The sequence below is a fragment of the Coleofasciculus sp. FACHB-1120 genome (assembly GCF_014698845.1).
Taxonomy (GTDB): domain Bacteria; phylum Cyanobacteriota; class Cyanobacteriia; order Cyanobacteriales; family FACHB-T130; genus FACHB-T130.
The window spans coordinates 1-57671 of record NZ_JACJTV010000017.1 but is presented as its reverse complement, the minus strand read 5'-3'; the positions used below and the strand labels follow the sequence as shown (position 1 = coordinate 57671).

The window sequence follows — 57671 nt, the reverse complement described above, 5'->3', positions numbered from 1 at the left end:
GTTATACTTGGATTCGTGTAACTTACGGATTCAATTCTACCAATGCTTGTGAAACCAATCGCTCTCAAGGATGGATGATAATTAATCCTCTCGCCCCTGGAAAGGTTCGCGTTAGAAAAGGCCCGTTAAACGTTCGGTCATCGCCATGTTCGGGTCGGATTATTAAAACTTTACCAACTGGCACAACTCTAGACTTCCATCCAGACCAAAACCAATGGAGCAACAAGTGGTATAAAGTTGTTGTTCCTGGGGCGACGCCAGGACCTTTAGGCTATGTTGATGGTTGGGACTTTGCGGATGTCTACTAATTTTGTTTCCGAATAATCATCGATATCTAACCTAAAAGAGATAGGGTAAGCAATTGCTTACCCTGTCTCTTTTAAATAGCAATGCCAATCGCTAATCGTTTATTCCCAAACATCTAAATCAAGTGCGCGGGAGCCACCACGTTCTAGTTGACCTAAAAGGCTTTTGAGTTGCGACCAAACTAACAAGCCAATAAATAGGGTGAGCGGCATCGAAGTTCCAAAAGACAGCCATCCGGGAAAGCCAAAAACCTCTAATCCAGCTACTAGAAATAGACAGATTCCGCCACAAATTCCCAGGAATGGCAACTGTAATTGTATCCCTTGCATCTGAGCCAAAGTTCGGGTGGAGCGGTTCTTTGACCATTCTCGTACTTGCTGTTTGAGGGTGGCTTCAAAAGCCAGCCCACAGGTTATTCCAGCAAACAAACCGAAAACCAGTAAAAAATACGGCGGATCTGGAAAATAATACACTAAACACTCCTAATGAGTAACGGGTAAAAGGGTAACAGGGAATCGGTAATGGAATTACCAATTACCGATTACCGATTCCCTAAAACCCAACAATCTATTCTCTCTCCTGAAAGGCAGCAAGTGTGGCAAAAGAAGGTAATAGGGCTGCGACTCCATCCGTGGAGAGTTCCGTCAAGGCTCCAAGGGCTACATTAAACAACCGTGACGGTTTCAGGTCATCTTTGACTAGATTCCAGAGGCGTCGCACTTCTTCGGTATGAAGTCGGTCATCTTCTGTCAAGGCAATTAGGACTTGGCGTCGCAGAAATTGTCCTTCTTCAGAGAGGAGAAACTGTAAACCCAGTTGAGCTGTGGGCAACAGATCGAAGTTATCATCTGAGCGAGCGATCGCTATCATGTTCTCTAAGCGCTGCCATTGGAATTTGCCGTCTTTGAACAAGACTTCAATCAAACGTCGCCGCATTTCTGGGGATTCGCCAGTCAGCAGACGCCGCGCTATGTAGGGATAGGCAACTTCGACAATTTTGAAATTGGGATTCAAGCTGAGAGCTAATCCCTCCTGTGTCACCAGAGAACGAATAATTAAGGCAAACTTAGCCGGAATTCGGAACGGATAGTCATACATCAGTTCCGAGAACTTGTCTGTAATTGTCTTAAAGTTAAAGTCCTGTACGCTTTCGCCGATGACATCCCCTAACACGCTTTCTAGCGCTGGAATGATCGGAACAATATCCGTTTCTGGCGTCAAAAACCCCAGCTTAACAAAGTCTTTGGCTAACTCAATATAGTCTTTGTTAATTAGGTGAACAACGGCACTGACGAGGGTTTCTTTCGTATTCTCCTCCATCTGATCCATCATGCCGAAGTCTATATAAGCCATGCGACCATCTGGCATGGCAAACAAGTTACCCGGATGGGGGTCAGCATGGAAAAAGCCGTATTCCAATAGCTGCCGCAGACCAGCAGTGACGCCAATCTCGATCAAGGTATCGGTTTCCAATCCGGCTGCTTTAATCCGTTCGGTATCGTTCAGCTTGAAGCCGTTAATCCACTCTAAAGTCAGAACGCGCATGTTGGTGTAGCGCCAGTAGATGGCTGGGACTTTAACGCTGGGGTCGTCGCGAAAATTAGTGGCAAACTTTTCGGCGTTCCGTCCTTCGTTGAGGTAGTCAATTTCTTCAAATAACTTGTAACCGAATTCATCGACGATCAGAGTCAGGTTATGCCCTAAATTTAGGGGAAGCCAAGGACTCAGCCAAGCTGCCATCCACCGCATTAAGTAAAGGTCGAGGGTAATGGTGGGTAGCAAGTTGGGGCGTTGCACCTTGACGGCGACTTCTTCGCCGGTGTGGAGACGCGCTCGATAAACTTGACCCAGACTGGCGGCGGCAAGTGGCTCTGGGGATATTTCGCTATAGATTTCTTCTATTGAGCGTTCTAGCTCGGTTTCAATGATATTGAATGCGATCGCATTATCAAATGGCGGCAGTTGGTCTTGTAATTTGATGAGTTCTTCTAAAAAGTCTTTTCGCACTAAGTCGGGTCGTGTAGAAAGAGCTTGACCGACTTTAATAAAGGTTGGACCCAGGCGAGTGAGGATTTCCCGCAGCTGCGTGGCGCGTTTCTCCCGATTCTTCCATTCCTGGTTCAGCCAATCGTCCCACTTTAAGCCAAGAACAAACCCTGCAAATAACCAGATAATTTTGATGGCTCGCCAGAGAACCCGCCAGGGACGATAACGGAAGTACTGGGCGATCGCTTCGGGATTGTAGCGCCGAGACTGGAAAGTGAGGGAGTACCGATTCACGCTTGTGCTTGCCTCTTTAACCTAACTGATTCACAATTAGCGGCTTCTTGTAGTATTCGAGCCACTATTTAACTTAATCAATCGAATAACACTAATTTCGAGGGATTTCGACCGCATTTTTTCGTAACTTTACTAATTGATTTTTACCAAATTTTTAACGTTTTATTAACTATAGTATACAAAACTACAGACACTTGCGGGGATCGCCTGTCTGTTCTAAGAACTCAAGCAGCTCCCCTCACCCGCTATTTTTTCTGTGTCAAGGTTCCATGACAAAATCGCTAAAATCCTTAGCCAGCCAAAAAAGCAGCTATTAATTCTTCTTAAGGGAGAAATTAAAATAATCTTAAGTATATTTTAAATTACGAATAAATAGTGTATTAGAGCCGTGAATCTCCCTCTGAGGAGGTAAGCACAGTCGGGGAGAGACATCGAAAATCTTTAGTGTCTGCCTAGCAGCTCGAAAATGCTGTTTCGAGTCTAGACATTTGGCAAGGTAGTCAAAGCGTAGCGCCAGTCCGATAGCGAGTTTTATTAATAGCAATTTGGTTTAGGTCAGCATGACGAGTGCTATGGCTTTGCTTTGCCATGAGCATTTACTCCGTCCTTAGCTGTGATTGAGAACTTATCTAACCGTTGTTTTGAGGGGTCATTCATGTTGTTTTCAAAAAATTCAAAGAAAAAAATACTCAAGTTATTGAGTTTGAGCCTTGTCGTTACAGCTTTGATTGTTAGTCCTTCCCTATCAGGAAACAATTTCCACTTCTTTAACGCACCCGCGTTAGAAGTCAGTGTCAACGCTCAGCCTCCGGCTGGAACTGATGCGCCACAGCAGAATCCTGCTTCCGCAGAAGGTGCAGAAAAGGGAAAAAGTGACAAGGCTGAGAATGCCTCGTCTGAAGGAGAAACCAAAGGAAAGATTGATATTTTCAAAATTGTCATGGGTGTGCTGGCGGGTCTGGTGCTGTTCTTGTATGGTGTGACCCGTCTAGCTGAGGGACTCGAAGCGATCGCAGGCGATCGCGCAAAGACTCTCATCAACAAGTTCACCAGCAATCGCTTCGCCGCAGTGGCAACTGGCACGGTGGCGACAACCATATTAGATTCATCGTCGGTCACGATCATCATGACAATCGCGATGGTGAGTGCTGGGTTGCTGACGTTTGTGCAGTCTCTCGGCATTGTTCTGGGTTCCAACATCGGGACGACCATCGGCGCTGAACTGATCGCTTTTAAGATTAACGAATATGCACCTATCGCCCTGTTCCTTGGCTTCTTGTTGCATTTTTTGGGCAAGACAGACCGCTGGAAGAACATCGGTTTAATTTTGTTGGGGGTAGGCTTGCTCTTCTTCGGTCTAGACACGATTGACGGGGCGATGAAACCGTTCCGGGACTACCAACCCTTTATTGATTGGATGAGAACCTTAGGGGAAAACCCGCTGCTGGGCGCTTTAGTTGGGGCGCTGTTTACCATCTTGATTCAATCCTCTTCCGCCACAGTAGCCATTATCATTACGCTGGCAGCTTCTGGCTTGATCTCATTGCCCGCAGGCGTTGCCTTGATGCTGGGGGCGGAAGTTGGCACCTGCGCTGACACGCTGGTAGCGACGATTGGGCGATCGCGCGAAGCTTTGCGGACGGGTATCTTTCATTTGATTTTCAATGTGATCACCGCCGCCACGGGAATCTTATTTGCAGCTCAATTAGCAAGCCTCGCCCAGTGGATTTCTGGGGGGGCTGATGTTGCCCGCCAAATTGCCAATGCTCAGGTGATATTCAACGTGTTAGGCGTGGTGTTGGTTATCGGGTTTCTACCGTTAATCGCCCGTGGATTGGAAATCCTAATTCCCGGCGGTAAATCGAATCGGCAACTCGCAGGGGAGCCTCAAAGGGAACAAACGAAAGTGTAGAGAGGCAATACTTATCGGTTCTCTCCCCCAACTCTTCTCCGACAAGGAAAGGAGATCCTAGTTTTCCGGTTAGGGTCGGTTGAGGGAGAGATCGGGTTGATGCGATCGCTAGGAGTTAGCTAGCTGAGGTGCTGGACTTCGCTTCTAGGTTTTCCAAGCGGCTTTTGAGTTCCTGGTTTTGCTTCTTGATTTGGTCGAGTTCGTCTCGCAATTGCTTGAGCGCTTGATCCGAACCCACATTTTTTTGCACTCGCCCAACCGCTTCCTCCGCGATACGACGGACTCGCCCATCGGGGGTTTGGTCGGCAAGACTTCGCAAAATCCCAATCGCTTTGGCTGTCTCCATTTGCCCTAGCGCGATCGCGACTGATACTTGGGTTAAGAAAAAGGTCTCTTTGGAGAGTTCTGCAAGTTGTTCGAGAATTCGTTCCAAGTTGACATTATTCTGACCCGTTGAAATGCTTCCTAAGGCGCGAATCGCTGCTAGACGCAACGCTTGCGGGATGCGTTGGGCGGTATACTCAAGAATCAGATCCAGCGCTTGGGGTGAAGTTTTGAGTTGAGACAAACCAGCGATCGCGCCAGTTCTGACAACTTCGTTCCAACCCGCCTTTTCTTTAAGTACCGTTTGCAGCAGCTTCAGCACTTTCTCTTCTTTGGGCTTTTCGTCTAGATTTGCTGCCCCAATTCCGCCAATCGCATTCACGGCTGCTGACTCCACATAGTAGCTGGCGTCGCCGTCTTCTACCAATGGTTTCAGTGCTTTGTAGCTGTCGTGGGTTTTAATCGTTCCCAGTGCTTGCACCACTGCACGACGCACTAAGGCTTCTTTATCTTTTAGACCCGCAACTAGACCATCAAACGCTTGATCGAGTTTAACTTCTGCCAACTGTTTAGCAACTTCCGCCCGGACACCCCAGAAAGAATCGTTCTTAAGGGCAAAAGAAAGCGCTTTGACGACCTCCAATCCGCCTTTTTTCGCCAACGCCTCAGCCGCGTAGATGCGGGAAACGGGATCGGGATCGGATTGCAGTTGGGCTTTGAGTTCTTGAACTGGGTACTCTAAGGACACCGTTTTTAGGCAATTATTCCCGATGTCAAAGCTAATAAAATGGGGTTTTTCTTCGAGGGGGAAGTAAAAGCTTTGTTCCCGTTCGTGAACTCTCACCGCGAAAGTTTTGAAATTGACGGTGGAGGATTGTTCAGGCGAGGAATCTCGCGTCTCTAGATGATTCTCGTTAGAGGAACTTCCTGAGACATAGCCAAAGGCGATGGGAATTTTTAGGTCAAATAAATCACTACGGCTGCCGTTGGTGTCGCTGGTGGCTTGAGTTTGAGTAACGGTAACTTTAGCCAACTTGCTATCCGTATCCCAGGAATAAGCAACTTTGAAATCTGGATGACCGCCGCGATAAACGTACTGGTCAAATAAAAATAGTAGGTTGCGACCCGTCGCTTTTTCAATGGATCGTAGCAGGTCAACAGTTTCGACTGTTTTATGGGCGTTGTCCTGAACAAAGGTGTGGATTGCTTTAAAAAATAGCTCGTCTCCCAACTCCGCCCGCATCATGTGATAGACACAAGCACCTTTTTCATAGAGGTGGCGGTCGTACAGTTCAATCGCCTCGCGATAGACGTGAGTGACAATCGGGCGACGGTAACGGCTGCTATCTTCTACAAGGTAGCTACGAGCTTCATTGAGCAGGTAATAGGCTGCGTCTTGCGAACCGTACTCTTGTTGCGTCCATAGCACTTCTGAGTAAGAAGCCATCCCTTCTTTAATCCAAGCATGAGACCAGTGCTTGATGACGACTAGATCTCCAAACCACTGGTGGGCGAGTTCGTGAGCGACTAAGCTTTCTGTGGTGCGATTATCTAAAGATGCCCGTTTATCCAGCAAGCAGCGATCGGTTAGCAGCGTGGTGGAGGTGTTCTCCATCCCACCGAAGATGAAGTCATCGACGCACACTTGGGCGTATTTGGGATAAGGGTAGGGATAACCAAATTTTTCGCTGAAAAATTCAATCATTTCCGGCGTTTTGCCCATACTACGGCGGGCATCTTCTTCTCTGCCTTTCTCCACATAGTAGGTGACAGGTTTGCCGTTCCACTCATCTTGAATTTCGGCAAAGTCACCCACCGCGAGAGTCATCAAGTAGGTGGGATGAACTTGCTCTTGCAACCAGTGATAAGTTTTGTAGTGGTTATCTTCCTCAGTTTTAATTAGCAATCCGTTGGAGATGGCGACTAGGAGTTTGGGAACTTTGACCCGAATTTCTGAAGTGGCTAACTGTCCGGGATAGTCAAAGCAGGGGAACCAGAAGCGGGAATCCTCATCTTCTCCCTGTGTCCAAACTTGAACGGGTTTGTCGGGATAGTGTTTGTTGGGGGAAATAAAGTAGATACCGCGCTGGGGTTTTTCCACCGAGTAGGCGATCGCTATCTCGATCGATTTCCCCATCTGAGTAGGTGTCTGCATCTGGATGTGCAGTTGTTCGCCATCATAGTCAAAGCTCTGCGGCATCTCGTCAACCTGCACTGACTGAATATTTAGGTTGACGGCATCTAAAGTTAAACGGTCAATCCCACTCCGCACCGGCAATAAAGTAATGGCACAAGTACCGCCAACGGTTTGGTTGGGAATATCCAGGGCTAAATCCAGGAAAATATGCTCGACTTGTCCGGGTCGATCTGGGTTGTAGTGGGGACGGGCACCGGGCAGTTCAAAGGATTTGTGACCGTTATTTTCTGAATCGAAATAAGTCTGCAACTTCATGGTGAGATTGACCTGTAAGACTCCGAAGTATAGCCGAGAATCAGGGCTAAGGAGGTTATCTCTTTAGGTTAACGCCTTCAGACTGCGTGGACTTCTCTTCTAAGCACGGCGACGCACGGGGTATCCAATTTGTAGCGGACACCCAGATGTGTCACTTCAGGCGCGATGATTTTCAAGCTTAACTTCGCGTTGTGTCTACTTGCGCTCTCAAAAAAGTGCTGACTTGTAAGGGCATGACACAAACACGCCCCTTCTAAGTGAAAGAGGAGAAAATATCGATTTTCCTGGGCAATTTATGGCTGAAAGGATTTTAAAGCGCGATTCGCTTAGCCTTATCCCTTATCTGACGCGAAACCTGTCACACCGTACCACAAGCAATTTTTGTATTTAAACTTCATATTTCCGGTTTGCGGAGTTTACCCAAATCAAGTTGAAGTATTCCAATAACAATCCTTTTAGTAGAAATCTTAACTAAGCAAAATCACTAATTTTTCTTACAGAGATTTCTACTAAATCCGCAAAATCCACAATGCCCTTTGTGGATCTATCGATAACAATCACAAGCAGTAATAATCAAAGGAAAAATTTAAATGTCTGAAAGAAAACCAAATCGTATAGTTCCTATTATTGTTGGCACCGCCGTTGTGGTAGCGGGAGGCATTGGTACTTATCTTTACTTGAAGGGGGCTTTTAGCGATGCAACCAGCCCTCTCGCGAGTGCCAAAGTGGTGCCAGATGAAGCATTAATGGCGGGTTTTGTCTCCACCGATCCGAAAAACTGGGCGCAATTGCAACAGTTTGGGACTCCGGAAGCCCAAAAATTGGTTGATAAAGGGCTGAAGGATTTCAACAAAGAGATGTTGACTGAATCCAACATCAATTATGAAAAAGATGTTAAGCCTTGGCTGGGTAGCGTGATGTTTGCCGTTCTGCCATCACCGACTGTAAAACCGGCACAAGCGACACCCCCCAAATCGTCACCGGAAGTCCGGATGTTGATGGTGGTTGGCGTCAAAGACAAAGTAAGCGCTTTAAGTTTTGCAAATAAGCTGAAAGCCAAGAAAGCTGGAACCAAACAAATAGATTACAAAGGCATCAAGATAGAGGAAACCACAGATAAAAGTGGCAAAACCTACACGGCTTTGTTAGATAGTCATTTAGTGATGTCTGATGAAAAAGAAGCGGTGCAACTCGCCATTGATACCTTTAAAGGACAACCTTCATTTGCTAGCAAAGCAGGTGCAGCCAGCCTTCTGACTAAGGGTGTAGACGTACAAAACTCCATCGCTCAATTCTATATCCCCGATTATGCGGGGACGGTGCAGCAAGCACTGGCAAACAATCCGAATACGCCCGCGCTTCCTCCAGAAACCTTGAAGCAGCTAAAGGCTGTGAAGTCGGTGGTGATGGGTGTTGGGATTGATAATGCCGGTGTGAGAATGAAGGCGATCGCGAAGGTAGATCCCTCGGTAATGAAAGTTCAGTACAAGGCTTCTCCCGGCAAAGTTGCGTCTCAACTTCCGGCTGAGACAATTGCCCTCATCGCTGGAAATGGGATTAGCCAAACTTGGGCAACGGTTGTCGAACAATCCAAAGCCGATCCCCAAGCCCAGCAGGGGTTTGACATGGCAAGACAGCAACTCAAACTCGTCAATCTTGACCTAGATAAAGATATCTTCGGATGGATGGATGGGGAATTTGCTCTCGCGGCAATTCCATCGACCAAGGGAATCTTAGCACCCGTTGGATTTGGTGGAGCTTTGGTATTTCAAACCAGCGATCGCAAAACGGCTGAAGCCACCTTCAACAAACTGGATGCGATCGCTAAAGGAAACTCAATCACCGTAGCGCCTAGAAAAATTCAGGGTAAAACCGTCACCGAATGGCAAATCCCGCAACAAGGCGCTTTCTTAGGGCATGGTTGGATCGATCAAAACACGATGTATGTGGCGATTGGTGGCCCCATCGCCGATATCATGGCAAACAAGCCCAGCCAGCCTTTGGACAATAGCACATCCTTTAAAACGGTCACAGGGTCTTTGCAGAAGCCAAACGCAGGCTATTTTTACCTCGACATGGACAAAACCATGTCTTTGGTGAATCGCCAGCTACCTCCAGCACAAAAGAGTTCCATCACGCCTGAAACCACTGCAATTCTGAATTCCATGCATGGTATTGGTTTGACCGTTACTCAACCAGACGCATCGACGGGTCAAGTTGAGGTATTACTTTCACTCAAGCCTAAAACGGGCAAATAGGAAGTCGTTGGGAATGGGTAATTGGTAATATTCTTGAAGGGTGGGCATTGCCCACCCTTCAAGCTTTGGTGGGATGAAAGCTCATCCTACTGAGATATCTTTATTCAGAATTGGGAATGGGTCACAAGGTCATTTGTTACTTACTATTACCCATTACCCATTACTCATTACCTATTACCTGATGACTACCCCAGTAAATACTGAACTTGGATTATCTTCACGCTTGGTCAACGGATTGCTAGCGATTAAACCATTAGCCAATCTAGCCAAATACCAAGCGCGTTCAATGATGATTAAACGCGCCGAGAAGATTGGAGTGCCTTGGAGAAAGCAAGTACAGACGCTTTCGCAATACGATTGGGAAAGCTATCTGACTCAGGTACAAAATCCCCAGCTAGCTTACCCGGATTATTACCTGCGCTCGTTCCATGCTTACGAAAGTGGTAACTTAAGCTGGGAAGCAGCTTGGGAAGTAGAAGTTGCTGCTCATGCCGTTCACGCAGGAATTTGGCCTGATGCGGGGGCGCAAGGAGATGCCCGACTGCGCCAGAGTTATTTCGATATTCTCAAAAGCCAAATTTCTACTCAACCACAAGATATTTTAGATTTGGGGTGCAGTGTAGGGATGAGTACATTTGCCCTCCAAGATGTTTATCCCCAAGCAAAGTTGACGGGTTTGGATCTGTCACCCTATTTTCTAGCAGTTGCCCAGTACCAATCCCAACAGCACCAAAAATCGATTTCCTGGGTTCATGCTGCTGCTGAATCTACAGGTTTGCCAGATGCCTCGTTTGATTTGGTTTCTATCTTTTTGATGTGCCACGAGTTGCCCCAGTCAGCAACTATGCAGATTTTCCGCGAAGCGCGGCGCGTACTGCGTCCCGGTGGCTGTTTGGCAATTATGGATATGAATCCCAAATCTGAGATTTATACCAAAATGCCGCCCTACATTTTGACGTTGCTCAAGAGTACCGAGCCTTATTTAGATGAGTATTTTGCGTTAGATATTGAACAAGCGCTAGTAGATTCCGGTTTCACTATGCCGACAATCAGCTGCAATACTCATCGTCACCGCACGGTAATTGCCAAGGTGAAGCAGAATTGAAAATTAAGCATGGGAATTGGAGTTGCACAATCGGGCGATGATTCTTTTTAGTTTCGCTCAAAGAAGAGGAAAACTTAGCCTCTTGGTGCGACGTTATCGCGGTTCTCGGTTGGATGCGGCACAGTTTTGACCTCTCTCCAAACCTCTCTCCTACAAGGAGAGAGGCTTTGAATTATTCCTCCTTCCCTTCCCACGTCGGGAAGCAGGGTTAGGGGTTAGGTTTCATCTGCGTACCTTACCCAATTGAAAATGGCACTATCATCGATCCGATGTGCAACGCCGGGAAATTCTTCAATTTTAATTATTCGGCTTCTCCAATTAAAGTGAATGCCCCCCAGTCTTTAGGATCTGGATGTTGCTTCATGGTGCTTAGCATGGCACTCCGCAGGGCGGCGGCTTTATCGGGTGTTTTTTGAAGATTTTGATAAAATTCTGTCATCAATGAGGCTGTAGGAGCGTCTGGCACTTGCCAGAGAGACACAATTACACTGGGTACACCCGCGCTCATTAAGCTGCGAGATAAGCCGATCACGCCATCGCCAGTGATTCTGCCTCTACCTGTGTCGCAAGCACTCAGGACTACTAATTCGGCATTGAATCTCAAGTCTAGAATTTCTTCAGCGGTGAGTAAGCCGTTATCGTTGCCAGATGGAGCCAATGCGATCGCACTTCCCAATCCTCGAATATCATCTAGTAAGCCATGAGTCGCGAGATGAATGATTCGTGCTGTGGGTATTTGTTGCAGAATCGCTGCTTTCGTTGCCTGAGAGCCGGTGAAAGCTTTAGTCTTAAACAGAGGCGCGATCGCTAAAGCTTCTCGTTCCGCACCCGGTAAGCTAGATAACTGAGTCGGCGGATCGCCAATTTTGGCAGGAACACTCGGCATTGTAGGATTTCCAACTATCAGCACATCTTGATTTTGTACAGAAGTAGAACTTCGCGTTCCTACAAGCTGTTGTTGCTGACTTGTTAAATCCAGTACCTGAATTGAAGGTGCCGTGAGGATAGTATGTTGTTCGATTAAGTATTTGCCAGAAGCATCTTGCAATGCTGGGAAAGGAACTAGAAACAGTTCGCTTTGTGGAATAAAGATAATCCGAGCATTTAGGTCTTTTGGGAGGAGGTCAGAAATTGGTTTAATGAGTAGTTCGTGAAGTTCCTTAAAACCTTGTTTTTCTTGACTTCCACTAACTTTAGCCTCTACAGCTAAACCACGACCTCTAACACCAATCGATTCGCGGCTGCTGACAACAAGCTCTTCTAGAGAACTCTTTTTTTGCTGCCGCAAAGCTTTAAGATTGACTTTACGAAAGGCAATTTCGCCTGTTGGTTTCACTACCCAAATATAGATTTCAGATGTTTGGGATTGTGTTTTTTTCCCTTCAGCATTTTGGTCTTCGTAGACAATAGAATATTCAACCAGGGTGGAGTTCTGAAGTTTGGCGATTTCTTTAATTTTGTTGATATTCGGTGAGGTAAGTGTAGGTTGAACGGATGATTCAGATAACCGTGAAGCTAATAACTCAACGAAGGCTCTTGCTCTCCCTCGTTCAGAGATTTCCAAAGCGGCTTCTATTTTATTTTGGGCAATTAAAACTTGTTGTAAATTGCGATAAGTGTTTGCTTGATCTTCAAAAAGTGATACTTTACTAGCATCATTTCTACCTAATCCAGCTCGGACAGATTCTAATACCTCAATTCCATTTTTTAAATATGTTTCGGCTTCTGTTAGCTTACCAGAATGCATAAAAGTTAGCCCTAAATTGTTTAAGGCGATGGCTTCCCCGCGTTTATTTTTAAGTTCGCGAGAAAGTGCGAGATCCTGCTGGAAGTAATTAATCGCTTTATTGTAGTCACCCATAGAATCATAAACGAGTCCCAAATTGCCTATCGCTTTTGCTTCCCCGCGTTTATTATTATTTTGTTTGGCTAAGGCTAAGCTTTGTTGATAGTATTCACTGGCTTGTCGGTAGTCTCCCAGATTTTGATAGGAGAGAATTCCCCAAAAGTTTAATATATCTGCTTGCAAATCTCGGTCGTTGATTTCTTGGGCAATTTTCAAGCTTTCTTGGTAAAATTCTTTTGCTTTCTCGGTTGTGCCCATTTCTTGATAAATGTTTCCTAAGTTTAGGATTGTTTGGGCATATAACTTCCGTTTTTCTCGAACTTCCAAGGCACTTTGTTGATTATTGGGTTCATCGGTAATTGCCAAGCTCTGTTGATAATAGCGAATGGCTTGGGGAGAATCATTCAAATTTTTATATACAGTGCCTAAATTAGACAGAATACCCGCTTCTGATTGGCGAGCGTTAATTTTCTTGGCAATGGTTAAGCTTTGCTGGTAATATTCAATTGCCTCCTGATATCTTGATAGATTGGCATAAATCCCAGCCAAATTATTCAAAATTTCTACTTCAATAGCGGATTCCCCCATTTCCCGCGCCATAACTAAACTTTGTTGATATTTATCAATAGATTGGGAGTATTCAGCGAGGGATTCATGAACATGACCCAGAAGTGCAAGAATTATCTGTTGGCTAGAGCGATCTTTCAGTTCTTGGGCAACGACTAAACCTTGTTGGAAGAACTTTCGAGCTTCAGGGTAATTTTCCAGCAACTGATAGTAACTTCCAATAGATGTGAGAGCAGCTCCTTCAGCCCTACGTTCTTTGAGTTGCTGAAAAATAGGGAGTGCTTGCTGCCAAGAATCAATCGCTTTCTGATAGTCTCCTACTCGTTGGTGAGCAAGAGCCAACATACCAAGAGCAGCAGCTTCACTTTTAGTATTTTTAATTTCCCGTGCAACAGCTAAACTTTGTTGCAGATACTCAATTGCTTGAGGATGTTGTCCCAGCGCCGAGTACGCACTTCCCAAGTGTCTGAGATTCTTCGCTTCTAAGGTACGATCGGCAATCTCCCGCGCGATCGCTAAACTTTGTTGGTGCAACTCAATCGATTTCGCGTAGGCTTGCAGCGAATAGTAAACGTTTGCCAGGTTTGCTAAAGCGGTTCCCTCTCCCTGACGGTCTTTGAGTTCTCGATAACTCGTCAATGCCTGTTGCAACGACTGAAAGGCTTTGTCAAATTGACGGTTATCAATCTGCTGAATGCCTTGCTCTAAAAGGCGTTCAGCTTCTCGCAAAGCAGAAGCTGAAGTTTGCGCCAACACCTGGGTTGTGGAAAATGACGAACTAAAGTTCAAAGGCGCTGAAATGGTAGCTAGGAAGGCGATAAGCGCGAAGATTCCGAGTTGAGGGCGCATAGCTGAGGGAAGATATTGATTGAGTGCAGTTTACTGTCTTAGCCCGGACTGATAGGGAGTGTCCAGTGGTGCTGTGGAAAGAAAGCGCGATCGCTCTCGGTACACGCTCCCGTTAAGATTATCCAGTAACTTGTCCGATAATGGCTTGCGTCTTGAGTAACTGCGCGATCGCTATATGCTACTGGTGAAACTCAAAGATATGTAGTGATACTTGTAACTAGGGCGTGCCGTTTAATTACTGAATAGCCATAAAAAAAGCCCGCTGAAGCGGACTTTATCGGTGCGTTCGGATAGATGCGTTCGGCGATGTTTAGCCCAACATCTACAGAGGAAAGCTAATAGGTGAAAGTTATCTGAGTAGCGCCAGTGTAGGACGGCTACTTAATCAAGCCTTTTTGAATTTATTTTGGCGACGGCGCAATACCTCTGCGATTGGGAGAATACCAAATGCCAGTAACGAAGTGGGTTCGGGAACATCTTTGCTGGGATCGCCAGCGATACGGTTGCGAACCGCAACGGCGGTATCTGGAAAGTCGCTAAAGACGCCATCAATCCCTAATTTAAAGAATTGTTCGTACTCCAGCTCTGGGTTGCCGTTGTAGTCTGGAGCGAGGAAAAAGTCTTCACTGCGGAAAGTGTAAGCATGAACCAGTAAACCCGCCGCATGGGCGTCGTTAATTAGGGATGTGGGTTCTAACAATGGCTTGTCAGCATCGCTAATTACCCCATCTCCATTCAGATCGTCAGGCTGACCATCGCCATTGTTGTCAACAGTGTCAGCCGGAATAATCAGGCGTTTCCAGGGGCCAATTCCGCTGGCATATTGCGCGATCGCATTCAATCCTGAAGAAGTGATTAGATCGCCATAGGTGCGAGAATCACCACTGACAACAAAATCATAGGGTTTGGCAGTACTTGCATCAAACAACTGAACCAACGGTACATTCGTTAGTGTTTTCAGAAATTGCAAGTTTGCAACTTCAAAGGATTGAATGAAAACTGCATCATCCGCATCGGTGTAACCGTTCTCGCTGAGGATTTTTACCAAAGGTTCCTCTAACGATAATCCGATGGAATCAAAGTAAGTGGGATGCTTCGTTTCTGGATAAATGCCAATCGTGCGACCTTTTTCGGCACTTTTTTTCTTTGCTAGGTCGATAACTTCTTGTAAAGTCGGAACTTCATACAAGCCATCATACTGAGTAGATCCGGGGCGCAATTCAGGGATACGCTCTTTCGCCCGGAGAGTCTTGATTTCGGCTAAGGTAAAATCTTCGGTAAACCAGCCGGTGACTGGTTTTCCATCAATTGTTTTGGTTGTCTTCCTGTTAGCAAATTCTGGGCGATTTGCAACGTCCGTTGTTCCAGAAATTTCATTTTCATGGCGAGCAATTAGAACGCCGTCTTTTGTCGAAACCAAGTCGGGTTCAATATAATCAGCGCCCATCTCAATCGCCAGCTCATAGGCTGCTAACGTATGTTCGGGACGATAACCACTAGCACCCCGGTGTCCAATCACAATTGGAGGGGCACCCGTCAAAGTTGCCGCGGTTGCTTCACCCACTGGAAAAACTGCCAAAGCTGCTGTTGTTAATAAAGCTAGCTTAAAAACGCGCCACATATTGCTTTCCTCACCAATCGGCTCAAGCTGGGGTTGATATGAAATTCATCGGTAAATGTACTTAGTAAAGTACGGTGCCGAGATTAAGCTTGAGCATTAGGCTGGGTAAAGCCAAGTATAAATACCCTTTAAAGCTTGATTAAAAGACCAGAGATATCGCAATTTGCGCTTGAATGCAATCCGAATCTCACCCCACCCCCAACCCCTCCCCGCAAGCAGGGAGGGGAGGAAATAGCCGCACAAGTGAAGGTTTTTAACAAGTAGCTTTTTGAAGGACAAAGGGACAAGGGAATTAATCATCAACGGAAAAATCAGCTTTCTCCCACTCCTATACCCAAATCTAAAAAATCTACACTTGTGAGGAGAAAATCGCCCCTCTCCGCTTGCGGAGAGGGGTTGGGGGTGAGGTTCCAGTTGTATTTAACCCCATCGAGAACGGTTCTATATCCGGTGATGGCAGTTAGACTAAAAGCGGAAACGATAGAGTTTTGAGTAGGGATGGATGCCGTGGAAGTGACACAGGCAGTCAAGCAGCGGATACAGGAACTGCGACAGTTGTTGCACAAAGCCAGTTATGCCTACTATGTCCTTGATGATCCCATCATGGAGGATGCCATCTATGACCGGCTGTATCGGGAACTGCAAGACTTAGAAACTCAGTATCCCGAACTGGTGACACCGGACAGCATCACTCAGCGCGTGGGTGAGAAACCGGCAACTCAGTTTTCCTCGGTGCGGCATAATATCCCTCTCTACAGTTTGGAAAATGCCTTTAATATTCAGGAATTTAGCAAATGGCAGGAACGCTGGCGGCGACAAGTCCCCGAACTCGATTCGTTTGAATACGTTTGCGAGTTAAAAATCGATGGTTCTGCGATCGCTCTCACCTATGAAAATGGCATCTTGGTGAGAGGGACGACGCGGGGGGATGGCATCGCGGGGGAAGATATTACTCAGAATGTGCGGACAATTCGCGCTATCCCCTTGCGGTTGAATTTAGAAAACCCTCCCACTCACGTAGAAGTTCGCGGCGAGGCGTTTTTAGGCTTAGATGTGTTTAAGCAAATTAATCAGGAACGGCAGCAAGCTGGCGATCAGTTATTTGCCAATCCTCGCAATGCAGCGGCGGGAACTTTGCGGCAATTAGATTCTCGGATTGTGGCAAAGCGGCGGCTGGATTTCTTTGCCTATACGTTGCAAATTCCTGGTAAAGATGATGCTGAGGTTGCCCGAACTCAGTGGGAATCGCTGGAATTGCTGCAAGAAATGGGATTTAAGGTAAATCCCAATCGCAAGCGTTGTCAGTCTTTAGAAGAGGTTGGGGATTATTATGACGAATGGAATACGGGGCGGTTGAATTTACCCTATATGACCGATGGGGTCGTCGTGAAGCTGAATTCGATTCCACTTCAGGAAAAGTTGGGATTTACGCAAAAGTTTCCTCGCTGGGCAGTGGCGCTGAAATACGCGGCGGAAGAGGCACCCACCCGTGTTGAAAATATTTCTATCAATGTCGGGCGAACGGGGGCGCTGACACCGTTAGCAGAGTTGCAGCCAGTCCAATTAGCTGGCACAACCGTACAAAGAGCCACATTGCACAATATTGATTATGTGCGATCGCTTGATATTCGCATTGGCGATACGGTGATTATCCACAAAGCTGGGGAAATCATTCCTGAAGTGGTGCGCGTACTGCCAGAACTCCGCCCAGAGGGAACTCAAGCCTTCCAAATGCCCACCTGTTGCCCGGTGTGCAATCAGCCAGTGGTAAAGCCCGTTGATGAGGCGGTGACGCGCTGCGTGAATGCTTCTTGCCCCGCTATCCTCAAAGGGGCGCTGGTTCACTGGGCAAGCCGTAATGCACTGGATATCAACGGCATGGGCGAAAAATTGATGCACCAGTTGGTGGATAAAGGCGTAGTGAATTCGGTTGCAGATTTATACGATTTAACCGCTGATAGGTTGGGAACTTTGGAACGGATGGGCAAGAAATTAGCCCAAAAGTTGGTGGATGCGATCGCCCAGTCGAAAACTCAGCCTTGGTCGCGGGTATTATACGGTTTAGGGATTCGTCACGTCGGCAGTGTCAATGCCCAAACTTTAACTCAAAAATTCATCACCGTTGAGCAACTAGCTGGGGCATCCGCAGCGAATATTGAAGCAGTGTATGGCATTGGTCCAGAAATTGCCCACGCTGTTTACGACTGGTTTCAAGTCCCGGCGAATCAGGCGTTAATTGACAGACTGAAAGCATCGGGTTTGCAACTCGCCGGTAACATAGAAACCCCATCCGCAGAAAGTAGAAGCGTTCCCTCGCCCCTACAAGGCAAAACCTTTGTGATTACGGGCACATTGCCGACTCTCAAGCGCGACGAGGCGAAAGCGTTGATTGAAAAAGCCGGTGGTAAAGTCACGGGTTCCGTTAGCGCCAAAACCGACTACTTACTGGTGGGGGAAGATGCCGGTTCCAAGTTAGAAAAGGCTGAAGCGTTGGGAATCACCCAACTGAGTGAAGCTGAACTGCTGGAAATCGTCGAAGATTAGATGTCAACAGCAAACACACCAAGGAAAAATTGTAGGAGCGTGCGCCACAAAACGTATCGCTCCTTTTCCCTTTTTATCAGAATATACCAATGCCACTTCACGCTAGTTCCGGTAGATGGCGATTAGGGCTAGCCTTATCGCTTGTGACTGTATTTTTGTGGGGAATTCTGCCCATTGCCCTGACGGTAACGCTACAGGCACTCGATGTTTACACCGTCACTTGGTTTCGCTTTTTAGTATCGTTTGGGCTGCTAGCCATTTATTTATCCGCACGAAAGCAACTACCACCTGTCGAAAAATTGCGCTCAATGCCGCTGGGGTTGTTAGCGATCGCAATTATATTCTTGGCAATTAACTATATCCTTTTCCTGCAAGGTTTACACCAAACTTCACCTGCTAACGCCCAAGTTCTCATTCAACTCGCCCCAGTTTTAATGGGTTTAGGAGGATTGGTTGTTTTCAAAGAACGTTATACCCTACGTCAATGGGCGGGTTTAAGCGTACTCACCCTAGGATTTGCGCTGTTCTTTCACGAACAATTAGCCAACTTACTGACAGCACAAGGCAAATATTTAATCGGCTGCGGATTTATCTTTTTTGCAGCAGTAACCTGGGCGATTTATGCTTTAGCGCAAAAGCAGCTTTTGCAAAAATTACCGTCTTCAAATATTATGCTGCTAATTTATGGCGGCTGTACGATTTTATTTAGCCCTTTTGCCGCACCTCAACCTATTCTCACGCTGAAGCCTTTACATTTAGGAATGCTGCTTTTCTGTGCTTTGAATACCATCATCGCTTACGGTGCTTTTGCCGAATCTTTGGAACATTGGGAAGCATCGCGAGTGAGTGCAGTATTAGCGACAACTCCCATTGTCACTTTAATCTCTGTGTCAGCAGTGTCAATGTTTCTACCCACCCTCATTGCACCGGAACGCCTGACTGTTTTAGGAGTGGTAGGGGCGATTTTTGTAATATCTGGTTCGATAGCGATCGCCTTAGGAAAAGCTCGTTAAATGCATAATGAAGCGAATTTAAAAGAGCGTCCTTTTACAATTCGCTTTTTACTTGCATTGGCTATGGCTTAATCAGACGCCTAGTTCGTGTCGCATGGCGATAGTTAGCCATCAATTTTTCTCGCTGTTGATATGGATAATACATGATAGCAGCTAAGGATAAACTGGTTCCTACTAGGGATGAAAACAGAAAGAAATTGAAGAATCCGACATTAAATCCAGTGCCTAAGCTTATGCCTAAACTTGTAATCAGAAGTGCGCTGCCAACGGCAATTTTTTCAGGAAATCCTCTTTCCTTATAATTCTTAATGACCGCCCCATTTAGAAACCCGATTACTAGACCGGCTAAGGTTCCTAAGGCAGTAATCGCTGCCGGTAAGAACCCTGATGACAACAAAACAACCAACATCGTCACAGTTGTCAACCAAGCTGAAATTTTGATGCCTAGTACAGTTCTGATGCCAACTGCTGCCAGTAGAGTTCCAGCGAGGAACCAAGCCGCAAACACTGCGATTACTGCAACTTCAAAAATCGCTACAGATGTCCAAGAGGCAAACTTGAATAGAATTGCCACCATCCAAGCGATCGCACCTGTCCAAAACCCAGTCATTGCCACAGCAATTGCTAACAGCAAAACCATTGAAATATAAGGCGGTTTTGGGGTTTCAAGCAGAGTTGTGCGAACTGTAATCGTGATCGGGTAAGTTTCTGGTGAAGAATTGGTGTGTAATAAAATCTGACGGCTGTAGGTTTTTTCTGCCATCAACTTATTCGTATTCACGGTGATTTTGCAATCAGAATGATTACTCTTAAATGTGGCTGGTTCAAAGGAAATCCAAGCATGAGAATTGGAATAGCGCGGATCGCTGTCGTGGGGGGCTACTTCCCAAGACCCTTCTAGCAAGGTGTCTGGCACGGAGTTATTAACACTAACGGTTTGGGTTAATTTTTCGCCTAGTTGTGTTGTTTTAAATTCCAAAGCAAGTTGGCTAAATTTAACTTCCGGTAAGCGATTAACATAAATCGGCTTGAGAGCTTCCAAAGCAGCCATAGCATTGGGGAAACGGTCTTTTGCTTTGGGTTCCACCATTTTTGAGAGCCAATCTACAAAACGCAGGCTCAGCTTGGGAAGCAGCGGTTTGAAATTAAGCCGCCCATCCTCATCAAACAAGGTGTCAATTGCCGTTGATTTTGTCCCTGTTAACAAGCAAATGAGTGTTGCACCTAAACCATATAAATCGGTTGCTTCGTTTAGCTGGCGATTGTATATCTGTTCGGGTGCCATGAACCCAAATGTCCCGGCGGCGACGCTGCTCATTGCCATTTCCCCACTGCCAATTCGAGCTAAGCCAAAATCCACCAGATAAACATTCATTTGCTCGTCCACGAGGATATTTTCAGGTTTAATATCCCGGTGAATTACAGAGGGAATGCGGTTTTGTAAATAAACAAGAATTTCTAGGACAGAAGCAGCAATTTTCTGGATATCATCCGGGTCAAAACTGCGCGGAGAGGATAAAGGCAGGGCATCTTTATGCTCTTGCACCATGCAGAAACCAGCTTGGGTTTCAAAGGAATCGATCATCCGGGGAATTCCCGGATGATCGAGTCCTCGTAGCACTTGAATCTCGCGCTCATAAGCTTTAAAACCCGACCATTCAGACCCAACTTGGGCAAAGAGAAATCGCTTTAGGATAACTGACTGCTCTGTGACGTTATCCCTTGCCAGATAAGTGATGCGACCCCCGGCGCGATTGCGCCCAAGTTCTCGAATGGTTTGATAGCGGGCACGGGGAGTGGAAGTGTGTGAGGAGTTGCTCATGACAGCAAACAATGCAGGTAGATGGCGTCTATTCTAGGCGATCGCTTCCCTTCCCTTCTTCTCCTTCGCGCCCTCTACGTCTAGAGTGGTTCAAACTTCCACCAATGCTAACTCCTCTTCTTCAACCTCCTGCCCAGTAGAATTAGCCAGTCGTTCAATCGCCCGATCGATGGTCTCCAACCCCTGCTCAAGGTTTTCGATCACCGCTAAATGTCCCCGCAACTCCGCAGCACCGGCAAAACTCTTGGCATACCAAGTCATGTGTTTCCGCGCCTGCCGAATGCCGCGATCGCCTTTATATTCCCACAATGCTTGCAAATGCTCTTTGGCACATTCCAGTCGTTGTATCGGCGTTGGTGGCGTCTTTTCCTGCCCAGTTTTCAAGAAATAATCAATTTCTCCCACCAAAAAGGGATAACCCAGAGTTCCTCTCGAACACATTACGCCATCCGCGCCGGTTTGTTCCAAACACTTCACCGCCGCTTCCACAGAAAACATATCGCCATTGGCAATCACTGGAATCGACAGAATTTCCTTCACTTTCCCAATCCACTCCCACTTGGCAGGGCCGGTGTAACCTTGGGAACGGGTGCGACCGTGGACTGTAATCATTTGCGCCCCCGCATCTTCCATGCGCTTGGCAAAGTCCAGAATATTAATTTCCTTATCTGTCCAACCGATGCGCGTTTTTACCGTCACCGGCACATTCACCGCCTTCACGACCGCCCGGACAATTGCCTCAGCGACCTCTGGTTGCCGCAACAACGAAGAACCACCGCCGTTTTTGGTAATTTTGTTGACCGGGCAACCCATGTTGATATCAACCGTATCAGCGCCTTCTTTGACAGCCATTACAGCCGCTTCTGCCAAGAAATCGGGGCGACAGTCAAACAACTGAATGCTAATCGGTCTTTCGTTCGGATCTACCTCCATAATTTTGGGGAGTTCCTTCACGTAATGGAGTCCCGTCGCGTTCACCATCTCGGTGTACATCATCGAGTCGGGCGCATGGCGACGCACCAGACGACGAAACACCATATCAGTAACGCCAGAAAGGGGCGATTGTAAAACCCGGCTTTTCACTTCAAAAGAGCCAATTTTTAGTGGTGTCGAGAGTCGGGATTGCAGGGTAGGAGAAAGAGTAACCATAGGTTCTATCGCGGTCAACCGGGCTTTTCCATTTTACGAGCGATCGCTGTTGAACTATTCGGTTGAACGATTGGGAGCGGAAGTAGCGCCGGATCTCGTCAACCTGGCGAAACTCAGTTACAGCACCAAGCCCATCACCCAAAGCTCAATCAAACAGCATCATTCCGAACGATGCATCTGAAAACACATCCTTTGTAATACACATAATACAAATCAGAACGAACCAACCGGACGATCGATGATTCAGGTGGTGTTGCGAGAGAATCCAACAGGCTAATCGCGATCCGAAGGCTGCGCGGTAGCGCAATCGCGTTGAACTCTTCTAGACGGCAAATACACCTATTTAATTACGGCTTGCCCCCATACCTAAAGCCTGGGATTTCCTTACAGTAGACACAGTGAAAGCAATCAGCAGATTGTTAAGTGATTGAGCCAAAGGGGATGCCTCTTGAAGGTTAACCGACCTTCCCCAGGTTCGGAAAACCCCACAATACGAGAGTGGCTAATCCCGCACACTATATAGATCGATAGATCGGTACGCACGCACCAATGGTTATTGAATCTGGAAAGAGCTGCTGATTTAACCCGATTGGTTCAATCTGTAGTTCCGTATCCGCCCTCAAAAGTTTTTGTAGTTACTAGGAAGCCGAAATACCCCTATGGCAAAAGTAGTTGGAATTGACTTAGGTACGACAAACTCCTGCGTAGCAGTGATGGAAGGTGGTAAACCCACTGTCATCGCCAACGCAGAAGGTTTTCGGACAACCCCATCTGTCGTGGCATTTGCCAAAAATGGCGATCGCTTAGTGGGTCAAATTGCTAAGCGTCAGTCGGTGATGAACCCCGAAAACACCTTCTATTCGGTCAAGCGTTTTATCGGACGCAAATTTGAAGAAATCACCCACGAAGCCACCGAAGTTTCCTACAAAGTGCTGCGCGACAGCAACGGCAACGTTAAGCTAGACTGCCCCGCCCAGAGCAAGCAGTTTGCACCCGAAGAAATTTCTGCCCAAGTGCTTCGCAAGCTGGTGGATGATGCCAGCAAGTACCTTGGAGAAACCGTTACCCAGGCTGTAATCACCGTTCCCGCCTACTTCAACGACTCCCAGCGCCAAGCCACCAAAGATGCTGGTAAGATTGCCGGGATTGAAGTAATGCGGATTATCAACGAGCCAACCGCCGCTTCTTTGGCTTACGGTTTTGATAGTAAGAAGAGCAACGAAACCATTCTGGTATTTGACCTCGGTGGCGGTACCTTCGACGTGTCCATCCTAGAAGTAGGCGAAGGCGTGTTTGAAGTATTAGCAACCTCTGGTGACACTCACCTGGGTGGTGACGACTTCGACAAGAAAATCGTTGACTACTTAGCCGAAGAATTCAGAAAAGCTGAAGGCATTGACCTCCGCAAAGACCGTCAAGCCCTCCAGCGCCTCACTGAAGCCGCTGAAAAAGCCAAAATTGAACTTTCAAGCGTCACCCAAGCCGAAATCAACCTGCCCTTCATCACGGCAACCCAGGATGGTCCTAAGCACCTGGATATGACGTTGACTCGCGCTCAGTTTGAAGGACTCTGCTCCGACTTGATCGATCGCTGCGGCATTCCCGTACAGAATGCTCTGCGGGATGCCAAGTTAGATAAAGCTGCCATCAATGAAGTTGTGCTAGTGGGTGGTTCCACCCGGATTCCCGCAGTACAAGAATTGGTGAAGCGGATTCTGGGCAAAGATCCTAACCAAAGCGTAAACCCAGATGAAGTGGTAGCCGTAGGTGCTGCCATTCAAGCGGGTGTGCTGTCGGGTGAAGTAACCAACATCTTGCTGCTTGACGTTACCCCCCTATCTTTGGGTGTGGAAACCCTCGGCGGCGTGATGACCAAGATTATCCCCCGCAACACCACGATTCCCACCAAGAAGTCTGAGGTATTCTCTACAGCTGTAGATAATCAGACCAACGTGGAAATCAAGATTCTGCAAGGCGAGCGGGAGATGGCAGCCAACAACAAAGAGTTGGGAATCTTCCGTCTAGATGGGATTCCTCTAGCTCCTCGTGGAATGCCACAAGTTGAAGTTACCTTCGATATCGATGCCAACGGTATCCTGAACGTTACTGCTAAGGATCGCGGTACTGGCAAAGAGCAATCGATCAGCATCACGGGTGCTTCCACCCTGCCACAAAACGAAGTGGAGCGGATGGTTAAGGAAGCCGAACAAAATGCCTCCACTGACCGGGAGCGTCGTGAGAAGATTGACCGCAAGAACCAAGCTGACTCCCTCGTTTACCAAGCTGAGAAGCAAATGGCTGACTTGGGCGACAAGGTTCCCGCTGCTGACAAGACTAAGGTAGATGGATTGGTCAAAGACCTGCGGGATGCGATCGCGAAAGAAGACGATGACCGCATCAAGACGCTCACCACAGAGCTACAGCAGGCTCTCTACACCATCGGCACTAACATCTATCAACAAGCAGGCGCAGGTGCAGCTCCTGGCGATGGCACCGGCACCCCAGGTGGCGGTTCCGGTCAGGCTCCTGGTACTGGGGATGATGTGATTGACGCTGATTTTACCGAAACGGAAAACAAGTAATTAGCTAAGTGCTAATCGCTAATTGCAAATAAGGGTTGATGAAGGGCTTTTGGGCGCTCATCAGCCCTTTTTTGAAAGCAGAGGAAAGCACAAAGGTACGCCGAGGTTGACTCGGCGTACCTTTGCTTTTAAAAGAAAAATCTGGCTGCTACTCTACTGGGAAAGCACCAGGTTGCACTTGAACCGTTTCAGTCTGACCGCTACGGTTGACTTCCACTTCTAATCTGGAGCCGACCGTACTCGCTTCTACCCGCTCTTGCACTTGATCGGCACTCGCGACAGCTTGACCGCCAACTTTCTGGATAACATCTCCTGCACGCAAGCCAGCGCGTTCTGCGGGTGAGTTTTTGACCACTCGGACGATAACAACGCCTTTGTCCTGCGTGACTTTGAAGCCTGCGTCATTGTCTTTGTTAATCTCGTCTTTTAGCTCCGACGTCAGCGTTACCATTTGAATTCCCATGTAGGGATGCTCGACGCGACCTTTGCTAAATAGCTGATTGGCGACTCGTTCGGCGGTTTCAATCGGGATGGCAAAACCGAGTCCCTGAGCATTGGCTCGAATGGCTGTATTAATCCCAATCACTTCACCCCTGGCATTTAACAAGGGACCCCCAGAGTTACCGGGGTTGATGGCGGCATCGGTTTGGATAAATCTGACTCGCTTATCCGGGACACCCACCTGGGAACTGGAGCGACCCGTTGCGCTGACGATACCCACCGTCACCGTGTTATCTAGACCGAGGGGATTGCCAATTGCGATCGCCCACTGTCCCGGTATTAAGTTATTGGAGTCTCCCAAGCGTACCGTCGGCAACTTTGTCGCATCAATTTTGACAACTGCCACATCCGTAACCGGATCGCTTCCCACGACTCGACCTTCCATCGTCCGCCCATCTTTGAGCGTCACCTTGACCTTATCTGACCCCGCGACAACGTGGGCATTTGTCATCAGGCGACCATCAGCACTGAGAATGAAGCCCGATCCAGTACCTCGTTCCACCCGTTCTTCCGGAACCGGCATTTCATTCCCAAAAAATCGTCGGAAAAATGGGCTTCTGAAAGTATCTGGAATGTCCTGCGATACGGTACGAGCCGCATCAATTCGCACGACAGCAGGGCCAACTTTTTCAGCTGCTTCGGCAATGAAATTCAGGTTTTCTTGGGGAGCGCGATTCTGATTCTGGGGTGGGGAGATTTGCTGTAGCGCTGCTGGAATCGCTGATGGTCTTCTGCCATCGATACTGGGGTTGTCTGCTGCAAAATAGCGACTGGCATATATTCCTGCACCACCGCCGATAGCCAGCAAAGCTAGATAAGTGGTCAGCTGTTTGACAAGTAAACTCATGGTCTTTGGGCTAAAGGACAGCAAGCAATACAGGTAATAATTCCACTCTAATCAAAAAATGCTGTGGATGAGCAGCATTTGGATAGAGTTTTAACTGGGTTTCAAGATATTGGGGTGCCCAAGAGGAAGCACAAACAGCGCATCAGAGTGCCTCTGCCCTGAGCGCCTAGTCTGTGGGTTTGGTAGCCACTACCCCAGGATAGATCCAACACTGGACACACCTGATTCCCTGGGCTAAGACAGTGTAAACACTGCCGCATATCTACCTACCCTTGTTACCTTGTCAGCAATGCAACTCCGGAAAATCAGCCTTGTCAGGGCGCAAAGCCTTACACCTTTACTTGTTACCTTTGCTGCGACTGTCTTAACCGCTTTTCCTGGGAAGATTTCAGCCGTTTTCTCTGGGTCTCCTATGTTGGCAAAAACTCCAGAGGCTCCAGCGACCGTCAATCCACTCAATATTGAACAAATTAGACAAGTTGCTAAAGAACACAATGCCACACTCGTTGAATACTCAATTAATTACGAGACGTTCCCCGTTCAAGGAAAAGAACAAACCCAGGAATCAGAACTGCTGATTTGGGTGGTTCAACCCACAGGTGAAGTCAGCTTACGACAGGTTAACCTGAGACCGTTGTGGCAGAAGCAAAATACCTCCCTCTCAGATTTGGTGAGTAGTAGCCGTGCGGCGATGGGGTTCGGGAGTGCTGCAAATAAGAGTGGCATCTTCGTGACGACAAAACAGGACAATCGCCCAAGTAAACAGTTACAACAACTTCATCAGCTGCTCATTGAGCCGATTGCGGAATTGTTGCCAAAAGCTGCGAACGCTCGTGTCGCCTTTATCCCGCAAAAATCCCTGTTTCTGCTTCCCTTCGCAGCGCTGCAAGATAAACAAGGCAAATACCTAATCGAGCGACACGCAATTTTCACCGCTCCCTCGATTCAAGCACTGGATTTACTTGCCAAGCAACGGCAGCGAATCCAAGGAACCGCCAAGAATGTGCTGGTTGTGGGGAATCCGACGATGCCCAGCGTTCCTCCCAAGATAGGACAAAAGCCGGTGTTGTTACAGCAACTGCCCGGAGCGGAACAGGAAGCAAACGCGATCGCTAATCTCTTCAATACTCAAGCACTTATCGGCGACGCAGCAACTGAGACCGCGATTGTGCAGCAAATGCCCCAAGCGCGAATTATTCATCTCGCAACCACTGGGTTAATCGATGAGGAGGAGGCATTGAGAAATGCGATCGCTCTCGCTCCCTCTAATACCGATGATGGGTTGCTGACAGCAGAAGAAATCTTGAATCTGAAGCTAAACGCCGAGCTAGTTGTCCTGAGCGCCTGTGATGCAGGTTTGGGTCGAATTACCGAGGATGGCGTGATTGGGCTAACGCGCTCTTTTATGGCAGCGGGAGTTCCTAGCGTCATTGCCCCCCTAGGGTCTATGCCGGATGAGCAGACTGCCTTCCTGATGACCGAGTTTTATAAAAATCTTCAATCGAATCCCGATAAAGCTGCTGCACTGCGAAGCGCCATGCTAGCGACGATGAAACAACACCCCAACCCAATAAACTGGGCGGCTTTCATTCTCATCGGCGAACCGTAGAGACAGCGCCTCTGTGCCTATCTTCATCCCAGCTATTTGACAACGCAATTCATCTACCTAGCCAGCTATGCATTCTCGTAGAATCAGCCTAATCGCCTTCATCACTCTTGTTGCCACTGTCTCGACGCCTTTGGCTACCAATTTTCCAGCACTAAGAACGCCACGGGTATTAGCTCAAACCCAAGCTGACCGGAAAGCGGAAGCCGACCGACTGCTAGACCAAGGGATTCAGCAGCATCAAACCAGTCAATTTGAGGCGGCATTACAGTCTTGGCAACAGGCACTGATTATCTATCGAGAGATTAAAGACCGCCAAAATGAGGGGAAGGCTCTGGGAAATCTGGGCGTTGCTTACTATTCCCTAGGCGACTATGCCAAGGCGATTGAGTACTCCCAGCAGTGGTTGGCGATCGCGCGGGAGATTAAAGACCGTCAAAGTGAGGGGAAGGCTTTGGGAAATCTGGGGCTTGCTTACCGTTCCCTGGGAGACTATGCCAAGGCGATTGAGTACACACAGCAGTCGTTGGCGATCGAGCGGGAGATTAAAGACCGTAAAGGCGAGGGAGCAGCTCTGGGAAATCTGGGAGGAGCTTACTTTGCTCTGGGGGACTTTCCACGGGCAATTGAGTACACACAGCAGTTGTTGGCGATCGCGCGGGAGATTAAAGACCGTAAAGGCGAGGGAGCAGCTCTGGGAATTCTGGGACTTGCTTATCGTTCCCTGGGGGACTATGCCAAGGCGATTGAGTACCAACAGCAGTGGTTGACGATTGCACGGGAGATTAAAGACCGCCAAAGCGAAGGAGCAGCTCTGGGAAATCTGGGACTTGCTTACGATTCCCTAAGGGACTATGCCAAGGCGATTGAGTACCAACAGCAGTGGTTGAGGATCGCACGGGAGATTAAAGACCGCCAAAGTGAGGGGAAAGCTCTGGGAAATCTGGGAGGAGCTTACTTTGCTCTGGGGGACTTTCCACGGGCAATTGAGTACACACAGCAGTTGTTGGCGATCGCGCGGGAGATTAAAGACCGCCAAGGTGAGGGGCTGGCTCTGAACAATCTAGGAGTTACTCTCTACAAATCTGGCAATCTCGCGGTAGCAGAGAAAACTCTAATTGATGGAATTGAAGTTTTGGAATCTCTCCGAGAAAGATTAAGCAGCGATGATGCCAATAAAGTTTCAATTTTCGAGGAACAAGCTCGCACCTACCGTACTTTACAACAAGTCCTCATTGCTCAGAATAAAACTGATGCAGCGCTGGAAATTGCCGAGCGAGGTCGGGCACGGGCGTTTGTGGAGTTGCTATCGAGGCGATTATCCCCGAATGTAGAGACGTTACCGGCAAAGTATCTACAACCGACGATTTCACAGATTCAACAAATTGCCAAAACTCAAAATTCCACCCTCGTTCAATATTCGATTATTTACGATTACTTCAAAGTTCAAGGTAAACAACAAACCAAGGAATCAGAACTTTATATTTGGATTATCAAACCCACAGGTGAAGTGGCATTTCGTCGCAGCGACCTCAAACCCTTGTGGCAAAAAGAGAATTTTTCTCTAAAAAACCTTGTTGTCAACACCCGCCAATCTATGGGCGTAAGGGGACGGGGTGGCATTCAAGTAGCGCTAATAGAGGAAGCAAACCCGACTAAACGGCTACAGCAGCTGCATCAACTGCTAATTGAACCCATCGCCAAAGAGCTGCCAGATGATCCAGATGCTCGTGTAATTTTTATCCCTCAAACAGAACTATTCCTAGTTCCCTTCCCAGCTCTCCAAGATGCCAATGGCAAATACCTGATTGAAAAACATACTATTCTCACGGCTCCTTCAATTCAAGTGCTGGATTTAACCCATCAGCAAAGGCAACGTGTAGAGAAGCAATCAATCGCATCTCTACAAGGGGCATTGGTAGTGGGCAATCCGACAATGCCCAAAGTGGTGCTGAACCCTGGAGAATCAGCGCAACCGTTATCTAATTTGCCGTGGGCGGAACAGGAAGCAAAAGATATTGCTAAACTACTCAAAACTCAAGCGATTACTGGTAGCAAAGCGACTAAAGTAGCGATCGCGCAAGCATTGCCTAAAGCGAGAATCATTCATCTAGCCACTCATGGTTTATTAGATGATTACCGAGGATTGGGAAGCGCGATCGCTCTCGCTCCATCTAACAACGACGACGGGTTGCTCACGGCTGAAGAAATCCTTAATCTAAAATTGAATGCTGAATTAGTGGTTCTGAGTGCTTGCGACACCGGGCGAGGACGTATCACTGGGGATGGTGTCATCGGTTTATCTCGTTCTTTAATTTCCGCTGGGGTGCCTAGCGTAGTTGTCTCCCTGTGGCAAGTCCCGGATAACTCCACTGCTTTTCTGATGACGGAATTTTATAAAAATCTTCAGCAAAACGCTGATAAAGCTACAGCATTGCGAAATGCGATGCTGACGACAATGAAACAGCAACAATATTCAGATCCCGTGCAGTGGGCGGCATTTACTTTGATTGGCGAAGCTGAATAAGGCAATATTCAACTGAGTGTTTGAAAAGTATTTGTTCGGAAATTTATTTTTAGTTAATTACAAAGATTTCCCACAAAAACTAGGATAAATAAGTGAAATCGAATCTAGCTAGTTACTTCTTTGATGATTTGTCGGTAATGGATAATTGGTTGTTTTCATCCTTCTACCCATTCTTTATTAGCCATTACCAACCTGACAAATAAAATAAGGATTCACCAAAAGTTGACGCTAGAACTTAGGCATAGCGGTCAGTGCGAGATCGCTGACTCCCCAAGCTTCAAAAAACTGGCGATAGAGAACTTTACTGGCTGAGGTCAAGTCGCCATCCGGCTCGATGATTCCTCCTTGGAGGATTTTGCCGCCATCTGTGCGGAAATCTAACCTTAGTTCACCATTTTCATCTTTTTGAATGATAAAATTTCCGTTTGCCAAAACTTGACCAGCACGACTCGAAATAGCGCAGCGCATCGTTAACGACTTCCTATATAAATAGAACACAGTTAACCATGTCACTAATCTGTGCCGTCGTCAACATAGCTCGTTAAACACAAGATTTCCCTAATCTCCACCTTTCATCCTGCACCACTTGAGGAAACATTGATGATGTCTCACATCAAGCGCCGTCAGTTTTTGCAATTTGCCGGATCGACGCTGGCAACTTTGGGTTTAAGCCATCTGGATGTGATGCGAAAGGGCGATCGCTATGGCAAAGTCCTCGCGCAAAGCACACCCCGCAAACTGGCGCTGCTGGTGGGAATTAACGCTTATCAAAATAGTAGCGATCGCTTAGCGGGTTGCATTACCGACGTGGAAATGCAGCAACATCTGCTGATTCACCGCTTTGGCTTCAACAAGAACGATGTCCATATCCTGACAGATGCCCAAGCCACTCGTGAAGGTATCTTGGGTGCATTTGACGAATATCTGATTGGGCAAGCGAAGCCGGGAGATGTTGTGGTGTTTCACTTCTCCGGGCACGGTTCGCGGGTAGATGACAGCCCAGAATGCGATGAAGTGGTCTTAAAACTGAGCGAAAGTTGTTTAAACAGTACCATTGTCCCTGCCGATAACTCTCTACCTTTGGTTGCCCGTCGCCGTGGGGGTATTGCATCCGATATCACAGGACACACGCTGTTTTTGCTGGCGTCAGCGGTAAAAACAGAAAACCTGACAATGGTTCTAGATAGTTGTCATGCTGGGGGCGGAAAACGGGGGAATTTGAACGTCAGGGCGCTGGATGGTGGCGTGCAAGTTAAAGTCAGCCCAGTGGAGAAAGAATATCAACGTCAATTGCTATCGCGGTTGAATCTATCACCGGATGAGTATATTCAGGCACGCAGGGCAGGAGTTGCCAAAGGGATCGTCATTGCTGCCGCCGATCGCAAGCAACTGGCGGCGGATCAGCGCTTCAACGGCTTTGCGGCGGGGGCGTTTACTTATGTGATGACGCAGTATCTTTGGCAGCAAACCGGGGATGAACCCGTGGCGAGTGCGATCGCAAATATTGCCCGTACCACTAATCAGATTTCTTCTACGGGTCAAATTCCAGAATATGAAGCTAAGCAAAAAAGCAACGAACAGGAACCCGCTTACTTCCTGAACCAACAGACTCTCCCGGCGGAAGCGGTAATCACCAAAGTTGAGGGAGATGGAGTGCAGTTGTGGTTGGGAGGTGTCAATTCCCAAAGTATCCCGGCTTTTGATCGAGGTGCCATTTTGACAGTGATAGACGCTCAAGGCAAGGAGCAGGGATTGGTACAGTTGGAAGCGAACTCGCGCAAAGGATTAACGGCACGAGGCAAACTCCTAAATACAGAGAGGGGCGGGGTTTCCTCGCCCCCGCAACTGGGAACATTGCTGCAAGAGAGAATGCGCGGGATTCCCAGCGATATGACCTTACCGATTGGTCTAGATCCATCGCTGGGTAACGACACAGCCAAGGCAGAACAAGCGCTTAAGGCAATTGTGCGCCTCAATGTCTTGCCTGTACAACAGGAAGAATATGTCGCCTACCTCTTAGGTCGCATCACCCAGGAGAATCGTCAATTTCAGCAAAATGGAGAGGCTCCTAATTTAACCTCTGTGCCCGATATGGGCAGTGTCGGCTTATTCACTCCAGCACTAGAACAAATTCCTGGCTCTTTTGGTGCATCTGGTGAATCGATAGAAGCGGCGATCGCCCGTCTCACCCCGAAATTTAAGTCACTGCTAGCAGCTCACATTGCCAAGATGATACTCAATCCCGGTTCCTCTCGGCTGAATGTGGTGGCTTCCATGAAAAGAGCAGAAGGGGAGACAATTGCAATAACTTTCCCGGTTCGCGGCGCACAAAACAGCAGCAATTCTTCAACTCAAAACTCAAACCTCAGCCGCGATCGATTGCGTTCCGACAACTTAAAACTCCCCTTGGGAACGCCGCTTCAGTTTATGGTGACGAACCAAGAAAATCGGGATCTTCACGTATCCGTTTTGGTAATCGATCCTGAAGGAGAAATGACGATCATTTTTCCGAATACCTGGACGGTGGAAGAGAATACGACTCTAGTAAAAGCCGGAGAAACGCTACAAATCCCGCAACCGGGAAGAGATAAGTTCAGATTTAAAGTCGCAAAACCCGTCGGCATGGTAGAGGTTCTGATCATAGCCAGTGCCACTCCTCTTAAGCAAGCGCTCAAGGCATTGCAGGAAGTGGCGAGGGTACGAGGGCAAGCATCAGGGTTGCCAATGACGCTGGGTGAGGAACCAACCAAGTTAATCGACGGTTTGCTAGAAGACTTTAACCGAGGCGCTGGAAATAGCTCTGGCGGTGAGAAGGCAGAGGTTCGGGGGCTGGGGGTAATGAATCGTGTCGATACTCAAGACTTGGCAGCGATGTCAATTACCTTTGAGTCGGTGGAAACATAGGCATTTATCACCATTCAAGGGTGGGGTGCGATACATCTGTAGGGGCATGGCAATCAAAAATCCCCTACCGTTAGAACCGCAATATATTCCAGCCAGCTGAGAAATGGTATAGATGGATCTATAGCAGACATCCCGTGAAATGGTATTCAGATACCTAAATTAGGGCTGAACAGATGTCGAATGGTGAACGGGTAACAACACTTTGAAAGTAGAACCCTGACCCAATTTACTGGTGACAGAAATAGAGCCAGCGCAACGCAGGAGAAGTTGCTGGACAATGGTTAAACCTAACCCGGCACCGAAAACTTCTTCGCCCGGTGCTAGGCGTCCGCGATAAAAACGGTCAAAAATCTTGGGCAATTCGTTCGGGGCAATGCCGATGCCGGTATCGCGGAATTCCAACTGTACGTAATCGCCTTGTTGCTTGGTGCGTACTACCACCTGACCGCCAGTGGGAGTGAATTTAATGCTGTTGTGTAGCAAATTGATGATAATTTGTCGCAGCCATGCCTCTAAGCAGGAGACGATAGGAAGGTCAGGACTGACTGTATAGCCGAGTTGGATGCCTTTTTCTTGAGCGATCGCTTGATAGGTGCTGACAACTCCAGGCACAATATCTGCTAACTGCACCGGATGCAAAGTCGTGGGTGTTGTTGCCCGATCTAGCTGGACTAGCTCCATCAAACCACTAATCAAAGAAACCTGGCGATCGCACTGTGTATGTAGCAAATGCAGGTAGCGATGGCGCTGGGTGGGTTTGAGTTGTGCCGACTCTAGCAGCGTCAGCGCAGTTTTCATGTTGGTTAGGGGCGTCCGCAGCTCTAACAGCGCATTACTTAGTAGTTCATCTTTAAAGCGCACTTCATCCAGCAAAGCTTGATTTTGCCGCTGGAGTTCGGCGATTTCTGTTGTTGATGCCTGATTAGCGGCAGCACCCCGCCCGATTTCTTCTTGCTGCTGGACTTGTTTTACCAGTAACTGAGTCAGGATGGATGCGATCGCTCGATTTTGTACTGAATCAGGTGATTGGGGTAAGGTAAATAGCTTGTCCCAGTTGCTGAGAATCGTCTCTTCAGTGGTCGCGATCGCGGGTCGAATTCCCTGCAAAACCTCCTGAATTACTAGCTTGTCGAAAGCACAAACTGTCAGCAGCGGTCGTCCTCTCTTGTCCTCTGTAGCTGCTGTAGCCATTTGCTTTTGCAAAGCCAAAACGCTTTCGCTAACGCCGGACTGTGCCCCGTAAGGATTGCCTAGGGCGCTCTTATTCCGGTACTGAGAAGCAAGAAACTCTTTTGAGCCTAAATTTTTGATTTGATCCAAATCCTTTGAGGTTGCTTGGGCGGCTGGCTTGGCGCTGCGGGGTCGATGAGCCAAAATTAAGCCACAAAAGTTTTCGGATAGCACTAACAAAAAATATTCCCTGGAAATTGCGCTTTCCGGCTTCAGCTGAACTGGAATAATCTGCGAGGCGGTAGCGGAGAGCTTTGAGGATCGGGTAAGCGGATAAGAGGAATTCTCTAACTCTCCCCGGCTCTCACTTTCCCCTTCTTCTACTTTCTCCTGCTCCCGTCCCTCTTTGCCGTTACAGACATAAATCGTATGCCCAACCTGTGCCCGTGCCTGATATTGTTCTATCTGCGCCTGCCAGCCTTCCCCAGGTGGTAGCTTTACCCAGAGTTTAGCTGGCAGTTGTTGGTCAATCAGTACATCCATCAGCGCCCATAACAAGGACTTGAGGGTGTTTGGACTCACTGCAAGCGGCTGAGGCGCTGGCTCTACACGCAGAGCCAGTTGATAAAGGGATGAATCCATAAGATTTTATGATTTTAGATGTTGGTTTTGGATGAAAAGGTGACTTGTTAAATGCACTGAAAATGCACTGATTTCTAAACAGACAGGTGAAAATCAACTTTGCTGGTGCTTGAAGAGTCTTGACTGGGGACTCCTTCGCAAGTGTTGGTAGCAGCACAGCGGTGCGAAGCACGGATTGAGAGAAACAAGATACCTCCTATCTACCTAGTGTCTCTTGCATCGTTTCCCGGTTATCCATCCCCATTTCTCAGACACTCTCAGACAACAAGTTAGATTGAATTGCGCCGATCCGCCTAGTTACAAGTTAACTGCTCCACTCTAAAATCTATAACTGCTTCAACTAAGGCATCCGCTTTAATAAGGCATCCCGTGCTTGTTCTCGATCGTCAAAGTGGATTTTTTCCGTTCCTAAGATTTGGTAGTCTTCATGACCTTTACCCGCGATGAGGACGCCATCACCCGGCTGGGCTTCTAAAATAGCGGTGTGAATGGCAGTCGCGCGATCGCTAATCACCACGACTGGTTGAGTCGTGGTTGGTATCCCGGCAACAATATCTTGCAAAATCCGTTCTGGATCTTCCGTGCGGGGATTGTCGGAGGTAACAACAGCTTTGTCTGCTAACTGCGCGGCAATTTGACCCATTTGCGGACGTTTGGTGCGATCGCGATCGCCTCCACAACCAAAAACGCAGATCATCTTACCGGGAATAAACGGACGCGCCGCTTTTAGCAAATTCTCCAAACTGTCCGGCGTGTGAGCATAATCGACAATAACGCTAATCTCTTGCTGGGAACTAATTTGCACTCGTTCCATCCGTCCTGGTACTCCCAAAAATTCGGGCAGCGCCGCCGCAATTAACTCCAAATCTACTCCCAAATCCAATACTGCTCCCACAGCGGCAAGTAAATTTTCCAGATTGTACTGCCCGACCAGGGGCGAACGGAAAGCCACGTCCCCTTTAGGGGTATGCATTACCCCGCTGACTCCCGTTGGCTCATAACTCAGGTCGCTCATCCACAAATCGGCAGTTGTATCGTTGACGCTGTAGCGCCACACTTGGTCTGGATTTAACCCCTCGATCAACCGCTGTCCGTAGGAGTCATCGGAATTAATCACCGCCCGCCCCTTAAGATACTCAGGGCTAAACAGCAAAGCTTTTGCCTTGAAGTAATCTTCCATGTCCGAGTGGAAGTCTAGATGATCCTGGGTGAGATTGGTGAACACCGCAACCGAGAACGGACAACCCAAAATCCGACCTTGCGCCAAAGCGTGAGAACTCACTTCCATCACACCCATCTGAGATCCGGCTGCGATCGCTTCTGCCAGTTGTTTTTGCAGTTCGACCGCAAAAGGCGTCGTGTGGGCAGCAGTTTGTGTAAAGCCAGCCCAACGGGCATACAGCGTCCCAAATAAAGCCGTTGGTAACTGGCTCCGAGTTAGGAAAAATTCGATTAAATGAGTTGTTGTCGTTTTGCCATTCGTGCCGGTGACACCAATCAGTTTTAGCTGTTGTGCGGGGTAGCCATAAAAGGCAGCAGCGACTTGGGCACAAGCTTGAGTCATGTCTGCAACTGGGATTACGCAGGCGTCTTCCCCTTTGGGAGGCTGTTTCTGGGCAGCTTGAGAAGAAATCAGGGCGGCGACTGCACCAGATGCGATCGCTCCTTCCCAAAACTCTCCTCCATCCACTCGCGTTCCGGGCATTCCGATAAACAAATCTCCCGGTTGACAAGCATGGGAATTTGTCGTTAAGCCTTTAACTTCTAATTCCAGGGCAGTCTGACTAGAGGGTTGCTCAATCTGGGGAATGGTTGCTAATAACTCTCGCAATTTCATCTTTAGTAACTCCTCACAATCGTCATGAGTCATGGGTCATTGGTTATGAGTCAGTCATGAGTCATTGGTATCGTTTAGCACGCGGATTTTAGACTCATAACGACTCGCGCTTATTCTTTATCCTTTACCAGCAAATATTTCTGTAACATTTGCTCCAACTGTTGCACCGTAGCGCGGGGCGAAGGACGGGGCAACGGTTCTTCTACTCGATCTGTACGCTGCGATCGAACCCTAAACAGGACGGGAATTTCATATTGATAGGCTTGAAACCAATCTTCGCGGGTCGTGATATCCCGGATTTCCAGTTCGATGGGGGGGTTTGAAACCTGTTCGAGTTTTTCTTGTAACCCCTCGCACAAGTGACAACCCGGCTTGCTGTACAGAATTAACCGCACTCAATCTCTCCACAAAACTTTGATAGGGCGATGATAGCTCCTAGTGCAGTTTGGCAGAAATCAATTGCCGGTTCAACAATTAGAAAGTTATCTCATCTTTTCTTCAAAGCTGACACCCATCCCAGAAAAAAGCAGCAGAAGCACTCTGTAACTGACCTGTGAGTGGCTTGTGACTGGCTATGCTTTGCCTCTGCAATTCTTCCTCCCGATAGCAGGAGGTTGGCGAGCGAATGTAGGCGGGGTAATATCATGCCCGCGCCCGTAGAGCGCCATGCAATTCTTTACTAGACATCGCGCTTGCTCAACTTGATTGCTCCAGCTGTTCGCGTCACAATAGTAAATATTCTTATTGTTTTGACTAATTTTGTTAACAATGGCGCTGGAACAGACCGTTCAAACAATTTCGTCGCCGCAGACATCGGCAGCCCAGCAAGGCTTTGACTACGACTTAGCGATTGTGGGCGGTGGAATCATTGGGGCAACTCTCGCTTGTGCCTTAAAGGATTCTGGGCTGCGGATAGCGTTAATTGAGAGATCGCCCCAGTCTGCTGCTGTTGCCATCGGACGCGCTTATGCCATCTCCCTCATGTCGGGGCGCATTTTCGAGGGTATGGGTGTTTGGGATAAAATACTGCCTCAAATCAATGCATTTCAACAAATTCGCTTATCTGACGCCGATTATCCTGGCATTGTACAATTTTCTCCCCAAGATTTAGGCACAGAAAGGCTAGGGTATGGGGCGGAACATCGGGTGTTGCTGACGGCTTTGCAGGATAGCTTGAGAGATTGCCCGAATGTGTCTTGGTTGTGTCCAGCGGAAGTGGTGAGTGCCGACTATCAAGCTGACGCGGTAGAGATCGAAATTGTCGTCAGAGGGGAGATTCCCCACTCTAAAATTCAATCTTCTCAAGCCTTGGAGATCCCCCCCAACCCCCCCTTAAAAAGTGGGGGCGATGAGGGGATTCAATCCTCTCAAACCTCGGAGATCCCCCCCTTAAAAAGTGGGGGCGATGAGGGGAAGCAAACAGCCAAAATTAGAACGCGCTTGCTGGTAGCAGCGGATGGGGCGCGATCGCCTATCCGCCAAGCTGCTGGTATCCGCACCCAAGGATGGCATTACTGGCAATCCTGTGTGGTCGCAACGATTAAACCAGAAAAACCCCACCAGAATATCGCCTACGAAAGCTTTTGGCCGAGTGGCCCGATGGGGGTTCTGCCGCTACCGGGGAACCGCTGTCAGGTTGTTTGGACTGCCCCGCATACAGAAGCGAAAGCTTTAAAAGAAATAGACGAAAAAGAGTTTTTGGCGGAACTGGAACGCCGCACGGCTGGACTGTTGGGGCGTTTGGAACTAGAAGGCGATCGCTATGTTTTCCCAGTGCAATTGATGCAAAGCGATCGCTACACCCTTCCCCGACTCGCCCTGATTGGCGATGCTGCCCATTGTTGCCATCCGGTAGCAGGACAAGGCATGAATTTGGGGATTCGGGATGCAGCAGCGATCGCCCAAGTTTTAAAATCCGCCCATAATTTAGGGGAAGATATCGGTGATATACAGGTACTTAAACGCTACGAACGCTGGCGTAAACAAGAAAACCTGACCATTTTAGGTTTTACCGATTTCCTCGATCGGATGTTTTCTAATAATTGGTTGCCAGTCGTAGCAATTCGCCGCTTAGGTTTATGGATGCTGCGACGAATTCGTCCCGTTAAGACCTTTGCTTTGCAGCTAATGACAGGGCTTAGAGGGCGTCATCCGGAACTGGCTTCTCGGTGAAAATTACCTCTGGTTGAAAAGGACGTACCTCGGCTTGATTGCCATTCGAGATTCCAGTGGTCAAATTCTTTGCTGCTTGAATGATATCAGACGGCATCATAATCACCGTCGTCGTGTTATTTTCCGCACCAATTTCTGTCAGCATTTGTAGACGCCGCAACTCCAATACAGCAGGGTTCTTCATAATCATTTGCGAAGCTTCTGCTAACTTAATCGAGGCTTCCTGTTCCGCCGCCGCTTTAATGAGTCTGGCTCGTTTTTCTCGAATTGCTTCCGCTTCTTTTGCCATGGCCCGCTGCATCGCCAGGGGAATTTCTACGTCTTTCATTTCCACCCGTTCAATCACAATCCCCCAAGGTTCTGTGATTTCATCGACAATTTCTTGGACTTTGGTGTTAATTTTATCCCGGCTTTGTAAGACATCATCCAGGATATTTTGACCTACCACATTGCGTAAAGTTGTCAAAGCGATTTGGTAAACCGCCATATTGTAATCTTCAACCCGATTAATAGCCTTTGAGGGGTCAAGAATTCGGTAATAAAGAACAGCATTCACTTTAATCGTCACGCTGTCCGCCGTAACAGTTTCTTGGGGTTCAATATTCACCGTTTTGGTGCGGACATCGATCTGCATTTTCTGATCGATCCAGGGAATAATCCAATACATCCCCGGCCCCATAACGCCCTTTGTTCTACCCAGTCGAAAGATGACGCCGCGTTCGTATTCTCGGTCTAGTTTAAGTCCAGAAGCTGCTAGAACGAAAAAGAAAACTAAAAGTGTGCCTAGAGTGGTGCCCATATTTGGCAAAAGGAAATCGTTACTAAGCCCATTCTAGACTCGCTGACAGAGTTAAAGCAGGATACCGCTTACCAACCGGATCTGGCAAACCAAAGCAGCAGTATGGATGCCACGCTAAGAGTAATAAATTGCAAAACAATTATTTGAACTAACCACCGAATTGTTAAGATAATTTTCATGGCTTTCTCCTCACCGATATCTGACTGAAGTTTGACTAAAAAATTGCGGATGTATCCAATCTTAGCGATTGATTAATCAAGTCTTGTGATGAAAGAGGTGTTCAAATGTGACAATCGTTGTCCGGATTTGTGATAATCGTCACTCCCACCTCGTCATAGATGCTAAATTTGGCTGTATCGAAAACTGGAACAACCAAAAACAGCATCATTGTGGCATCCCCTTTCAGGCAAACAGCCTTTTTCGTACACTATCACTGAATCATAACAATACTCTTTTTTAACACGATGCTTGAGGTTTTCCCTAACCCCTCAATCATCCCGGATTTATGAGGAATTATAAGTATAATAAAGCCTTATGAACTGGATTCCTCTTGCCTGATTGCAGCCAAAGTATTACCCATCCGTCAACTTTCCTAGTATAGATTGCGAGTTTTTCCAGAGAATTCCATACTTTTTTAAGGAATAGACTCACTGTACAGACTTATGCAATCAACACTCGCGATTAGAAAGCCTCCAGTCCGCCGCCACCGATGGTTTGATAGATTGATGGCAATCATTGCCACGATCAACTTCGCTTTAGTGTTGTTTGACCTAAGTTATATACCCTGGCGAGATTTCTACCTTCGGGAAATTCCTAGCCTGATTCAGGTGTACGATCCCATTAAAGGAATTGAACCGCATCGAGAAACACAGGCTTATCTCAATCGGGTAAACGAACTGGAACAGCAAGTGATGCAGACTGGGCTAGAGTCAGCAGAGGTAGAAAGCTTGCTACAGGACTTGCGTAGCCGTAGTAATGAAATGATTGAGGATAATCCGTTTGCGCTGGCAAAGAAAAGCGGTTCTTTAGAAAAAATTAAGAATCAAGTGCGCGATCGCGTGGGGAAAGAATCTGCCCATCAAGCTTTTAATGAATTTTGGAGTCAACCTTATCTTTCCCAAGCCGGTTGGCAGCAAGAACTCACCTTTTTTAATACAGAAACTCGCCCCTTGATCCAGAGTAACTACTATCGCAGTCTGGGAATTAATGGGAAATTTTTTGATGAATTCTGGTTGCTTGACTTACCATTTACAATTTTATTCGCTCTAGAATTTTTGGTTCGCACTTTCTATATCAGTCGTCAATATCCTGACTTTAGCTGGCTACAAGGAATGCTGCGGCGATGGTATGACCTGTTTTTGCTGCTACCCTTGTGGCGGTGGTTACGAGTCATTCCGGTAACGGTTCGCCTCTATCAATCTGAGTTACTAAATCTTGAACCTGTCCGGCAGCAAATCAATCATGATTTTGTGGCTAATTTCGCGGAAGAATTGACTGAAATTATGGGCATACAGGTAATCAATCAAATGCAAGGAGCCATTCAACGCGGCGATCTCGCACGCAGGCTGTTTCATCCGGGAAATCACCGCCCCTACATCAATATCAATAACACCAATGAAGTGCAAGCGATCGCAACTCGCCTGATTAACGTCAGTGTTCATAATGTTCTCCCCCAAATTCAGCCTGATTTAGAAGCTTTAGTGCATCACAGCCTGGAAAGCACTCTCAAGCAACTTCCGGTTTTCCAACAATTCCAAAATGTTCCGGGTTTGAGTCGTTTACCTAGCCAAATTAGTGAAAGTTTTGCTAAAAATTTATCTCAAACTGCTTACAGCAACGCGCTAAAAGCGGTTGAAGATCCAGTTGGGACAGAATTAACAACTCGGTTAATTGATAGCTTTGGAAAGGCATTAGAGGGGGAATTGCAGAAAAAACACAATCTTCAGGAACTCGAATCTTTACTTATAGATATGTTAGAAGAAATCAAAATTAACTACGTCAAAGGCATTGCCGAATCCGGAATGGATAAAATTTTAGATGAAGTGGAACAATTGCATCAAATTGTTCGGCGATAGATTCTTAATCTATACGGTTTTCTTTTAAGCTCAGTCTGGAATGAAGTAGGGACAGGACATTGTCATGCCCCCCGTTCCAAACCCAGTTCCAAACAGTTTACTGTGTCCCTACTTCCCTTTAAAGGAGTCCGGAACCCCGCCCAACCCTCGTGAATAAAATGTCCGTAGGGACACGGCAATGCCATGTCCCTACAGTGGTATCTACACACCTGGGATGTTGCTATATTCCTTATCTTCTCTGCGAAAAACGAGGGGATACAGGGAGATACGGCGAGGGAAAAATTTCCCTTCCCCTGCTTAAAGAGAGGATAGAGGAGTTGTATGTAAATTTTTACCATTGAAATGCTTGCACATGGCAGAACTTTGGCTGCCTTTGCTGTTACTCGAAGAAATATGCGCTAACACTATCTATTAGTGAAGTGCATCGCTTAACCTCAATCTCTTCCAGCCATCTTAAAATTACCGAGGTCGCTATGAAATCACTCGTGAGTAGTGTTAGCTTATTGCTAGTAGTACTGCACCTAGCGGGAATTAGCACAGAACGGGTGCAGGCACAAGCAATCATCCCAACACCTGATATTACTGCTACCCTCTCTGGTGGGAAAGGGAAGATTCTTCTAGCACAAGCTGCTACCCCCACCCCATTAGACAACGCTTTCGATCGAGGAAATTTGACGGAGATAGTGCCGAAAATTGAGCAAACCTGGGAGAAACAATATGAAGATTACTTTCGGATAAATTTCTCTGACGAATCAATTACAGCCAAGGATGTCGCCGATACTCTAGGCAAAATCGCGGTTCAAACGGGTAAAAAGCCAGCGTTAATTTATGTAGTTCCTAGAGCAAAACAACTAGAACTAGTGTTGATTACTCCGGGGAATCAACTCATTCACAAACGGATTCCAGAAGCGAAGAGTGAAGTTCTGCTCAAAGAAGCGGCAAAGTTTAGAGAAGATATCGTAGATCCCAGGCATCGGAATAGCTCCCGCTATCTGCCAGCCGCGCAACAGTTATATCGCTGGATTGTTGCGCCACTGGAGGCAGATTTAAAAACAAATAAGATAGACACGCTCATCTTTTGTGTGGGTGCTGGTCTGCGTACTATCCCTCTGGCAGCTTTCCATGATGGGCAAAAGTTTTTGGTGGAAAAGTATAGTATTGGGCGCATTCCTGCCTTCAAACTGACCGATACCCTCTATGTCTCTCTGAAGAATTCGCAAGTTCTAGCAATGGGTGCGTCAACATTTAAGGAGCAAACTCCCTTACCTGCGGTGCCAGTGGAATTATCTGCGATCGCGCAAAAGCTCTGGCAGGGTAAATCCTTTTTAAACCAACAATTCACCCTGAAGAATCTGCAATCGCAACGCGCCTCCGAACCCTATAAAATTATTCACCTGGCAACCCATGCCTTCTTTGAGCCGGGAGACCCGAACAACTCCTACGTTCAATTATGGGACTCGAAACTAACACTGGATAAGATGCGGCAATTACAGTGGAACGCTCCACCCGTGGAACTGTTAGTGCTGAGTGCTTGTAGAACTGCTCTCGGTGATAAACAAGCAGAATTAGGCTTTGCGGGGTTAGCTGTTCAATCTGGAGCTAAGTCCTCTGTCGCCAGTTTGTGGTCTGTCAGCGATGAAGGAACCTTGGGACTGATGACAGAGTTTTATCGGCATCTGAAAACTGCGCCGATTAAAGCAGAGGCGCTTAGGCAAGCTCAGATAGAGATGTTGCAAGGGAAAATCCGCCTCCAAGATGGTCAGTTGTACACTCCCACCAGGGAGATATCCCTGCCCCCAGAATTGGCAGGAATTCAGAACCTGAATCTATCGCACCCCTACTATTGGGCTGCCTTTACCTTAGTAGGCAGCCCCTGGTAATTAACTTAAAGGGGTCGATAGGCGCGATAGTTGATTTCGGGAAAGATGTTGTCAATTTCTTCGACTTTTTCTAACCAACCGCTGTCGATTTTGCCATCTTTGATCTCGTCGTAGAGTTTGTGGAAGCGCATCAAGTGCGATCGCGTTCTTCTCACCGCATAAGGCACCATCGTTCCGGTTCGCATAATAAACGCCCAGTCAGAAGATTGTGCCAGCAAGACTTCCCGCGCCGCTTGATTGAGCGCTTTCCACTCCAGCTCATCCGCTGGTTCCCGCCCCGCTAACTCGATCATCCGCTCTGCTGCTTTATGCAAGTGCGGATAAATCCATGCATTCGTTTCATTCAGCCAATACTCGTGGAACCCTTTATAACCCCAACTCGACTGAGAAGGACGGCAGACTTGCTGCGTAGGATTCTCTTGTAAATAATCAGCCAAATGCGTCATCCGATACGTGCCTTGGTCATACCAAGACTTGCGGAACAGATAATCGATAAACCAAGGACCTTCGTACCACCAGTGACCAAACAATTCCGCATCGTAAGGCGAAACGATGATTGGCGGACGCTGCATAATGTGGTGCAAATGCTCAACTTGCCGCTCTCGGTTATACGTAAAGTTGGCGGCGTGTTCAGCTGCCTTTTCTCTCGCCCAATAGGGGTCATAAAGTTGCTTATCGCCCAACCCTAAACCGCGCCCAGTAATCTTGTGATATTTGATGCCCGTATTCTTCCGCTGACCGTTGGGCATGATGTAGGGCTTGATGTACTCGTATTCCGCTTCCCAGCCCAAATCTTTGTAAAATTCCCGATATTCCGCCGCACCAGGATAGCCTACTTCCGAAGACCACACCTGCTGAGAAGACTCGTGATCTCGACCAAAGGCAGCAACTCCGGTTTCCGTAAAGATGGGGGCATAAGAGCCAAAGCGGGGACGGGGACGGGCGTAGAGAATGCCATGTCCATCGGTCAGGAAGTAGCGCAAGCCCGCATCGGCGAGCATCCGCTCTAACCCTTCATAGTAGGCGCATTCCGGCAACCAAATCCCTTTGGGAGGACGCCCAAAGTTTTGCTCGTAGTGTTCTACGGCAACCTGAATTTGTGCCCAGACTGCCTGCGGATACATCTTCATCAGCGGCAGATAGCCGTGCGTTGCGCCGCAGGTGATGATCTCCAGGTTGTTACTATCTAAAAATTGCTTAAATGCCGTTACCAAGTCGCGGTTATGGCGTTCCCACGTTTGGCGAATCCCGCTAAATTCCTGAACGTAATGTTCGGCGAGATAGCGAATATGACCGTTATTGGCGTTATGCTCAACTTCTAGTTCAACGAGTTCTTCCAGTTTCGCTAAGTGGTCATCGTAGCGCTCTTGCAGTAGCGGATCGCGCAGCATCGACACCAAAGGCGGTGTCATGCTCATGGTGATCTTGAAGTCGATGCCGTCCCGCTTTAACCCTTCAAATACGTGCAGCAGAGGAATGTAGGTTTCGGTGATGGCTTCAAACAGCCACTCTTCTTCCAGAACGTAGTCACTTTCAGGATGCCGCACGAAGGGGAGGTGGGCATGGAGAACAAGAGCAAGATAGCCGATGGGCATAGTAATTCTGGGGTCTTAGATGGACATGAAATTGAAGCAGGCTGGGCAAAATTGAATTTATTTTAAGATTTTACGGCGAAAGCGAGTCAGCATTGGATGGGGATTCCCAATAAGTTCCGGTGGTGGTTCGCCTATCCTGGTAATTGACGATCAATTTGCCTGCTCTCTTTGAAATAAGCGTAAAGTTCAGCCTGTGCTAAAAAAAGTAACTTTGACACTTAGCCTGTTAACCGGCGCTCTTTGGGTTGGTGGCTCTTTTCAATCTACGTTCGCAACTCCCTTTATTGTTGCCCAAGAAGCACCTGTCCAAACACCCGCCCCAGAACCAAAAGTCGCTCCATCCGCACCAGCTTCAGAAGTCTCCCCGGCCGCCTCCCCAGCACCGACTACTCAACCAGCGTCGTCTGAGGCGAAGCTGACTTTAGAAGATTTGCCTGCTGGGTTTCAGGAACTCCCACCGGATGTAGCCGTTGAGATTGCCTCAAAATTGGATGTTCTCAGACAACAGCTAACGCAAGCGAACATGAAGCCGGAGAACTTCTTTGCTTTCGTTAATCCAGAGAACTTCCAAGTTGTCTTGGGCTTCACTGGAAATATGCCAAATCAGCCCGAACAAGCTAATTTTGATGCGGGTCTGCAAGAAATGCAGAATCCTCAGAAGCAACAACAGATGTTGAGCCGTCTGCGGCAGAGGCTCAAAGGATACCAGGGACTAGAAGTTGTGGAATACAAACCTCTGCCGGAACTGAATAACCTGGGGAATGCTTCTAGTGGGATGACGCTGGCTCTGAAGATCCAACAGCAACCTGTGCGGATGGATATTGCTGCTTTTCGCCGCAATGCGACAGGAGCGCTAACAGCGGTGATGTATGTCAATGGGAAACAGCCAGCGGTGCAGGTAGGAGATGTGGTTCGCAAGCTAGACAGCCGGATTTTGCAGGTGTCTCCTGCTGCCAATTTGCCTCGCACCCGCTGAGGACGATAGAAGGCGATAGAAGGCGGAGATAGAAAGCGATAGAAGGCGGAGATAGAAAGCGATCGCGTTGCCCAACCAGATTTAAATCCTTTTCAGGATTTAAATCTGGTTGAAAGCTCACGGTTTTTCTTTCCCCCGATACAGGCGGAATCGAATTTGAGTGAGATATCCTCAAAAAGGAAGCTACCGGGCAATAGGAATTAAACAATGGATGACAAACCGGGAATAATGTCTGAAAAAGAGACAGAAGCAAACTCTTCAACTTCTGACTCAAAAACAGACAATGCGGAAAAGTCTTTAACGCAGTCCACGGATGTCAAGAAGCCATCGTTCTTCGATTCAGTTGCGACTGCTGGGCAAGCAGTGGCGAAAACAGTAGCCGGAGTCGGCATGGCAGTTGGTAACACCGCCTTCCAGACAGGTAAAGCTGTGGCGACAACGACGACTGGCGTAGCCCAAGCGGCGGGAAAACAAGCGCAAAAATTGCTCGAACAAACCACACAAGGCGCAGGGCGCGCAGTAACTTTTGTGGGCGACAACACATTTTTGCGGCACGTCACGAAGGCGTTACCCACGAATTGGTTGCTGGGGATTATCAATCAAGTTGATGTGGTAAAAGCTGAAGCTGATGTTAAAAAGCTACAGCAAAAGTATCCCGACGAAAAACCGAATCAGATTGCCCATCGTCTGATGATGGAGAAAGCGGTTTATGGAGGCGGGATGGGACTGGCGACTAGCTTGTTGCCGGGAGCAGCATTGGCGTTGCTGACGGTTGATTTGGCAGCAACAACGCTATTGCAGTCAGAGATGGTTTATCAGATTGCGGCGGCTTATGGATTAGATTTGAAAGATCCCGCACGTAAGGGTGAAGTGCTGGGAATCTTTGGTTTGTCGTTGGGCGGTTCTCGTGCAATTAAGGCGGGTTTGGGTTTGTTAAAAGCGACGCCAGTGGCGGGTGCGGCAATCGGTGCTAGCGCGAATGCGACGATGATCTATGCGCTGGGGTATGCGGCTTGTCGCTTTTATGAGGCACAGCTGCATTCTGAGGCATCGACGGAAAAGCTGGTAGAGTCTCAGGCAGCAAGCGAGAAGTATTTAGAAACTGCGATCGCGCAACAAGCGATTATGGATCGGATTCTAGTTCATATCATCGTGGCGAGTCATCCAGGCAAATCTTGGGAAGATATCTTACCTTCGTTACAAGCTGCCAAACTTAGCCCAGCATCTCTCGAAGCGATCGCGAATAACATCAATCAACAACAGCCTTTAGATACGCTGCTGGATCAACTCAATCGGGACTATGCGTTGCCGCTATTAGCTCAGTGCCATACAATCTCCCAACTAGATAGCACAGTGACGCCAGCAGAATCCCAAGTCATTGAAAAAATTACCCAAAAATTTGATGTTGACGTAGAGGCAATTAAAAAAATTGCCAGTTCGACACCAGGCTAACAGACGCCACTAACGCTTGTGCGCGATCGCTCTCATCGCCTCAGTCTGCTTCAAGAAGCAACCGATTGGGGAATGAATCGAGGGTGTTTTTGCCTGTGTGAGTGTTAGTCAGGCTTTTGATCTGGGAATCCTAAGAGGGAGGCGATCCTAAATCTCTCTGGTGCGATCGCTGCGAGCCATGACGAAACAGTGAATTCGAGAACGAACCAGCGCTGGAGAACGGGCACGCACTAGTGTTGCCGCCTTGATGAACAACAAGGCGTACAACCAGGGATACGACTTCTCTGCCCGGACTGGATTCTGGAACGCTGCATCAGCATCAATAAGTTTGATTGCCTCATCTCTTGCATCTGGAAAACCTCACTCCCAGCTTGTTTCTTTTGTAACAAAGGCAGAGAATTACTTCTCTTTCCTTGCTGGATAGGGGTTGGAGGAGATGCCTCCTGGCACAAGAGATGAGATTTAGGAACTCCTGGTAACTAAATAAGCAGGTGAAAATAAATTTTAAAGCTCAATTGTTAACTCAACTTAAGAATTGTTCTATCGGTTTTATCTCTCGATGTTTAGGTTTGCATCCTTACTTCTAAATCTTTCCAGTTATGCCTGAACAAATCTCTCAAATGATGGCGATGTTTGACCTTGGAGAAGCAGAAAGTATTCTGGATAAACTCCCTCCAGAAGCTAAAAAATGGGCGGAAAGTTTGCCTTGGAGTCAGCGCCGTTATGTGCTGTCATTGTGCCATCTAATGTGTGCGGCTACTCCAGAAATGCAAGCCGAATTTCTGGATGATTATACGGCAACCGGCTTAGTTACGAAAAGACTCCAAGATAAAAATACTCAGCAAAGAGTCCAAGACTATTTAACCCAATTTCACATTCAACTAGACTTAAGTGAATCAGTTTTAAGAAGTTATATTAGGCAGTTTTATGTCCATTCAGCTCAAGATGCAAGTAGGCAACCAGAATTATACTTAGAATCAGCTTTACGACTGGTTCTAAGTACCGAAGAACGCAATAACGTGTTTAACTATATCTTGGGTTTTGAACTCATTAAAATGATGTTTAAAATGAGCTGGCTGCAACATGAAAGACTCTATCAGATACAAATTAATCAAGAAGAGTTTTTAAACACTTATATTAAACCGATTCAACACGCTCATCGAATTAATGCAATAGTTGTTCCTACTTCTAAAAATCGTTTTTTTGATAAACGTAACTATTTTGTACAAAAACCTGTGGTTAGCGATAAGAAGCTAATCCAGCTAGTTATCGCTACTTTCACCACAGATTTAGTGACTCATTTTGGTTTTACGATTATTCGACATCTCAACTCTTTAGTTTTTGACTATGAATATATCTTTGAGGACGAACAAGAAGGTGTGTTTAAATAGCTTGTCCCAGATTGAAGTTGTAAATTATGAGAGAATGTCTGAAAAGTCCTAATCGAGAGGCGTAAACGGTAGACATCCCCCTGAATCTCCCAAGGAATTGAAGGACTCATGAGTTGATTCTCCCGCCTTTTTTCTAGCGTAGTGGCGCTCTCTTATCGGGGGCTGGGGAGGATAAAAGCAACTTTTGACACTTCTCTGACATCCTCTAAAAGCCTCTGAAACATCGGTTTTTAAACTTGTCGCGGAAAGTGGACAACAATCATGGAAGTTTCTCTGTGGTTGCGAGCGATCGCTTCTGGCTCAATTCCCACTGCTGTCCAACTCATCCTATCCGGATGAGTCCCAGTCGTTAATATCAACAAATCATCCGTTTGCAGTAGTTTTGAAACTTTGTGAACCAAGCTTCCCCGCACGTCTTGAACCGAAATATCGGGTTTCAATCCCACTGCGTCAAGATCCAGAGAACCTTGTGGGGAACGCTTCAGTACCTGCAACAGTTGCAGTGCTGCCTTCAGTTCATCAGCGATGTTTTGTGCTAGCTTAACTGTTTGCTTAAAGGTAGAAGATGATGCTTCTATGTCAGTGAATGCTAAAAATACCCGCTGTGTATTCGCAATGGGATGAGGAAATCGGGAGATCAACACGGGTACAGTTGTTCGACGCACCACATTATCAATCACACCGCCAAAGAAATTTTCCTGATAGGTGGAGTAACCTTTCCAACCACAGATAATTAAATTAGCATCGCGCTCTTGGGCAGATCGCAAAATCCCTTTATCAACCGAATCATCAATTCGACCAATGGGTTCAACATCTGTAACAGCAGCATGAGCAATCGTTTCTGCTGCTGCTAGTAACTGGTTTTGCTGTATTTTTGATTCAGATGAAATCGGTCCCCGACCATCGGATAAGATGTGAAGCGGTAGAACGGTTCCCTCCGTTTTTTTAGCCAGAATTAGGGCAAGATACAGCAGATTATCTTCAGTATTTGGATTGGCAACAGGGACTAAAATGCGTAAGCTTGCAGATGGGACAGAGCTTACGTCTAAACCGGCTTCTGGGCGACTGGCTGGACTCGCCACCTCTCGCTTCATTCCTTGACCCCAACGGGCTGTAACCCAAGGCGAAGCAATACAGGTAAACAGAATCATCGCAATAATGCCATTAACCGTTACTTGATCCACTAATTTAATTTGGTAAGCAACTGTTATCGCTGCCAAAGTAGATGCAGCTTGGGCAACAGAAAGACCAAACATCACCATAATGCTGGGAAACGGGAAGCCAAACAGCTTACCGGGTCCCCAAGCAGCGGCAAATTTACTGATGATTTCCGCCACAATCATTACCGCTGCCACTAACAAAGATCGCGGTTCGCTGATCAAGATTCCTGGGTTAATCAACATCCCCACCGAAATCAGAAAAAATGGCACAAACAACGTATTGCCAATAAACTGAATTCGATTCATTAAGGGACTCAGTTGGGGAATGAGTTGAGTAATCGCAATTCCTGCCAAAAATGCTCCAATAATTGGCTCAATATCAATTAACTCAGCAGCATAAGAAACCACGAATAAAGTTGCGACGACAAAGGTAAATTCTGCCCCTTCGTCGTGACCAAAACGTCGAAAGAACCACCGACCGATTTTGGGAACTCCCCATAAAGTGGCAACGGTATAGACAATCAAAGATGGAATTAGAAATAGCCAAAAACTCAGGTTAAGACTGCCTTGATGGGCTTTAACCACAATGGCTAGAACCAGAAGTGCCAACACATTCGTAATCAAAGTTGCGCCCAAGGTAGCCGTCACCGCCTGGGTTCGCATAATTCCCAGTTTAGTAACGACTGGGAGTGCGAGGAGGGTATGGGAGGCAAAACAAGAAGCTACCAAGATGGCTGCTAAAAAGCTATATCCCAGCATCAGCATGGCGACTGTACCTAGCACCATCGGCAGGGCAAAGGTGGCGAGTCCAAAAATCGCAGCTTTGTCGGCGTTGTATTTCAGATCGTCGAGGCTGGTTTCGAGTCCAGCCATGAACATGAGAAATAGCAATCCCACTGTCCCTAACAGAATGATGGTGCTATCTCGCTCTAAAACGCCCAGTCCATGAGGTCCTACCACCACTCCTGCTAGGATTAAGCCGACAATGCCTGGTAACTTAAACCGCTCAAATAATAGCGGAGCAACTAGCATAATCGCCATAATGATCAGGAAAACTGGAACCGGATCGGTGATCGGGTTAGAGAAGATAGAGGGATGCAAAAGATTGCTAAGCGATCGCCACCAGTTTTCCAGGTTGAGCCAAAGATTTTCCATCACATTTCTTGCAAAATATTACTGAACAATACTGCCAACTATATTTGGTTAGGTTTCTACATAGATTTAATGGTCTAAATTTTTGTTAGAACAAATAGTAAAAATTACCAGAAGTATTCAATTAAAGCTTATATCTCTGGTTAGATGAATTAGTTGCAGAGTTATCGTCTTCCGATTTGAGTGGTGAGATACCAGCGGTTCAGATCCCCGGCTTATTAGAGCCGTCGGGGATCTCGCCTTCACGAATCATTGAGGGCGGCTATCGTTGTTTGACAAACGATGCTGTGAAGCAAATTAAACCAAATACTGTCCAGTTGAATCACTCTTCACGTCTAACATCTCATCTGCTAGAAAGTTCATGGGATGCTTGCGTCACGGTGGCTTTGTGATTAAATTTCTTTCCTAAAAAGAGCGATGTCCTAAGAGGACGACCTTCGGTTCGCAAACGCAAAAAAAAAGACAGGCATCTTGCCTGTCTGATAACGATTCAGTACAACGCTAAGCTTAGAAATTCATCTCAGCAGCTTGCACTCTCTCAACTTGCTTCTTCTTCAGGACTAGCAAGACTTGACACAACATGATTGCAGCAATAAATGCCATCAACCACTTGATGCGGGTGGGGCTTTGCAAAACGATTTCGGCGTCCATTTGACCAAATCCACCGACGTTCGGATTGGAGGTCAGCGCTTCGCCAGCTTTAACTTCCTGTCCTTGGGAGACAACTAGCTCTGGGCCTGCGGGAATTGTATCAACAACCGCATTGCCTTCTGCTGGTTGAATGGTGACTTCAGAGCCACCTTCTTCAGCTTGGGTAATGGAAGTGATGCGACCCGCTACAGAAGCGTTATAGACGGAATTGTTGCTCTTTTCGCCTGTGGGGTAAACCTGACCGCGACCCCGGTTGCCACCAACATGAATCGCGTATTTACCGAAGAAAACTTTCTTATCGGTCTGTGGATTGGGAGACAGAACGGGGAAGATAATTTCCTGATATTGATCGCCTGGAATCGGACCAACGATGACAATATTTTCTTTGTCTTCGCTGTAGGGTTGGTAGTAGAGTTCCCCGATTTTTTCCTTCATTTCTTCAGGAATTCTATCTTCGGGGGCAATTTTGAAGCCTTCTGGCAGCATTAACACGGCACCCACGTTCAAGGGCCCTTTGGTGCCATCTGCTTGCACTTGCTGCGTGTTGGTGTCGTAAGGAACTTTTACGACGGCTTCAAAGACGGTGTCTGGGAGAACCGATTGAGGAACTTCTATTTGTGTGGGTTTGGCACCGAGGTGACAGTTGGCACACACAATCCGCCCCGTTGGTTCGCGAGGGGTTTCAGGATAGGTTTGCTGCGCCCAGAAGGGATAGGCACTCGCTGATTGGGGAAGGGCTAGATCGCTGGCGAGGAATAGTGACACGGTGGCGATCGCAACCAGGGCGGTTTTGATCATCGCCTGTTTGCTTACTCTGAATATCGCCGATAAAGAAACTTTTCTCATCTCTCAAGAAGGGATTCTGGGTCGAATTTCAAACAATATCTATCAGTTTTCTGTCCTTAGTTTTTCGTTCTTAGTTTTTTGTCTTTCGTTTTTCGTCCTGAGTTTTTGGTCGTTTGTAACCGACCCATGACCCATGACGGCTGACTGATGACTGATGACTAAGCACCGATGACTAATGACCTTATGTCCACCAAGGATTTTCGCCGGTACGGAAGTCGGTTTCCGTCCAAGGCGTTAATGTCACCTTGTCCTCCGCGACCGCAGCGTGAACCAGTGCCAGGGACAGCGGTGCTGGTCCCCGTACCACCTTGCCAGTGCTGTCATACTGGGAACCGTGGCAGGGACACATAAACTTGTTCTCACCGGAATTCCAAGGGACAACGCAACCCAAGTGGGTGCAGACGGCGTTTAAGCCGTAATTGTCAATGGTTTTCTCTTCGGTCACGACAATGTAGGTAGGGTCGCCTCTGAAGCCCTGTACCAAAGTGCGATCGCCCGGATTATGATTAGCTAAAAAATCACTCACAATGACATCGTTGCCGATGGCATCTTTGGCAGTTAGACCCCCACCCGTTCCACCGCTCGAAGGGGGGACGAAATACTTAATAACGGGATACAGTGCCCCCAGAGCTGTTCCTGTAATGGTGCCAAAAGTGAGCAAATTCATAAATTGACGACGCCCCATATCGGGAACGTCTGACGAGCTAGAAAGTTGAGCCATGAGTAACGTCTGAGTGTATAGCTATGTGAACAACCCTGGGCTAAGTCCCAGATTTTGTTAAATCTTGCCCAATAAATATATACCAAGCAAGTTGCAAGCCTGTTCGCCACAAACCCTTTTGTAGAAAGGTTTACAGCCTTGCTAAGGGTATTATTACATTCTTTTGCACCGTATCATTAATTTAAGAAGCGCTCCATTTATGACGAAATGTAAAGAAAAGTAATTGCGATAAAACTATGACAGGACAAGACCTTCGCCAACTCCTGATCGACAAGTGGGGACGTTCATACGATATTCAGATCAGGCGGACACAGGGAAAAATTTTCCTCCAGGTAATGTGGAAATACTTAGAGCAGGCGTCTTTTCCGCTGTCGGAGGTAGACTACCTAGCGCACTTGGATACTGTCGCGGGGTATCTCCAGGCTTGGGGTGGAGCTGACCAAGTACAAACTTATATTGAACAAACGCGCGATCGCCCTCGGCTCGGTAAAGCCGTCAGCATCCCCCTAGACCTGGGTGAGCGAGCCTCGGAGTGGATGCTCGAACAGTTCTAGGAGCTGTACAGTTCTAACTCAGAAGTATCCGCCCCCTTGAGTGGTGTTGTCTACAGCACCAAGCGCGAATAAAGCGAACAAAGAGCAAACAAAGCGAACAGGTGAGTCAATCGGCAGATAGTCTCACCCTGCTCGATGACAACAGCCTTTGTGGTTGAAACCGTAATTCGCGCCGATCGAGCGAGCAGCATCGATACTCAAAAGCCAGTCAGCGTGGAGATGGCAGGTCATTCCGAACCTGTCAATGATCAATGGCGAAGTTGATCTGATTCAACCTGTAAGCAGCATTCCAGGCATTGAAGAACGAAGCAAGCGGATGCAAAGTGCAACTATAAAGTGCAACTATTCAGGGCAATCCCCAATACAGCAGCACTCCAGAGAGTCAAACATGAGGCAGTTGAAAAATTGACTCGTCCAAGTTGCATAGTATTTTGCTTATCTCAGCGCCCTACGAGCTTAACCAAGCCAATCCCACTATAGTAGAGTCCCAATACGGCACCCGCGAGGAGGCTTTGGGTGAGGGGGTCGGTAGAAGGCGTCAGGATGGCACCCAAGATAGCTGCCCCCAGGATCACAAACCGCCAGCCAGATAGCATTTGCCCAGAAGAGACAATTCCCAAAAAGCCGAGTAGCAGCTGGATGATCGGAATTTGAAATGCCAATCCGGTGCTAAACATCAGCAGCAGCACGAATTCAAAATATCGGTCGATTGACCACAGCTGTTCGACGACATCTGCTCCGTAGCTGATGAAGAAATTCAATGCGGCTGGAATTAAGGCTATATAGGCAAATGCCAGCCCCCCCAAAAACAGGACACCCGACCCCAATACAACGGGTCCCACTAGGCGGCGTTCGCGGCGAGTGAGTCCTGGGAGAACAAACAGGATGATCTGGTACAGGATAAAGGGGCTGGCTACCAGCAAGCCACTGTAACCGGCAACTTTAATGGAGACAAAGAAGTATTCTCCCGGTGCCAGTTGGAGAAACTTGACGCCCTGCGCCGGTACCTCCAATAGTTGGACAATTGACTTGACAAATAGGAAGCAGCCAATGACACCGAAGGCAACTGCAATCAGCGCATAGAAAATCCGCCGCCGCAACTCCTCCAGATGGTCAAATAGAGACATCTCAGTCTCAGCGGGCAGCTCATTAAGGTATTCATCTTCCAGATTGCGGTTCGCTGATTCCGGCTCCAGGTCTGGATTTAGCTGGGATGCGGTATCGACTTCTGAAGGAAGCGTCATCGGTCAAGTTTGCTTTGAAGATTTCTTGACTATTGTATCCATACCCATTAAAAATTAAAAATTCAAGAAAGCGCCAGACATTAGTAAATTAAAAAAAGATCCAGCAATTAGAGATTAAAAATTAAAAATTGAAGAAAGCTCCAGCGATAGAAAGCCACTTCTACGGTTAGTAATCGGTAATGAAATTTTCCTCATTACCAACTCTCAAAGCAGAATCTTTCATTCCACCCACCGCCTTTCTCCAATTTTTAATGTTTAATTTTTGAATGCAGTTGGCTGACCTTCGGAGTATTTTGCTACCTGCTGAGAGATTTTTGGATTGTACAGGCGTAAGTAATTCCAGTAGTTGCCAAACACATTCTTGACATAACCCTGCGTTTCATCAAAGGGAATGGCTTCGACAAATTCATCTGGATCGCTGACTTTTTTGCCTTGGAGCCACTTTGACAGATTGCCGGAACCGGCATTGTAACTCGCGATCGCTAACATGGAGTTATTTTTGTAGCGATCGTGAATTTCATCCAGATACCAGGTGCCTAATTTAACGTTGTCGTTAGGATTTTCCAGGCTATATTTCTTGATGCCAATGTTTTCGGCAACCCATTTACTGGTTTCCGGCATCACCTGCATTAAGCCAACCGCACCGGCAGTGGAGCGGATTTTTGGCTCAAATCGGGACTCTTGTCGGATCACAGAGATCACCAGCAAGGGATTGAGCTGATGTTTTTGAGACCAGTTTTCAATCGCTTCGACATAGAGCGTCGGATACAACGCCTGCCAGTATGCAATTTGTTGCGTTAGAGCTTTGTACTGTGCTTGCTCGTCTGGGTTCTCACGGTCTTCTAAGCTGGAGATTTTAGCAATTCCTTGTAAGTGGTCTCCCATGCTGAGTCGAAGCAACCCATCGGTAAATTGTTCTGCCACCGTTGGATTGACCCGGTTTTGAAATTCTGCTTGCCAGAGCTTCCAGGCATCTTTGCCTTGACCCATTTTGTATAGTTCTTGTAAAGCTGCCGAACCTACGGGCAGCGACGGTCGCTTGGCAGGCCATTCTACTTTGGGATCTCGCTGACGCACGCTGTTAAAGTCTCCCACATCCCAGCCCAGCATGACGGCAGACCGCCAAGCATAGTAAGACTGGGGATACTTCGCCACGACGTTCTCAAAAGCGGCTTTTGCCTCCTGCTTGCGTCCCAGCTTGTTTGACCACTTACCCACCCAAAAAGACGCCCGACGAGCTAATTCGCTATCAGGATTCTGAGTGGCGATCGGCTTGGCGATTTGCAGTGCCTCTTTGTAGTTTCCACCCCGTGCCTTCGATTGAGCCAATTTCCAGCGATATTCTGCCGCTGCATCGGTCTTGCCATATTTGGTAAGTAATGATTGACGCGCAGCAGATGCGGATTCGGAACTTTTAAGACTATCGAGAATTTTCGCTTCTAATAAGATGGCTTCGCCAGCTCGGTCGGGGAATTGACTGATAACTTGGTCGAGATAAGGAACCGCCTCGATAGCGGGACCGATTTTGGCGATCTGGATGAGCGCGTTAGCACTTTCGTTCGCATTGGGGAAGTTTTGCACCACCTCTTTATAGGCGCGGAGGGCTTTCACTTTTTTCTCGGCGAGATCGAGTCCCCTAGCGACCCGGTAGACGTTGTGAGGAGTGCGAGGGGCTTTGGCATAAGCGGTACTGGCTTGACCGTATTTTCGGTTTCCCCAGTAGCCTAAAGCGATCGCTTCCCATACTTCTGGCTTGAGTTGCTCTGCTGGCAAACCTACCAACTTATCTAGCACTGAGGTAATTCCTGGAGTGTCAAAGGCATACTTTGCCAGGGACACCATCAATTTTGCTTGGTTGGGATTGTCTTTGAGTAAGGCGCGGGCGATTTCCAGGCTGCGGGGATGACTGGGAAATTTCTCAACGGCTTCTTCCCAATATTTCGGTTCCGTCTTCCCCAGCACATATAAAGCTTCGACTGACACGGGATCTTGAGAATGGTGTTTTAACAAACCTTCCCAAGCTTCCTTGGTTTTTCGGGTGTTGCCAGTGAGTTCGTAAGCTTGCGCTCTCCGAAGAGCAATGTGTCCGTCTAGGACGCGATATTCAAACTCTAATCCTTTTAACCATTCCAGTGCTTTTTCGCCCTGCTTAGAGGCAATCAGATCGCTTGCCAGGAGATAACGGGCGCGGCTGCGGTCGAGGGATCTTGACCCTGTGGCGATCGCTTCTAGTAGCCTGTCAAGGGCAAATCGATGGGTATAAATTGGGTAGTATTTAAGGTAAAAGTCTTAACCAACTACCACCGAGCTGTCCAATGAGTAAAAAGTATATAGTAAGC

Annotated in this window: 36 protein-coding genes and 1 pseudogene (1 of these 37 running past the window's edge); 18 read left to right on the top strand and 19 right to left on the bottom strand. The window is 47.5% G+C overall.

What is annotated here, in order from left to right; all coding sequences use genetic code 11:
- Positions 1–308 carry the 3' end of an SH3 domain-containing protein gene (locus H6H02_RS16140; RefSeq protein WP_190819512.1) on the top strand. It extends 388 nt beyond the left edge of the window, so 308 of the gene's 696 nt are visible here — the last part of the coding sequence; the start codon falls outside the window, past its left edge; the stop codon is at positions 306–308.
- Positions 309–407: 99 nt separating this feature from the next.
- On the opposite strand, the gene H6H02_RS16135 is transcribed toward H6H02_RS16140, so the two are convergent.
- Positions 408–779 carry a hypothetical protein gene (locus H6H02_RS16135; protein ID WP_190819510.1) on the bottom strand — a complete coding sequence of 124 codons (372 nt, stop codon included), beginning with the start codon at positions 777–779 and terminating at the stop codon, positions 408–410.
- A 94-nt stretch (positions 780–873) separates the two neighbouring features.
- Positions 874–2586 carry an AarF/UbiB family protein gene (locus H6H02_RS16130; RefSeq protein ID WP_190819508.1) on the bottom strand — a complete coding sequence of 571 codons (1713 nt, stop codon included), beginning with the start codon at positions 2584–2586 and terminating at the stop codon, positions 874–876.
- 655 nt (positions 2587–3241) lie between these two features.
- Here H6H02_RS16130 and H6H02_RS16125 point away from each other — a divergent pair.
- On the top strand, positions 3242–4498 hold the full coding sequence (locus tag H6H02_RS16125; protein WP_190819506.1) for a Na/Pi symporter: 1257 nt from the start codon (positions 3242–3244) through the stop codon (positions 4496–4498).
- Between the two features lie 115 nt (positions 4499–4613).
- Here the strand turns inward: H6H02_RS16125 and H6H02_RS16120 are convergent, their stop codons facing one another.
- A complete protein-coding gene (locus H6H02_RS16120) occupies positions 4614–7274 on the bottom strand; it encodes a M1 family metallopeptidase (protein WP_190819504.1) in 2661 nt (886 codons plus the stop codon).
- 590 nt (positions 7275–7864) lie between these two features.
- Between H6H02_RS16120 and H6H02_RS16115 the strand changes: the two genes are divergently transcribed.
- Positions 7865–9532, top strand: a complete 1668-nt coding sequence (locus H6H02_RS16115) for a DUF3352 domain-containing protein (protein WP_190819502.1) — start codon at positions 7865–7867, stop codon at positions 9530–9532.
- Positions 9533–9713: 181 nt separating this feature from the next.
- Positions 9714–10637 carry a class I SAM-dependent methyltransferase gene (locus H6H02_RS16110; RefSeq protein WP_190819500.1) on the top strand — a complete coding sequence of 308 codons (924 nt, stop codon included), beginning with the start codon at positions 9714–9716 and terminating at the stop codon, positions 10635–10637.
- A 301-nt stretch (positions 10638–10938) separates the two neighbouring features.
- Here the strand turns inward: H6H02_RS16110 and H6H02_RS16105 are convergent, their stop codons facing one another.
- Both H6H02_RS16105 and H6H02_RS16100 read right to left on the bottom strand, forming a co-directional pair.
- The gene (locus H6H02_RS16105; protein ID WP_190819498.1) at positions 10939–13899 is read right to left on the bottom strand and encodes a tetratricopeptide repeat protein; all 2961 of its coding nucleotides are present in this window, start codon (positions 13897–13899) and stop codon (positions 10939–10941) included.
- 385 nt (positions 13900–14284) lie between these two features.
- Positions 14285–15520, bottom strand: coding sequence for a glycerophosphodiester phosphodiesterase (locus tag H6H02_RS16100; protein WP_190819496.1), 1236 nt, complete (start codon positions 15518–15520; stop codon positions 14285–14287).
- Positions 15521–16018: 498 nt separating this feature from the next.
- Between H6H02_RS16100 and ligA the strand changes: the two genes are divergently transcribed.
- Both ligA and H6H02_RS16090 read left to right on the top strand, forming a co-directional pair.
- Entirely contained in the window at positions 16019–18064 is a 2046-nt protein-coding gene (ligA, locus tag H6H02_RS16095; protein WP_190819494.1) for an NAD-dependent DNA ligase LigA, read from the top strand.
- Positions 18065–18153: 89 nt separating this feature from the next.
- Complete coding sequence (locus tag H6H02_RS16090) at positions 18154–19077, top strand: DMT family transporter (protein WP_190819492.1); 924 nt, start codon at positions 18154–18156, stop codon at positions 19075–19077.
- Positions 19078–19138: 61 nt separating this feature from the next.
- Here H6H02_RS16090 and H6H02_RS16085 read toward each other — a convergent pair whose 3' ends face one another.
- Both H6H02_RS16085 and dusB read right to left on the bottom strand, forming a co-directional pair.
- Positions 19139–20899, bottom strand: a complete 1761-nt coding sequence (locus tag H6H02_RS16085) for a serine/threonine-protein kinase (RefSeq protein ID WP_190819490.1) — start codon at positions 20897–20899, stop codon at positions 19139–19141.
- 90 nt (positions 20900–20989) lie between these two features.
- Positions 20990–22048, bottom strand: a complete 1059-nt coding sequence (dusB, locus tag H6H02_RS16080; RefSeq protein ID WP_190819488.1) for a tRNA dihydrouridine synthase DusB — start codon at positions 22046–22048, stop codon at positions 20990–20992.
- 659 nt (positions 22049–22707) lie between these two features.
- Between dusB and dnaK the strand changes: the two genes are divergently transcribed.
- A complete protein-coding gene (dnaK, locus tag H6H02_RS16075; protein ID WP_190819486.1) occupies positions 22708–24630 on the top strand; it encodes a molecular chaperone DnaK in 1923 nt (640 codons plus the stop codon).
- 148 nt (positions 24631–24778) lie between these two features.
- On the opposite strand, the gene H6H02_RS16070 is transcribed toward dnaK, so the two are convergent.
- The gene (locus tag H6H02_RS16070; RefSeq protein WP_190819479.1) at positions 24779–25978 is read right to left on the bottom strand and encodes an HhoA/HhoB/HtrA family serine endopeptidase; all 1200 of its coding nucleotides are present in this window, start codon (positions 25976–25978) and stop codon (positions 24779–24781) included.
- Positions 25979–26432: 454 nt separating this feature from the next.
- On the opposite strand from H6H02_RS16070, the pseudogene H6H02_RS16065 reads away from it, so the two are divergent.
- Positions 26433–27587: pseudogene (locus H6H02_RS16065) on the top strand (CHAT domain-containing protein); the annotation flags it as partial.
- A gap of 67 nt (positions 27588–27654) precedes the next feature.
- A complete protein-coding gene (locus H6H02_RS16060; RefSeq protein WP_190819475.1) occupies positions 27655–30111 on the top strand; it encodes a CHAT domain-containing tetratricopeptide repeat protein in 2457 nt (818 codons plus the stop codon).
- Positions 30112–30339: 228 nt separating this feature from the next.
- Here the strand turns inward: H6H02_RS16060 and H6H02_RS16055 are convergent, their stop codons facing one another.
- Entirely contained in the window at positions 30340–30579 is a 240-nt protein-coding gene (locus H6H02_RS16055) for a hypothetical protein (protein ID WP_190819473.1), read from the bottom strand.
- A 132-nt stretch (positions 30580–30711) separates the two neighbouring features.
- Here H6H02_RS16055 and H6H02_RS16050 point away from each other — a divergent pair, with 132 nt between their 5' ends.
- Positions 30712–33015, top strand: coding sequence for a caspase family protein (locus H6H02_RS16050; protein WP_242040738.1), 2304 nt, complete (start codon positions 30712–30714; stop codon positions 33013–33015).
- Positions 33016–33174: 159 nt separating this feature from the next.
- Here the strand turns inward: H6H02_RS16050 and H6H02_RS16045 are convergent, their stop codons facing one another.
- The 3 genes from H6H02_RS16045 to H6H02_RS16035 all read right to left on the bottom strand — a co-directional run bounded on the left by H6H02_RS16045 (position 33175) and on the right by H6H02_RS16035 (position 37059).
- A complete protein-coding gene (locus H6H02_RS16045) occupies positions 33175–34827 on the bottom strand; it encodes a DICT sensory domain-containing protein (RefSeq protein WP_190819471.1) in 1653 nt (550 codons plus the stop codon).
- Between the two features lie 340 nt (positions 34828–35167).
- A complete protein-coding gene (locus H6H02_RS16040) occupies positions 35168–36664 on the bottom strand; it encodes a UDP-N-acetylmuramoyl-L-alanyl-D-glutamate--2,6-diaminopimelate ligase (protein ID WP_190819624.1) in 1497 nt (498 codons plus the stop codon).
- A 110-nt stretch (positions 36665–36774) separates the two neighbouring features.
- Positions 36775–37059: a glutaredoxin family protein gene (locus H6H02_RS16035; RefSeq protein WP_190675178.1), complete on the bottom strand. Its 285-nt coding sequence runs from the start codon at positions 37057–37059 to the stop codon at positions 36775–36777.
- Positions 37060–37432: 373 nt separating this feature from the next.
- Between H6H02_RS16035 and H6H02_RS16030 the strand changes: the two genes are divergently transcribed.
- Entirely contained in the window at positions 37433–38836 is a 1404-nt protein-coding gene (locus tag H6H02_RS16030; RefSeq protein ID WP_190819469.1) for an FAD-dependent hydroxylase, read from the top strand.
- Here H6H02_RS16030 and H6H02_RS16025 read toward each other — a convergent pair.
- A complete protein-coding gene (locus H6H02_RS16025; protein WP_190429825.1) occupies positions 38802–39635 on the bottom strand; it encodes a slipin family protein in 834 nt (277 codons plus the stop codon). The genes H6H02_RS16030 and H6H02_RS16025 overlap by 35 nt on opposite strands.
- Positions 39636–40297: 662 nt before the next feature.
- Here H6H02_RS16025 and H6H02_RS16020 point away from each other — a divergent pair.
- Positions 40298–41710 carry a hypothetical protein gene (locus tag H6H02_RS16020; protein ID WP_190819467.1) on the top strand — a complete coding sequence of 471 codons (1413 nt, stop codon included), beginning with the start codon at positions 40298–40300 and terminating at the stop codon, positions 41708–41710.
- A gap of 473 nt (positions 41711–42183) precedes the next feature.
- The gene (locus H6H02_RS16015; protein ID WP_190819465.1) at positions 42184–43590 is read left to right on the top strand and encodes a CHAT domain-containing protein; all 1407 of its coding nucleotides are present in this window, start codon (positions 42184–42186) and stop codon (positions 43588–43590) included.
- Positions 43591–43595: 5 nt separating this feature from the next.
- On the opposite strand, the gene H6H02_RS16010 is transcribed toward H6H02_RS16015, so the two are convergent.
- The gene (locus H6H02_RS16010) at positions 43596–45185 is read right to left on the bottom strand and encodes a glycoside hydrolase family 57 protein (RefSeq protein WP_190819463.1); all 1590 of its coding nucleotides are present in this window, start codon (positions 45183–45185) and stop codon (positions 43596–43598) included.
- Positions 45186–45396: 211 nt separating this feature from the next.
- Here H6H02_RS16010 and H6H02_RS16005 point away from each other — a divergent pair, with 211 nt between their 5' ends.
- The 3 genes from H6H02_RS16005 to H6H02_RS15995 all read left to right on the top strand — a co-directional run bounded on the left by H6H02_RS16005 (position 45397) and on the right by H6H02_RS15995 (position 49004).
- The gene (locus tag H6H02_RS16005; RefSeq protein ID WP_206757291.1) at positions 45397–46161 is read left to right on the top strand and encodes a hypothetical protein; all 765 of its coding nucleotides are present in this window, start codon (positions 45397–45399) and stop codon (positions 46159–46161) included.
- 207 nt (positions 46162–46368) lie between these two features.
- Positions 46369–47613, top strand: coding sequence for an EcsC family protein (locus H6H02_RS16000; RefSeq protein ID WP_199329255.1), 1245 nt, complete (start codon positions 46369–46371; stop codon positions 47611–47613).
- A 599-nt stretch (positions 47614–48212) separates the two neighbouring features.
- Complete coding sequence (locus H6H02_RS15995; RefSeq protein WP_242040737.1) at positions 48213–49004, top strand: cobyrinic acid a,c-diamide synthase; 792 nt, start codon at positions 48213–48215, stop codon at positions 49002–49004.
- Between the two features lie 230 nt (positions 49005–49234).
- Here the strand turns inward: H6H02_RS15995 and H6H02_RS15990 are convergent, their stop codons facing one another.
- The 3 genes from H6H02_RS15990 to petC form a co-directional block, all read right to left on the bottom strand.
- Positions 49235–51319: a cation:proton antiporter gene (locus tag H6H02_RS15990; RefSeq protein WP_190819459.1), complete on the bottom strand. Its 2085-nt coding sequence runs from the start codon at positions 51317–51319 to the stop codon at positions 49235–49237.
- Between the two features lie 504 nt (positions 51320–51823).
- Positions 51824–52813, bottom strand: a complete 990-nt coding sequence (gene petA / locus H6H02_RS15985) for a cytochrome f (RefSeq protein ID WP_190819457.1) — start codon at positions 52811–52813, stop codon at positions 51824–51826.
- A 181-nt stretch (positions 52814–52994) separates the two neighbouring features.
- Positions 52995–53534, bottom strand: coding sequence for a cytochrome b6-f complex iron-sulfur subunit (petC, locus tag H6H02_RS15980; RefSeq protein WP_190819455.1), 540 nt, complete (start codon positions 53532–53534; stop codon positions 52995–52997).
- A gap of 236 nt (positions 53535–53770) precedes the next feature.
- On the opposite strand from petC, the gene H6H02_RS15975 reads away from it, so the two are divergent.
- Both H6H02_RS15975 and H6H02_RS27670 read left to right on the top strand, forming a co-directional pair.
- Positions 53771–54088, top strand: coding sequence for a DUF3067 family protein (locus H6H02_RS15975; RefSeq protein WP_190819453.1), 318 nt, complete (start codon positions 53771–53773; stop codon positions 54086–54088).
- Positions 54089–54223: 135 nt separating this feature from the next.
- Positions 54224–54352, top strand: coding sequence for a hypothetical protein (locus tag H6H02_RS27670; protein ID WP_277922560.1), 129 nt, complete (start codon positions 54224–54226; stop codon positions 54350–54352).
- Positions 54353–54528: 176 nt separating this feature from the next.
- Here H6H02_RS27670 and tatC read toward each other — a convergent pair whose 3' ends face one another.
- Both tatC and H6H02_RS15965 read right to left on the bottom strand, forming a co-directional pair.
- Positions 54529–55332, bottom strand: a complete 804-nt coding sequence (gene tatC, locus H6H02_RS15970; protein WP_190819451.1) for a twin-arginine translocase subunit TatC — start codon at positions 55330–55332, stop codon at positions 54529–54531.
- A 255-nt stretch (positions 55333–55587) separates the two neighbouring features.
- The gene (locus H6H02_RS15965; RefSeq protein WP_347342621.1) at positions 55588–57315 is read right to left on the bottom strand and encodes a transglycosylase SLT domain-containing protein; all 1728 of its coding nucleotides are present in this window, start codon (positions 57313–57315) and stop codon (positions 55588–55590) included.
- Positions 57316–57671 lie beyond the last annotated feature (356 nt).

What these genes read in the sequence shown, in the direction of transcription:
- ligA (WP_190819494.1), top strand. Translation starts at nt 16,019, where the DNA reads ATGGATGCCGTGGAAGTGACACAGGCAGTCAAGCAGCGGATACAGGAA.
- dusB (WP_190819488.1), bottom strand. Translation starts at nt 22,048, where the DNA reads ATGGTTACTCTTTCTCCTACCCTGCAATCCCGACTCTCGACACCACTA.
- H6H02_RS16055 (WP_190819473.1), bottom strand. Translation starts at nt 30,579, where the DNA reads ATGCGCTGCGCTATTTCGAGTCGTGCTGGTCAAGTTTTGGCAAACGGA.
- H6H02_RS16045 (WP_190819471.1), bottom strand. Translation starts at nt 34,827, where the DNA reads ATGGATTCATCCCTTTATCAACTGGCTCTGCGTGTAGAGCCAGCGCCT.
- H6H02_RS16015 (WP_190819465.1), top strand. Translation starts at nt 42,184, where the DNA reads ATGAAATCACTCGTGAGTAGTGTTAGCTTATTGCTAGTAGTACTGCAC.
- tatC (WP_190819451.1), bottom strand. Translation starts at nt 55,332, where the DNA reads ATGACGCTTCCTTCAGAAGTCGATACCGCATCCCAGCTAAATCCAGAC.
- H6H02_RS16105 (WP_190819498.1), bottom strand. Translation starts at nt 13,899, where the DNA reads ATGCGCCCTCAACTCGGAATCTTCGCGCTTATCGCCTTCCTAGCTACC.
- H6H02_RS16115 (WP_190819502.1), top strand. Translation starts at nt 7,865, where the DNA reads ATGTCTGAAAGAAAACCAAATCGTATAGTTCCTATTATTGTTGGCACC.
- H6H02_RS16000 (WP_199329255.1), top strand. Translation starts at nt 46,369, where the DNA reads ATGGATGACAAACCGGGAATAATGTCTGAAAAAGAGACAGAAGCAAAC.
- H6H02_RS16085 (WP_190819490.1), bottom strand. Translation starts at nt 20,899, where the DNA reads ATGAGCAACTCCTCACACACTTCCACTCCCCGTGCCCGCTATCAAACC.
- H6H02_RS16050 (WP_242040738.1), top strand. Translation starts at nt 30,712, where the DNA reads ATGATGTCTCACATCAAGCGCCGTCAGTTTTTGCAATTTGCCGGATCG.
- H6H02_RS16120 (WP_190819504.1), bottom strand. Translation starts at nt 7,274, where the DNA reads ATGAAGTTGCAGACTTATTTCGATTCAGAAAATAACGGTCACAAATCC.
- H6H02_RS16125 (WP_190819506.1), top strand. Translation starts at nt 3,242, where the DNA reads ATGTTGTTTTCAAAAAATTCAAAGAAAAAAATACTCAAGTTATTGAGT.
- H6H02_RS15975 (WP_190819453.1), top strand. Translation starts at nt 53,771, where the DNA reads ATGACAGGACAAGACCTTCGCCAACTCCTGATCGACAAGTGGGGACGT.
- petA (WP_190819457.1), bottom strand. Translation starts at nt 52,813, where the DNA reads ATGAGAAAAGTTTCTTTATCGGCGATATTCAGAGTAAGCAAACAGGCG.
- H6H02_RS16070 (WP_190819479.1), bottom strand. Translation starts at nt 25,978, where the DNA reads ATGAGTTTACTTGTCAAACAGCTGACCACTTATCTAGCTTTGCTGGCT.
- H6H02_RS16090 (WP_190819492.1), top strand. Translation starts at nt 18,154, where the DNA reads ATGCCACTTCACGCTAGTTCCGGTAGATGGCGATTAGGGCTAGCCTTA.
- H6H02_RS16010 (WP_190819463.1), bottom strand. Translation starts at nt 45,185, where the DNA reads ATGCCCATCGGCTATCTTGCTCTTGTTCTCCATGCCCACCTCCCCTTC.
- H6H02_RS16030 (WP_190819469.1), top strand. Translation starts at nt 37,433, where the DNA reads ATGGCGCTGGAACAGACCGTTCAAACAATTTCGTCGCCGCAGACATCG.
- dnaK (WP_190819486.1), top strand. Translation starts at nt 22,708, where the DNA reads ATGGCAAAAGTAGTTGGAATTGACTTAGGTACGACAAACTCCTGCGTA.
- H6H02_RS15990 (WP_190819459.1), bottom strand. Translation starts at nt 51,319, where the DNA reads ATGGAAAATCTTTGGCTCAACCTGGAAAACTGGTGGCGATCGCTTAGC.
- H6H02_RS16040 (WP_190819624.1), bottom strand. Translation starts at nt 36,664, where the DNA reads ATGAAATTGCGAGAGTTATTAGCAACCATTCCCCAGATTGAGCAACCC.
- H6H02_RS16025 (WP_190429825.1), bottom strand. Translation starts at nt 39,635, where the DNA reads ATGGGCACCACTCTAGGCACACTTTTAGTTTTCTTTTTCGTTCTAGCA.
- H6H02_RS16100 (WP_190819496.1), bottom strand. Translation starts at nt 15,520, where the DNA reads ATGTGGCGCGTTTTTAAGCTAGCTTTATTAACAACAGCAGCTTTGGCA.
- petC (WP_190819455.1), bottom strand. Translation starts at nt 53,534, where the DNA reads ATGGCTCAACTTTCTAGCTCGTCAGACGTTCCCGATATGGGGCGTCGT.
- H6H02_RS16020 (WP_190819467.1), top strand. Translation starts at nt 40,298, where the DNA reads ATGCAATCAACACTCGCGATTAGAAAGCCTCCAGTCCGCCGCCACCGA.
- H6H02_RS27670 (WP_277922560.1), top strand. Translation starts at nt 54,224, where the DNA reads ATGACAACAGCCTTTGTGGTTGAAACCGTAATTCGCGCCGATCGAGCG.
- H6H02_RS16110 (WP_190819500.1), top strand. Translation starts at nt 9,714, where the DNA reads ATGACTACCCCAGTAAATACTGAACTTGGATTATCTTCACGCTTGGTC.
- H6H02_RS15995 (WP_242040737.1), top strand. Translation starts at nt 48,213, where the DNA reads ATGCCTGAACAAATCTCTCAAATGATGGCGATGTTTGACCTTGGAGAA.
- H6H02_RS16060 (WP_190819475.1), top strand. Translation starts at nt 27,655, where the DNA reads ATGCATTCTCGTAGAATCAGCCTAATCGCCTTCATCACTCTTGTTGCC.